Annotated in this window: 55 protein-coding genes (1 of these 55 cut by a window edge); 36 read left to right on the top strand and 19 right to left on the bottom strand. The window is 68.3% G+C overall.

Features of this window, described 5'->3' with window-relative positions; all coding sequences use genetic code 11:
* Positions 1-139: 139 nt before the first annotated feature.
* From ABZ942_RS26335 to ABZ942_RS26355, 5 genes are all read left to right on the top strand, one after another.
* On the top strand, positions 140-331 hold the full coding sequence (locus ABZ942_RS26335) for a PspC domain-containing protein (protein ID WP_357386371.1): 192 nt from the start codon (positions 140-142) through the stop codon (positions 329-331).
* A gap of 103 nt (positions 332-434) precedes the next feature.
* A complete protein-coding gene (locus tag ABZ942_RS26340; protein ID WP_357386373.1) occupies positions 435-743 on the top strand; it encodes a DUF6802 family protein in 309 nt (102 codons plus the stop codon).
* A gap of 176 nt (positions 744-919) precedes the next feature.
* Positions 920-1,246 carry a hypothetical protein gene (locus tag ABZ942_RS26345; protein ID WP_357386375.1) on the top strand — a complete coding sequence of 109 codons (327 nt, stop codon included), beginning with the start codon at positions 920-922 and terminating at the stop codon, positions 1,244-1,246.
* An 8-nt stretch (positions 1,247-1,254) separates the two neighbouring features.
* Positions 1,255-2,919, top strand: coding sequence for a hypothetical protein (locus ABZ942_RS26350; RefSeq protein WP_357386377.1), 1,665 nt, complete (start codon positions 1,255-1,257; stop codon positions 2,917-2,919).
* 102 nt (positions 2,920-3,021) lie between these two features.
* Positions 3,022-3,369: a hypothetical protein gene (locus ABZ942_RS26355; protein WP_357386379.1), complete on the top strand. Its 348-nt coding sequence runs from the start codon at positions 3,022-3,024 to the stop codon at positions 3,367-3,369.
* A 1,177-nt stretch (positions 3,370-4,546) separates the two neighbouring features.
* Here ABZ942_RS26355 and ABZ942_RS26360 read toward each other — a convergent pair.
* Positions 4,547-5,404 (bottom strand): dienelactone hydrolase family protein, encoded by an 858-nt coding sequence (locus tag ABZ942_RS26360; RefSeq protein WP_357386381.1) that lies wholly within the window; start codon positions 5,402-5,404, stop codon positions 4,547-4,549.
* A gap of 36 nt (positions 5,405-5,440) precedes the next feature.
* On the opposite strand from ABZ942_RS26360, the gene glmS reads away from it, so the two are divergent.
* Positions 5,441-7,324: a glutamine--fructose-6-phosphate transaminase (isomerizing) gene (gene glmS / locus ABZ942_RS26365; RefSeq protein WP_357386383.1), complete on the top strand. Its 1,884-nt coding sequence runs from the start codon at positions 5,441-5,443 to the stop codon at positions 7,322-7,324.
* Positions 7,325-7,536: 212 nt separating this feature from the next.
* Here the strand turns inward: glmS and ABZ942_RS26370 are convergent, their stop codons facing one another.
* On the bottom strand, positions 7,537-8,736 hold the full coding sequence (locus tag ABZ942_RS26370) for an MFS transporter (protein ID WP_357386385.1): 1,200 nt from the start codon (positions 8,734-8,736) through the stop codon (positions 7,537-7,539).
* Between the two features lie 138 nt (positions 8,737-8,874).
* Here ABZ942_RS26370 and ABZ942_RS26375 point away from each other — a divergent pair, with 138 nt between their 5' ends.
* On the top strand, positions 8,875-9,366 hold the full coding sequence (locus ABZ942_RS26375; RefSeq protein WP_357386387.1) for a MarR family transcriptional regulator: 492 nt from the start codon (positions 8,875-8,877) through the stop codon (positions 9,364-9,366).
* 5 nt (positions 9,367-9,371) lie between these two features.
* Here ABZ942_RS26375 and ABZ942_RS26380 read toward each other — a convergent pair whose 3' ends face one another.
* Positions 9,372-9,800: a plastocyanin/azurin family copper-binding protein gene (locus tag ABZ942_RS26380; RefSeq protein WP_357386388.1), complete on the bottom strand. Its 429-nt coding sequence runs from the start codon at positions 9,798-9,800 to the stop codon at positions 9,372-9,374.
* A 104-nt stretch (positions 9,801-9,904) separates the two neighbouring features.
* Between ABZ942_RS26380 and ABZ942_RS26385 the strand changes: the two genes are divergently transcribed.
* The 7 genes from ABZ942_RS26385 (at position 9,905) to tsaD (ending at position 16,790) form a co-directional block, all read left to right on the top strand.
* On the top strand, positions 9,905-11,353 hold the full coding sequence (locus ABZ942_RS26385) for an NAD(P)H-hydrate dehydratase (protein ID WP_357386389.1): 1,449 nt from the start codon (positions 9,905-9,907) through the stop codon (positions 11,351-11,353).
* A gap of 438 nt (positions 11,354-11,791) precedes the next feature.
* Positions 11,792-12,919, top strand: a complete 1,128-nt coding sequence (gene alr, locus ABZ942_RS26390) for an alanine racemase (RefSeq protein WP_357386391.1) — start codon at positions 11,792-11,794, stop codon at positions 12,917-12,919.
* Positions 12,916-13,998 carry an alpha/beta hydrolase gene (locus ABZ942_RS26395; RefSeq protein WP_357386393.1) on the top strand — a complete coding sequence of 361 codons (1,083 nt, stop codon included), beginning with the start codon at positions 12,916-12,918 and terminating at the stop codon, positions 13,996-13,998. The genes alr and ABZ942_RS26395 overlap by 4 nt, the downstream gene beginning before the upstream one ends.
* The gene (gene tsaE / locus ABZ942_RS26400) at positions 13,991-14,437 is read left to right on the top strand and encodes a tRNA (adenosine(37)-N6)-threonylcarbamoyltransferase complex ATPase subunit type 1 TsaE (RefSeq protein WP_194834129.1); all 447 of its coding nucleotides are present in this window, start codon (positions 13,991-13,993) and stop codon (positions 14,435-14,437) included. Before ABZ942_RS26395 ends, tsaE begins: the two co-directional genes overlap by 8 nt.
* Positions 14,438-14,492: 55 nt before the next feature.
* A complete protein-coding gene (tsaB, locus tag ABZ942_RS26405; protein WP_357386396.1) occupies positions 14,493-15,251 on the top strand; it encodes a tRNA (adenosine(37)-N6)-threonylcarbamoyltransferase complex dimerization subunit type 1 TsaB in 759 nt (252 codons plus the stop codon).
* Positions 15,252-15,255: 4 nt separating this feature from the next.
* Positions 15,256-15,750: a ribosomal protein S18-alanine N-acetyltransferase gene (gene rimI / locus ABZ942_RS26410; RefSeq protein WP_357386398.1), complete on the top strand. Its 495-nt coding sequence runs from the start codon at positions 15,256-15,258 to the stop codon at positions 15,748-15,750.
* Positions 15,747-16,790, top strand: a complete 1,044-nt coding sequence (tsaD, locus tag ABZ942_RS26415) for a tRNA (adenosine(37)-N6)-threonylcarbamoyltransferase complex transferase subunit TsaD (protein WP_357386400.1) — start codon at positions 15,747-15,749, stop codon at positions 16,788-16,790. The genes rimI and tsaD overlap by 4 nt, the downstream gene beginning before the upstream one ends.
* Positions 16,791-17,201: 411 nt before the next feature.
* Here the strand turns inward: tsaD and ABZ942_RS26420 are convergent, their stop codons facing one another.
* Positions 17,202-18,752, bottom strand: coding sequence for an Hsp70 family protein (locus ABZ942_RS26420; protein ID WP_357386402.1), 1,551 nt, complete (start codon positions 18,750-18,752; stop codon positions 17,202-17,204).
* 705 nt (positions 18,753-19,457) lie between these two features.
* Between ABZ942_RS26420 and groES the strand changes: the two genes are divergently transcribed.
* The gene (gene groES / locus ABZ942_RS26425; RefSeq protein ID WP_014981824.1) at positions 19,458-19,757 is read left to right on the top strand and encodes a co-chaperone GroES; all 300 of its coding nucleotides are present in this window, start codon (positions 19,458-19,460) and stop codon (positions 19,755-19,757) included.
* Between the two features lie 196 nt (positions 19,758-19,953).
* Positions 19,954-21,564, top strand: coding sequence for a chaperonin GroEL (gene groL, locus ABZ942_RS26430; RefSeq protein WP_357386404.1), 1,611 nt, complete (start codon positions 19,954-19,956; stop codon positions 21,562-21,564).
* Between the two features lie 81 nt (positions 21,565-21,645).
* On the opposite strand, the gene ABZ942_RS26435 is transcribed toward groL, so the two are convergent.
* The 3 genes from ABZ942_RS26435 to ABZ942_RS26445 form a co-directional block, all read right to left on the bottom strand.
* Positions 21,646-21,897 (bottom strand): hypothetical protein, encoded by a 252-nt coding sequence (locus tag ABZ942_RS26435; RefSeq protein WP_357386406.1) that lies wholly within the window; start codon positions 21,895-21,897, stop codon positions 21,646-21,648.
* A 1-nt stretch (position 21,898) separates the two neighbouring features.
* On the bottom strand, positions 21,899-22,474 hold the full coding sequence (locus ABZ942_RS26440) for a sigma-70 family RNA polymerase sigma factor (RefSeq protein WP_357386408.1): 576 nt from the start codon (positions 22,472-22,474) through the stop codon (positions 21,899-21,901).
* 363 nt (positions 22,475-22,837) lie between these two features.
* Complete coding sequence (locus tag ABZ942_RS26445; RefSeq protein WP_014981828.1) at positions 22,838-23,131, bottom strand: WhiB family transcriptional regulator; 294 nt, start codon at positions 23,129-23,131, stop codon at positions 22,838-22,840.
* 629 nt (positions 23,132-23,760) lie between these two features.
* Here ABZ942_RS26445 and ABZ942_RS26450 point away from each other — a divergent pair.
* The 3 genes from ABZ942_RS26450 to ABZ942_RS26460 all read left to right on the top strand — a co-directional run bounded on the left by ABZ942_RS26450 (position 23,761) and on the right by ABZ942_RS26460 (position 26,475).
* The gene (locus tag ABZ942_RS26450) at positions 23,761-24,639 is read left to right on the top strand and encodes a hypothetical protein (RefSeq protein ID WP_357386411.1); all 879 of its coding nucleotides are present in this window, start codon (positions 23,761-23,763) and stop codon (positions 24,637-24,639) included.
* Between the two features lie 179 nt (positions 24,640-24,818).
* The gene (locus ABZ942_RS26455) at positions 24,819-25,397 is read left to right on the top strand and encodes a sigma-70 family RNA polymerase sigma factor (RefSeq protein WP_357386413.1); all 579 of its coding nucleotides are present in this window, start codon (positions 24,819-24,821) and stop codon (positions 25,395-25,397) included.
* A complete protein-coding gene (locus ABZ942_RS26460) occupies positions 25,390-26,475 on the top strand; it encodes an anti-sigma-D factor RsdA (protein WP_357386415.1) in 1,086 nt (361 codons plus the stop codon). Before ABZ942_RS26455 ends, ABZ942_RS26460 begins: the two co-directional genes overlap by 8 nt.
* Before the next feature lie 184 nt (positions 26,476-26,659).
* Here the strand turns inward: ABZ942_RS26460 and ABZ942_RS26465 are convergent, their stop codons facing one another.
* Positions 26,660-27,073, bottom strand: a complete 414-nt coding sequence (locus ABZ942_RS26465) for a DUF5319 domain-containing protein (RefSeq protein ID WP_357386417.1) — start codon at positions 27,071-27,073, stop codon at positions 26,660-26,662.
* Between the two features lie 304 nt (positions 27,074-27,377).
* On the opposite strand from ABZ942_RS26465, the gene guaB reads away from it, so the two are divergent.
* Both guaB and ABZ942_RS26475 read left to right on the top strand, forming a co-directional pair.
* Positions 27,378-28,922 (top strand): IMP dehydrogenase, encoded by a 1,545-nt coding sequence (gene guaB / locus ABZ942_RS26470; protein WP_357386419.1) that lies wholly within the window; start codon positions 27,378-27,380, stop codon positions 28,920-28,922.
* Between the two features lie 319 nt (positions 28,923-29,241).
* Positions 29,242-30,396: a GuaB3 family IMP dehydrogenase-related protein gene (locus ABZ942_RS26475; RefSeq protein WP_357386421.1), complete on the top strand. Its 1,155-nt coding sequence runs from the start codon at positions 29,242-29,244 to the stop codon at positions 30,394-30,396.
* 3 nt (positions 30,397-30,399) lie between these two features.
* Here ABZ942_RS26475 and ABZ942_RS26480 read toward each other — a convergent pair whose 3' ends face one another.
* Positions 30,400-31,200, bottom strand: a complete 801-nt coding sequence (locus tag ABZ942_RS26480) for an alpha/beta fold hydrolase (RefSeq protein WP_357386423.1) — start codon at positions 31,198-31,200, stop codon at positions 30,400-30,402.
* A 135-nt stretch (positions 31,201-31,335) separates the two neighbouring features.
* On the opposite strand from ABZ942_RS26480, the gene guaA reads away from it, so the two are divergent.
* The gene (gene guaA, locus ABZ942_RS26485; protein WP_357386425.1) at positions 31,336-32,904 is read left to right on the top strand and encodes a glutamine-hydrolyzing GMP synthase; all 1,569 of its coding nucleotides are present in this window, start codon (positions 31,336-31,338) and stop codon (positions 32,902-32,904) included.
* Between the two features lie 63 nt (positions 32,905-32,967).
* On the opposite strand, the gene ABZ942_RS26490 is transcribed toward guaA, so the two are convergent.
* Together ABZ942_RS26490 and ABZ942_RS26495 are read right to left on the bottom strand one after the other, a co-directional pair.
* On the bottom strand, positions 32,968-33,180 hold the full coding sequence (locus ABZ942_RS26490) for a hypothetical protein (protein ID WP_357386427.1): 213 nt from the start codon (positions 33,178-33,180) through the stop codon (positions 32,968-32,970).
* Positions 33,173-34,783 carry a PspC domain-containing protein gene (locus tag ABZ942_RS26495; protein ID WP_357386429.1) on the bottom strand — a complete coding sequence of 537 codons (1,611 nt, stop codon included), beginning with the start codon at positions 34,781-34,783 and terminating at the stop codon, positions 33,173-33,175. Before ABZ942_RS26495 ends, ABZ942_RS26490 begins: the two co-directional genes overlap by 8 nt.
* A 277-nt stretch (positions 34,784-35,060) precedes the next feature.
* Here ABZ942_RS26495 and ABZ942_RS26500 point away from each other — a divergent pair, with 277 nt between their 5' ends.
* Entirely contained in the window at positions 35,061-36,320 is a 1,260-nt protein-coding gene (locus ABZ942_RS26500; protein ID WP_357386840.1) for a PspC domain-containing protein, read from the top strand.
* 140 nt (positions 36,321-36,460) lie between these two features.
* Positions 36,461-37,096, top strand: a complete 636-nt coding sequence (locus ABZ942_RS26505; protein WP_357386842.1) for a response regulator transcription factor — start codon at positions 36,461-36,463, stop codon at positions 37,094-37,096.
* A gap of 24 nt (positions 37,097-37,120) precedes the next feature.
* Here the strand turns inward: ABZ942_RS26505 and ABZ942_RS26510 are convergent, their stop codons facing one another.
* Positions 37,121-38,242: a serine/threonine-protein kinase gene (locus ABZ942_RS26510; RefSeq protein WP_357386431.1), complete on the bottom strand. Its 1,122-nt coding sequence runs from the start codon at positions 38,240-38,242 to the stop codon at positions 37,121-37,123.
* A gap of 493 nt (positions 38,243-38,735) precedes the next feature.
* Here ABZ942_RS26510 and ABZ942_RS26515 point away from each other — a divergent pair, with 493 nt between their 5' ends.
* A complete protein-coding gene (locus ABZ942_RS26515; protein ID WP_357386844.1) occupies positions 38,736-39,422 on the top strand; it encodes a hypothetical protein in 687 nt (228 codons plus the stop codon).
* A gap of 112 nt (positions 39,423-39,534) precedes the next feature.
* Positions 39,535-41,142, top strand: coding sequence for a DNA polymerase Y family protein (locus ABZ942_RS26520; RefSeq protein ID WP_357386433.1), 1,608 nt, complete (start codon positions 39,535-39,537; stop codon positions 41,140-41,142).
* Here ABZ942_RS26520 and ABZ942_RS26525 read toward each other — a convergent pair.
* Entirely contained in the window at positions 41,139-41,840 is a 702-nt protein-coding gene (locus ABZ942_RS26525) for a class I SAM-dependent methyltransferase (protein ID WP_357386435.1), read from the bottom strand. The genes ABZ942_RS26520 and ABZ942_RS26525 overlap by 4 nt on opposite strands.
* Positions 41,841-42,020: 180 nt before the next feature.
* Between ABZ942_RS26525 and ABZ942_RS26530 the strand changes: the two genes are divergently transcribed.
* Positions 42,021-42,776: an alpha/beta hydrolase gene (locus ABZ942_RS26530; RefSeq protein WP_357386437.1), complete on the top strand. Its 756-nt coding sequence runs from the start codon at positions 42,021-42,023 to the stop codon at positions 42,774-42,776.
* Between the two features lie 20 nt (positions 42,777-42,796).
* The gene (locus ABZ942_RS26535) at positions 42,797-43,693 is read left to right on the top strand and encodes a sucrase ferredoxin (protein ID WP_357386846.1); all 897 of its coding nucleotides are present in this window, start codon (positions 42,797-42,799) and stop codon (positions 43,691-43,693) included.
* 62 nt (positions 43,694-43,755) lie between these two features.
* On the opposite strand, the gene ABZ942_RS26540 is transcribed toward ABZ942_RS26535, so the two are convergent.
* Positions 43,756-44,793 carry an SDR family NAD(P)-dependent oxidoreductase gene (locus tag ABZ942_RS26540; RefSeq protein WP_357386439.1) on the bottom strand — a complete coding sequence of 346 codons (1,038 nt, stop codon included), beginning with the start codon at positions 44,791-44,793 and terminating at the stop codon, positions 43,756-43,758.
* 157 nt (positions 44,794-44,950) lie between these two features.
* Here ABZ942_RS26540 and ABZ942_RS26545 point away from each other — a divergent pair, with 157 nt between their 5' ends.
* From ABZ942_RS26545 to ABZ942_RS26560, 4 genes are all read left to right on the top strand, one after another.
* Complete coding sequence (locus tag ABZ942_RS26545; RefSeq protein WP_357386441.1) at positions 44,951-45,406, top strand: hypothetical protein; 456 nt, start codon at positions 44,951-44,953, stop codon at positions 45,404-45,406.
* 20 nt (positions 45,407-45,426) lie between these two features.
* Entirely contained in the window at positions 45,427-48,876 is a 3,450-nt protein-coding gene (locus ABZ942_RS26550; RefSeq protein WP_357386443.1) for an error-prone DNA polymerase, read from the top strand.
* A gap of 88 nt (positions 48,877-48,964) precedes the next feature.
* Complete coding sequence (locus ABZ942_RS26555) at positions 48,965-50,020, top strand: DUF4349 domain-containing protein (protein ID WP_357386445.1); 1,056 nt, start codon at positions 48,965-48,967, stop codon at positions 50,018-50,020.
* 109 nt (positions 50,021-50,129) lie between these two features.
* Positions 50,130-50,360, top strand: a complete 231-nt coding sequence (locus ABZ942_RS26560; protein WP_357386446.1) for a DUF167 domain-containing protein — start codon at positions 50,130-50,132, stop codon at positions 50,358-50,360.
* A 114-nt stretch (positions 50,361-50,474) separates the two neighbouring features.
* Here the strand turns inward: ABZ942_RS26560 and ABZ942_RS26565 are convergent, their stop codons facing one another.
* Complete coding sequence (locus ABZ942_RS26565; protein WP_357386448.1) at positions 50,475-50,939, bottom strand: tRNA (cytidine(34)-2'-O)-methyltransferase; 465 nt, start codon at positions 50,937-50,939, stop codon at positions 50,475-50,477.
* Between the two features lie 237 nt (positions 50,940-51,176).
* Between ABZ942_RS26565 and ABZ942_RS26570 the strand changes: the two genes are divergently transcribed.
* Entirely contained in the window at positions 51,177-51,899 is a 723-nt protein-coding gene (locus tag ABZ942_RS26570; protein ID WP_357386450.1) for a hypothetical protein, read from the top strand.
* Positions 51,900-51,908: 9 nt separating this feature from the next.
* Here the strand turns inward: ABZ942_RS26570 and ABZ942_RS26575 are convergent, their stop codons facing one another.
* Positions 51,909-52,454, bottom strand: a complete 546-nt coding sequence (locus ABZ942_RS26575) for a carboxymuconolactone decarboxylase family protein (protein WP_357386452.1) — start codon at positions 52,452-52,454, stop codon at positions 51,909-51,911.
* 234 nt (positions 52,455-52,688) lie between these two features.
* Here ABZ942_RS26575 and ABZ942_RS26580 point away from each other — a divergent pair, with 234 nt between their 5' ends.
* Positions 52,689-52,934 carry a DUF3017 domain-containing protein gene (locus ABZ942_RS26580; RefSeq protein WP_357386848.1) on the top strand — a complete coding sequence of 82 codons (246 nt, stop codon included), beginning with the start codon at positions 52,689-52,691 and terminating at the stop codon, positions 52,932-52,934.
* On the opposite strand, the gene ABZ942_RS26585 is transcribed toward ABZ942_RS26580, so the two are convergent.
* Positions 52,931-53,131: a hypothetical protein gene (locus tag ABZ942_RS26585; RefSeq protein WP_357386453.1), complete on the bottom strand. Its 201-nt coding sequence runs from the start codon at positions 53,129-53,131 to the stop codon at positions 52,931-52,933. The genes ABZ942_RS26580 and ABZ942_RS26585 overlap by 4 nt on opposite strands.
* Before the next feature lie 35 nt (positions 53,132-53,166).
* Here ABZ942_RS26585 and ABZ942_RS26590 point away from each other — a divergent pair, with 35 nt between their 5' ends.
* Positions 53,167-53,310: a hypothetical protein gene (locus tag ABZ942_RS26590; RefSeq protein ID WP_357386455.1), complete on the top strand. Its 144-nt coding sequence runs from the start codon at positions 53,167-53,169 to the stop codon at positions 53,308-53,310.
* A gap of 213 nt (positions 53,311-53,523) precedes the next feature.
* Here ABZ942_RS26590 and ABZ942_RS26595 read toward each other — a convergent pair whose 3' ends face one another.
* Positions 53,524-54,474: an oxygenase MpaB family protein gene (locus tag ABZ942_RS26595; RefSeq protein WP_357386458.1), complete on the bottom strand. Its 951-nt coding sequence runs from the start codon at positions 54,472-54,474 to the stop codon at positions 53,524-53,526.
* A gap of 164 nt (positions 54,475-54,638) precedes the next feature.
* On the opposite strand from ABZ942_RS26595, the gene ABZ942_RS26600 reads away from it, so the two are divergent.
* Positions 54,639-55,301: a TetR/AcrR family transcriptional regulator gene (locus tag ABZ942_RS26600; RefSeq protein ID WP_357386460.1), complete on the top strand. Its 663-nt coding sequence runs from the start codon at positions 54,639-54,641 to the stop codon at positions 55,299-55,301.
* A gap of 258 nt (positions 55,302-55,559) precedes the next feature.
* On the opposite strand, the gene ABZ942_RS26605 is transcribed toward ABZ942_RS26600, so the two are convergent.
* Positions 55,560-56,635, bottom strand: partial view of a homoserine O-acetyltransferase gene (locus ABZ942_RS26605; protein ID WP_357386850.1) — the 3' portion only. 43 nt of this gene lie beyond the right edge of the window; the window shows 1,076 of its 1,119 coding nt (coding positions 44-1,119); its start codon lies beyond the right edge, outside the window — the gene reads right to left on this strand; its stop codon occupies positions 55,560-55,562.

The following is a 56,635-nucleotide window of genomic DNA, read 5'->3' on the forward strand; positions in this document are numbered from 1 at the left end:
AGCCCACCCCCTACTCGGGGTAACACCCTGAACCAGGGTTGTAGGAAATCAGGGTCGGCATAGCTCCACGGACCGATGTGCCACGGCGTGCGGCTCGGCAGAGTGGAGTTCGAAGAGATCATCACCAGAGAGGAACATCATGACCGCGCCTACCCGCCGTTTCACCCGCTCCACCCACGACAAGTGGATCGCCGGAGTCTGTGGCGGCATCGCCGAATACCTCGGCTGGAATGCCAATGTCGTGCGCCTGCTGTTCGTGCTTTCCTGCCTGCTGCCCGGCCCGCAGTTCATCATCTACCTGGTGTTGTGGCTGCTGATGCCGAAGAAGTGAGGCCAGGGGGCTGCGTCGGGCTGCTGTGGATGTCAGGATGGAGCGATAGCGTTGTTGTCGGGTCTTTGGATGACAGCACCACGAGTCCTGCTGAGGAGGAGTAATGATCACCTCGGGTGAATTGCCGGGTCTGGAACTACCCGGCATCGACGCGTCCTCGTCGCTGGACGGCCTCGGTGCCGTCGAATTGCACCATCCCACCCAGGACATCGACGGTGACGGCACCCTCGACACCATCACCACCAACGGTGGCGACGCGATGCAGGTCTGGACCGATTACGATCACGACGGCTTCGCCGACCACGTCACGGTCGTCGAGAACGACGGCGACTACGCGGCGTGGGAATTCCACCGGCATCCCGACGGGTCCTCGGAGTGGGTACGCACCGACCACGGGAAAATCGGCACGTAGGTCGTCGCCGGCCGGTTGTTCCCACCGTGCCCGCCCAGTAGATTTTCCCCGGGGACGGCCTCGCGCTGGATTCGATGGAACCGAACGTCGTCGTGCCGCGTCGAAGGAAGTATGGGGACGCCCGGCGCCGACGTAAGTCCGGGGAGATCGTACGAGGCAGGGACGGAGGGGATCGCGTGACCGGATCCGAGTTGGTCGGCGTCAAGACGGGGGAGTTGGGGCGGCTCGGCAATGAGCTGAGCATGTCTGGGCATGCCGTGCGAGACCGCGCGAAGGACTTGACCCACACTATGTTCGGCCCGGCCCAAGCGGGCGAGCACTACGGCGATCAGGGGCGCAAGATTCAGGCCGGGCTCGAAAAGATCTACACGTGGCTCGGGAACTGGTCGGAGGCGACGCTGGCCATGGGAGAAGCGGTGGGGGCCTCCGTGGTGAAGGTCTCGAATACCGATGAACAGACCTCGTTCGATATCGATAAGATCGACAACGGTAACAAGGCATAGGGGCGGACATGGCTTTCAGTGTTCCCGCGAACGCGACCGTCAAACAGTATCTGGATATCGGGTCGCGCAGCCTCCTGTATTTCGAGAAGTTCGAACCGCGGTTCACGCGCGCATTTGGTAGCGACGCGCGCCCGTCGACTTACGAGCAGCTGCACAAGCGGTTCTACGAGCAGAACGGGATGGACGAGGGCAAGCTGCGCGAGGTCGCGACGATGCTGCAAGGAGTGCTGAACGGGGCGAACACGGAGCTGGATAAGCAGCGGACACAGTCGAACGCGCTCGGGAGCATTTGGCAAGGCGCGGCCGCCGATTCGGCCGCCATCATGCTGAACCAGCAGATCGATCGCGCGGGCACCGATTCGAAGGCTGCGGAGGAGGTGCGCAAGGCGATCGCCGCAGCGGGGGATGGGCTGTGCGCCGCAGTCAAGATCAAAGCCGAAGTGGTGCGCTATATCCTGGAGAATGGCGAAGATGTCAAAATCGCCGATAAGACCCCTGAGGATATCGATGACATTATCTCCGGTAGGAGTATTGCGGTCAGCAATGGTTGGCAGAGCGATAGTCTGCTGAACAAACTCGGTCGAATCTTTCCGGATCTGACCGGCGGATCCGATGCCTGGGCTGCGCGAAATATTCTAGGAATTCTGCCGGGTTCGGACTATCAGCAGCATATTCAGGATCGTTGCAGGCACTGGCTGGACAACGTATTCAAGCCTGACTATCTGGCCAAGGTGCAGAAGTTCACCGACGCCTGCACCCTGACCGATAAGGCTGTCACGAGCACCTACGACTCGATCATCAATTCGATGAACCTGATGACGGTCGCTGCCTACCCGCGTCCGGCGGGTGCCCCGGCTCCGGATAAGCCGAAGGAAACGACGCAGTCGCCACCGGGACCTCCCGGCCCGCCCGGACCTCCTGGTCCGCCCGGAAACCCCACGACCACCACCACTCCGGCGAGCACGGTGCCGAGCAACGTGCAGACGCCGAGCACCACACAGACACCGACGACGACCGTGCCGAGCACGACGAAGACCCCGTCGCTGGACGGACTCGCCTCGCTCAGCCAGGTGGCGAGTTCGTTGTCTCCGTTGACGTCCGGGCTCAGCTCGGCGGTCACCCAGGGACTCAGTTCGCTGACCGGCACCATCAAGAGCGGTGTCGAGGACGCGGTGAAGAAGATCGAGGAGAGCATCGATCCGACGAAGGCGGACAAGGACCACGACGGCAAACCGGACGGCAAAAAGGACGCCAAGGCCGCGGCCGAATTCGACGTCGCCGGTAAGCATCTGAAGTTCGAGATGGGGCCGGACGGTCAGCTGAAGCTGGTGATGTCCGATGCCGACGGGAAGCCGAAGGAGTTCAGCGTGAAGCTGGACGAGCACGGGATGCCGGTCATCTCGACGAACGAGCCGAAGACCGAGACTCCGTCCGCGCCGACCGGTGAAACGCCGAAACCTGGGCAGCCCGCGCCGAGCGCACCGGCGAAGGAAGAACCGGTGCACAAGGCGCCCGCGGCCGAGGAGAACGCAGGTCAACCGGCCGCGCCGACCGGCGCTCCGCCGAAAACGCAGCGCGAAGAAGACGGCGAACACAAGTCGAAACCCATGCCGGGGGAACAGCATCCGGACTTCGACAGCGGGGCGGAGCTGGCCGAGGCCGGTCCGCTGTGAGTGCGCTAGTCTGCGGCGTCCAGCACGAGGTGCCGGGCGTCGAAGGGGAGTCATGAATCGCAGCCTCAGCGCGGCCGGTGCGGATCGGGGAGAATCAGCGTCGTGAGTTATGCCGAGGAGATCGAGCGCGTCGCCGAGGAATGCCGCCGCCGCTCCGCGCTGTTACTGGACGAGTTCGAGGAGATCAATCGGCGCACCGCGGACACCAGCCGTGCCCTCGCCGAGACCTCGGCCGCCGAGATGCGCGAGTACTGGGCCGAGCACGCGGAAGAGATCGAAAAGGCACGCGCCGAAGCCGAAGAGCAGGAACGGCTGGCCACCGAGGCCCGCGAACAGCGCGAAGCCATCGCCCGCTCGATGGCCGCGCGCCGCGCGAACCGCGATGTCGCGCCCATCGATGACGAAGACGAGGAGGCGGCCTTCTATCAGCGCAAAAGCTGGCTGATCTGAACCATTAGCAGGGGGCCGCCATCGAGTCGAGTCATATGGTCGTTAAACCCTCGTCAACAGCGACCATATGACTCGACTCGATGACGCCAACGACCCTGTGGCACCAGCGACCGTGTGACTCGGCTCGATGACGCCATCGCCCCGTTGACTCGACTCGACGACACCATCGACCCTTTGACTCGGCTTGTTTTCCCCAGCTTCTTTCAACCGGGCCACAGTCAGTCCGCACGCTGGAACTCGAGCGTTGCCCATCACAGGCTGCGGAAGAGAAAGCCGGGGACCCTACCTGACGTGCTCAGTACTATCGGGTCATTCCCTTGGACGGGTGTACCTATCCGGGCAAGTGCACCTAGGGATTTCCCAAGGTGAGCAGCTCAATGAGCTGAAGACCGTTCCCCGTTTTCCTGTGAGTAGTGTGGGCGCGTCGTGTGCCGTACCCGGCTTTAGGTGCACGTCAGGCGCGCGGTGTCGCGTTGTGGAGGTGGTCATCGGGTTGTGGTTGCGTTACAAGCGCTTTGGGCAAGAGTGGGTGGTCGGTGGCGGTTTTGGTGGTCGATCAAGTCCTGTGAGGTGGTCGGTGGCGGTTTTGGTGGTCGATCAAGTCCTGTGAGGTGGTCGGTGGCGGTTTTGGTGGTCGATCAAGTCCTGTGAGGTAGTCGGTGCGGCTTTGGTGGTCGATCAGGCCCGCCGGGTGGTCCGGGGGGCGGTGTGCCCGAGGATCTGCACTCTGTCTCGGGATCTGCACTCGGAATAGGGCCCTAAAGTCTCAGTGCAGGTCCCGAGTGAGGGTGCGGATTCTGCTTTTGGCTGGGTGCGGTGGGGTGCCGGGCACTCGTGGCGGGTGCGGTACCCGGTTTCGACCACGGATCCGCGCCCTCTCTCGGAATCCGCCCGGCACTGGCACTAATCCGGGTGCACAACCCCGACACGGGGTGCGGATTCTGCTGCCCGCGTGGGGAATTGGAGGCCGCTCACTCTCTGTGTGACCTGCTCACCCGGTATACGAAGTGAGCGGGTCACACAAAGAGTGAGGGGTTCAGCGTAGGTCGTGTTGTACCCAGTTTCACCACAGATCCGTACTCTCGCTCGGGATCAGCACTCGGAATGGGGGCTCTAGAGTCGGTGCGGATCCCGAGTGGGGGTGCGGATTTGGTGGATGCTTGGGGGTGGGGAAGGGTTATCGGCGGAGGAGACCGGCTAGTTGGGTGATCTTCAGTTTGGGGGCGGGCTTGTCTTCCTTGGCCTCGGGATCGACGACGACCGTGTGCGGGATGTCCGCTTCCGGATCGGCGAAGGCTTGATAGGTCTTGTCGCCGGCAATCGTGGCGAGCAGGTAGCCCGCGAGCAGGGCTCGGGTGGTGCGGGCGGTTTTGGATTCGTGCTTGCCCGCGCCGACGGCGGCCAGCACCCGGCGACCCTCGATGATGCCGTTGTGTGAGGCGCCGTCGATCGCCCGGAACACCGAACGCCCGCCCCACGCGGTGGCGAGGGGGATGGCGTTGGAGCTGACCGAGGCCAGATCGGTGGCGCCGGCCAGGATCAGCGCGGGCGTGTCGAGGTCGGGCGCGAGGTTTTCGGCGGACGGTGCGGTCGGTGCGGGGAACAAGGCGGCGACCGCGGCGACCTGGCGTTGGGTCGCGGCGATGACGGCGGCGCCCGCGCCCATACCGTGGCCGATCAGCGCGAGCCGGTCGGGGTGCACGCTGATGGTGCCGTCACCGAGCCGCACACCCGTGCAGATGTCCAAGGTGGTGAGCAAGTCGGTGGCCAGGCCCAGGTGTGACGGAATCGGACCGCGCTCGGTATCGGGGGCGGCGGCGACAAAACCCCAGGACGCGAGGTGCTCGAGTAGGCCTCGGTAGTTGGCGGCGCCGGTCAGCCAGCCGTGCCCGAACGCGACGGCGGGCAGGTTGAGCCCCGATTCGGGCGTGAATACCACCCCCGGCTGCCCGGCGATGGCCAAATTGCCGCGCAGCACCCGATGGGGGCCGCGGCTGGTCAGGGTGCTCAGGAGTGATTTCACAGACGCCGACACGACGAGAACGTTATCCGATAAGTACTCTGGTGAGCCATGTGCGGAATCGTGGGGTACGTCGGATACCGGGACGCGCTCGGCGTTGTCGTTGACGCGTTGCGCCGCATGGAATATCGCGGCTACGACTCCGCGGGTGTGGCGATCGTCGATGGCGCTGGTGCGCTGGCAGTGGAACGCAAGGCGGGCAAGCTGGCGAATCTCGAGGCCGAGCTCGCCGAAATCGGGGTGGCGCGCTTCGCGGGCAGCACCGGAATGGGACATACGCGCTGGGCGACGCACGGCGCGCCGACCGACCGCAACGCGCATCCGCATCGGGACGACAGCGGCAAGGTCGCGGTCGTGCACAACGGGATCATCGAGAACTTCGCCCCGTTGCGCCGGGAACTGGAGGACGCGGGCGTCGAGCTGCGCAGCGACACCGACACCGAGGTCGCTGTGCACCTGGTGGCCAGGGCGTACGCCGAGGGACCTACGGCGGGTGACTTCGCGGCCAGTGCGCTCGCCGTGGTCCGCCGGTTGGAAGGCGCGTTCACGCTGGTCTTCACGCACGCCGATCACCCGGACTTGATCTTCGCGGCGCGTCGGTCGACGCCGCTGGTCATCGGTGTCGGCAAGGGCGAGATGTTCATCGCCTCGGACGTCACGGCGTTCATCGAGCACACCCGCGAGGCGGTCGAGCTCGGCCAGGACCAGGCCGTGGTGATCACTGCCGACGGCTACACGGTCACCGACTTCGCGGGCGACGACGCCGCCGCGCGGACCCGCCCGTTCACCATCGACTGGGATCTGGCCGCCGCCGAGAAGGGCGGCCACGACTACTTCATGCTCAAGGAGATCGAGGAGCAGCCCGCCGCGGTCGCGGACACCTTGATCGGGCATTTCAGCGTGGACTCCGACGGCGCGGGCCGGATCGTGCTGGACGAGCAGCGCCTCGCCGACCAGGAGCTGCGCGACTTCGACAAGGTCTTCGTGGTCGCCTGCGGCAGCGCCTACCACTCCGGGCTGCTGGCCAAGTATGCCATCGAGCACTGGACCAGGCTGCCCGTCGAGGTGGAGCTGGCCAGCGAATTCCGTTACCGCGACCCGGTATTGGATCGTTCGACGCTGGTCGTGGCGATCTCGCAGTCGGGCGAGACGGCCGACACGCTCGAGGCGGTGCGCCACGCCAAGGAGCAGAAGGCGCGCGTGCTCGCGATCTGCAATACCAATGGCGCGCAGATCCCGCGCGAGTCCGACGCGGTGCTCTACACCAGGGCGGGGCCGGAGATCGGCGTCGCCTCCACCAAGGCGTTCCTGGCTCAGGTGACCGCTAACTACCTGGTCGGGCTGGCCTTGGCGCAGGCGCGCGGCACCAAGTATCCGGACGAGGTGGCCCGCGAGTTCGCCGAGCTGGAGGCGATGCCGAAGCTGGTGGAACGGGTGCTGCAGACTGCGCCGCAGGTGCGGGCGATCGCGCGCGAACTGGCGCACGTGTCGACGGTGCTGTTCCTCGGCAGGCACGTCGGCTACCCGGTGGCGCTGGAGGGTGCGCTCAAGCTCAAGGAGCTGGCGTACATGCACGCCGAGGGTTTCGCGGCGGGCGAGCTCAAGCACGGCCCGATCGCGCTGATCGAGGACGGGCTGCCGGTGATCGTGGTGATGCCGTCGCCGAAGGGGCGCGCGGTGCTGCACTCCAAGCTGCTCAGCAACATTCGCGAGATCCAGGCGCGCGGCGCGCGCACCATCGTGATCGCCGAGGAGGGCGACGACACGGTCCGTCCGTTCGCCGACGACCTCATCGAGATCCCGTCGGCGCCGACGCTGTACCAGCCGCTGCTGTCGACGGTGCCGCTGCAGATCTTCGCCGCCGAAGTGGCGCAGGCCCGCGGTTACGACGTGGACAAGCCGCGCAACCTGGCCAAATCCGTCACCGTCGAATAACCACGGTCCCAACCCTTTAACGCACGCACCCCCGAACCGCTCAGCGATTCGGGGGTGCGTTGCGTCAGGGCGATGCTCAGCTTGCCCACAAGCCGGACAAGGCTGCGGCAAGGTGCGAGAACCGGCTCGATGATGTCCCGTTCGGCGCTGCCACTCGTGGCGCGAACCCAGCTGCGCTGAGGAGCGCCGTCGGGTTGGCTGTGCGGCTCGAGTCATGGGTGGGCGACGGCTATGCGGGGTTCGGTTGAGGCAGTGGGGGATTGGGTGCTCGTCCGGCGTTCCAGCGCACCGGACCAGACGGCCAGGGCGAGGGCGACGAGGACTAGCGCGACGCCGACCCAGTTGGGGGCGGTGTAGCCGAAGCCCGCCGCGATGACGACGCCGCCGAGCCAGGCGGAGATGGCGTTGCCGAGATTGAACGCACCGATGTTGACGGCTGAGGCCAAAGTCGGTGCGCCGGAAGCCTGGTCGAGCACGCGCTTCTGCAGCGGCGGGACAGTCGCGAAGCCGAGGGCGCCGATCAGCACGACGGTGATCGCGGCGGCGATCTTGTTGTGCGCGGTGAGGGTGAACAGCGCGAGCACCACGGCCAGGCCGCCGAGCGAAACGTAGAGCATCGGCATCAGGTGGCGGTCGGCGAACTTGCCACCGATCAGGTTGCCCGCGAAGAAGCCGACGCCGAACAGCACCAGCAGCCAGGTGACCGAGCTGTCCGCGAAACCGGTGACCTCGGTCATCATCGGCGCCAGATAGGTGATCGCCGCGAAGACGCCGCCGAAGCCGAGCACGGTCATCGCCATCGCGAGCAGCACCTGCGGGTTGCGGAAGACGGCGAGTTCGGTGCGCAGCCTGGCATCCTGCGGCGCGGGCTGCTCGGGCACCAGCATGGCGACGCCGACCAGGCCGATCAGGCCGACCAGCGCGACGATCAGGAAGGTGAGCCGCCAGCCGAATTGCTGGCCGAGCAGGGTGCCGAACGGCACGCCGACCATGGTGGCGACGGTGAGTCCGGTGAACATGATCGCGATCGCACCGGCGCGCTTGTCCGGGCGCACCACGGCACCCGCGACGACCGCGCCGATGCCGAAGAACGCGCCGTGCGCCAGCGAGGCGACGATCCGGCCGGTCAGCATCAGGCCGAAAGTGGGTGCGACAGCGGACAATACGTTGCCGGCCACCAGGAGCAGCAGCATGCCGAGCAGCATGTGTTTGCGGGAGACCCGCGTGCCGAGCCCGGTCATCACCGGCGCGCCGATCACCACGCCGAGCGCGTATCCGGTGACCAGCAGGCCCGCGGTGGGGATGGACACCGCGTAGGTGTCGGCGATGTCAGGGAGCAATCCCACGACGACGAATTCGGTGGTGCCGATTCCGAATGCCCCGAGCGTCAGGGCAAGGAGTGCGAGCGGCATGGGCGGAAGCCTCCAGTATCAGTTGCGCCTGAGCCTTACGGGCGTCAACAATAATTGCATACGCGTGATAATTGCAAGCGCGGGCTATTGCGATACTCATCTATCCTGGAGGGACAACCTCTACGCGGAAGGAACGCGATGACCGCGGATGCCGCCCTGACGGGCCTGGCCGATAGCTGGTACGCACTGTCGCTGCTGCACGATCGGATCGAGGCGCACATCGAACGGGCACTACAGGGCGGCCACGACCTGAGCGTCCGCGAGTACTCACTGCTGGTCGTGCTCAGCCGCCAGCACGATGGGCCGGGCGGCCACCTACGGATGAATCAGGTCGCCGAGGCGGTCGTGTTGAGCCAGAGCGCGACGACGCGCCTGGTCACCCGTCTAGAGGACCGCGGCCTACTTCAGCGCTACCTGTGCCCCGACGACCGTCGCGGCATCTACACCGACGTCACCCCGCCGGGTCTCACCCTGCTGGAACAGGCTCGCCCCACGCACGACGACGCCCTCTCCAGCGCATTGGGCCAAGCCGCCGCCGACCCCGAGCTGGCACCGCTGGTGGCGGCCGTCGAGGCCCTCAACACCAGTTCCGCGCGCAGCCCGCGCACCCGCCGATATCGGCCGGTCTGAATGGGTTACTGGACGGTGATGGTGCCGCGCATCTCCGGGTGCAGCGAGCAGAGGTAGCGGTAGGTGCCCGCGACGGTGAAGGTGTAGCTCCAGTCGCCCTTGTCGATGATGGGGCTGTTGAGGCCCATGGCCTTGTCGCCGATGCCCTGCACGGTGTGCGGCGCCTTGTCGGCGAAGTGCCAGGTGACGGTGTCGCCGGTCTTGACGGTGACGTCGGCGGGGGCGAACTTCATGTTGTTCACCTCGACGGTGATGGCGGCGGGCTTGGTGTCGCCTGCGGGCTGCGACGTCGTGGTGGTCGGATGCGGCCGCTTCGTGGTCGTCGCGGCCGAGCCGGCATCGCTACCGCCGCACCCGGCGACCAGCAGCGCCGCTGCCAGCGTGCATCCGATAACAACCTGTGTGGACCTTGCACGGGGCTTGACCATAGGCATGATCGCCAAGCGTAGTCTGCAGTCGTTGCGGGCTTGTACGGCACTATCGGCGCCGCTGAGCCGCGCGGTGACGCACAAGCAGTACCGAAAGTGGAGGATCGCTCATGTCCACGCAGCGGGGTTACTACACCGCCGACGAAGTACGCGAGGCCGAGGCCGAGCTGTTCACTCGAGTCCCGGACGGCGTCCCCATGCAGCGTGCGGCGCACGGTCTGGCCACCGTGGTGGCCGCCGAGCTGCGGGCGCGCACCGGCGGTGTCGCCGGGCGTTCGGTGACCCTGCTCGTCGGCTCCGGTGACAACGGCGGCGACGCGCTGTGGGCGGGATCGATGCTGCGTCGTCGCGGTATCGCGGTGACCGCGGTGCTGCTGAATCCGGCTCGCGCCCACGCGAAAGGTCTTGCGGCGCTGCGCAAGGCGGGTGGTCGGGTGTGTGACGAGATCGGCGATCCGGACTTGGTGATCGATGGCATCGTCGGCATTTCGGGGCGTGGTTCGTTGCGGCCGGACGCCGCCGAACTCGTTGCGGCGGTGCGCGTCCCGATCATTGCCGCGGATTTGCCGAGCGGGGTGGATCCGGATACCGGCGCGCTCACCGGTCCCGCCGTGCGGGCCGACGTCACCGTCGCGTTCGGTGCGTACAAGCCGGTGCATGTCCTTGCCGCGCCGCACTGCGGGCGAATCGAGCTGGTGCCCATCGGGTTACGTCTGCCCGAGCCGAATCTGGCTGCACTGGAACCCGCTTCGATCGGCGCGAGCTGGCCGGTGCCGAACGCGACCGACGACAAGTACTCCCAGGGCGTCACCGGCGTCTGCGCGGGCAGCGCCGAGTACCCAGGGGCGGGCGTGTTGTGCACCGGCGCCGCCGTCGCGGCGACCTCCGGCCTGGTCCGCTACGCCGGAACCGACGCCGCCGAGATCCTCGCTCATTTCCCGGAAGTCATTGCCACCGAGCACGTCTCGGAGGTGGGCCGGGTGCAGGCCTGGGTGTTCGGTCCCGGCGCGGGCACCGACGCCGAGGCGCACAAGCGGCTCGTCGAGATCCTCGCCACCGATCTGCCCGTCGTGGTGGACGCCGACGGTCTCACCATGCTCGCCGCCGAACCCGACCTGGTTCGTGGCCGCTCGGCCCCGACCGTATTGACCCCGCACGCAGGCGAATTCGCGCGCCTGACCGGAGTTGAGGTCGGCGACGATCGGGTGGCCGCGGTTCGCTCCCTCGCCGAGGACTGGCAGCTCACCGTCCTGCTGAAGGGCCGCGCCACCCTCATCGCCACCCCCGGCGCCCCGGTACTCGTCAACGAGGCAGGCGCGTCCTGGGCCGCCACCGCCGGCGCGGGCGACGTCCTCTCCGGCATCATCGGCGCCCTTCTCGCCGCAGGCCACAGCCCCGCCCAGGCCGCCGCGGCCGCCGCACGGGCCCACTCGCTCGCCGCCAATTTGGCTGCGCACGAAGGTCACCCCGAAGCCGCGCCGATCTCGGCAACCCCGTTGCTGGAGCACATCCGCCCGGCCATCCGAACCCTGCGTGCCCTCGGTCGCGCGGAATCCTGACGCGCCGGCCTGGTCCGGACCAGTGCGGCGCTCAGCCCTGTGCCCTCGATCACTCTGTCCGCCGGCTGCGGAGCTCCAGTGGCGCACCTCGGATAGACCTTCGCCGACGGTCGGGCCGCGTGGCGGCTCGTATGCCGCATACCGTCGCTGGTCTGGGAGTGTGTCCGTGCGCTGTGGGGCCCGCGATCGGCACTCAGCTCGTCGAGCCCGGTCATAAGACTGCTCGCCCCGGTGTGCCGCAGGACACGGCCGGGGCAACTCGCCGCAACCAGATATCCCCGCGCCAATAGACTTCACCGAGAACAATCGTGACGACCGACTTCGACAGCACATGGATACTTCGTCGGATACGGGCTGACCACAGTCCGTCGCGTCACTGCAGGCCGCCGACGCCACGGCATCCAGGTCTGGTTTGAAATACTCGGAGAGGCGGGCTGCGTGAACGCGCAAGTGGAGACGGTCATCGATCTGGATGCCATCGCTCACAACGTGCGCATTCTGCGCGAACTCGCGGGCGACGCCGCCGTCATGGCGGTCGTCAAGGCCGACGGCTACAACCACGGTGCCGTCGAGGTCGGCAAGGCGGCACTGGCTGCGGGCGCCGCCGAGCTGGGCGTGACCACGATCGACGAGGCCGTGCAGCTGCGCGAGGCCGGGATCACCGCACCGATCTTGAGCTGGCTCAACGACTCCGACGCGGACTATGCCGCCGCGATCGCCGCCGACGTCGAGATCGGCGTCTCCTCGCTCAGCCAGCTGCGCGCGGTGGAAGCGGCGGCCAGGAGCACGGGGCGGACCCCGACGGTCACCCTCAAGGTGGATACCGGGCTCAACCGAAACGGCCTGTCGACGGCGGAATACCCGCAGGCCCTCGCGGAACTGCGGGCCCTCGTCGACGAGCAGGCGGTGCGCTTCCGGGCGATCTTCTCCCACCTCGCCCGCGGCGACGAACCCGCGCACCCGACCAATGACCTGCAGCGCGACCGCTTCCTGGACGCCATCGCCGCCGCCAAGGAGCACGGCCTGGAACCGGAACTGGTGCACCTGGCCAACTCACCGGCCACGCTGACCCGCCCCGACCTCGCCTTCGACCTGGTCCGCCCCGGCATCGCGGTGTACGGGCTCTCCCCGGTACCCGACCTCGGCGACTTCGGACTGCGCCCGGCGATGACCTTCCAGGCCCGCGTCGTTCAGGTCAAGCAGGTCGCGGCCGGTGCGGGCGTCTCCTACGGGCACACCTGGATCGCCCCGCGCGACACCACGGTCGCGCTCATCCCCGCAGGCTATGCCGACGGCGTATTCCGGCCGCTGAGTGGACGTTTCGAGGTGTGGCTCGGCGGCGCGCGGCGCCCGAACGTCGGCCGGGTCTGTATGGACCAATTCGTCGTCGACCTCGGCGACAACGCCGCGAACGTCCGCGAGGGCGACGTCGCGGTGATGTTCGGCGGCGGCCGCGGCGAACCACGGGCCGAGGACTGGGCGGCCCAGCTCGACTCCCTCAACTACGAGGTGGTCTGCGCGCCACGCGGCCGAGCGGTCCGCCGCTACGTGGGCGGTGCCCGGTGAGACGGTCCCGGACCACCGCGGTGCGCGGCGGCTTGGCCACTGCGGGAGTGATCGGCGCCCTGGCCGGAGTACACGCGCTGCGTCGCGCGGGCGCCCGCGTGCTCTGGCCGGCCCGCCGCGACGAATACCGGGACGAGAACTTCGATCTCATCGAAGAGGACCGGGCCGGCGCGGTGCTCACCGAGGACGGCGTGCGGCTGGCCACCCGCGAATGCGGACCGGCGGACGCGCCGGTCACGGTGATCTTCGTGCACGGCTTCTGTAACACCATGGAGTCCTTTCACTTTCAGCGCCGCGACCTCGAAAAGCGCTGGGGTGCAGGCGCGCGCCTGGTGCTGTTCGACCTACGCGGGCACGGCCGCTCTGGCACGCCGGAGACCGACAGCTGCACCGTCGCCCAGCTCGGCCGCGACCTCGCCACGGTGATCACGGCGAGCGCGCCGAAGGGGCAGGTGGTGCTGGTCGGTCATTCGCTGGGCGGGATGGCGGTGCTCGCCGCCGCGGCGCAGTTCCCGGATCTGTTCGCGGACAAGGTGATCGGGGTCGCGCTGCTCTCCACGGCGGCCGCCGAGGTCACCGCCGCGGGCATCACCCAGCTGCTGCGCAACCCGGCGATCGACGGGTTCCGGATGGCCGTGGCCACCGCGCCCGCGCTGGTCCAGGCGGGCAGGTCCACGGCGCGGCATGTGATCACGCCGATCCTGCACGTCAGCTCGTATCACGGTCAGGTGAGTCCCACCCTGTCCCGGTTCACCACCATGATGATCGATCGGACCCCGGTCGAGACCATCGTGAAATTCCTGAAAGCCATCGAGCTGCACGATGAATCGGCCGCGCTGCCCACCCTCGCGCACCTGCCGGTACTTGTCCTCGGTGGCACCAACGACCTGGTGATCCCGTTCCGCAATTCGCGCGCGCTGTCGCACGAGCTGCCGAGCAGTGAGTTGATCCGGCTTGTCGGTGCCGCGCACATGGCGCACCTGCAGTACCCGGATATCGTCAACGACGCACTCGATCGATTGCTCGTGCGCGCCGGCGTGCGCGAACCGACCCAGGCTTCGGAGGTGACCAGTGGCTGACCGGCAGCAGCGGATCCTGCCCACCGTCGCCGACACCGAGGCGCTCGGCCGTGAGCTGGCCGCCGGGCTCGGCGCGGGCGACCTGGTGGTGCTCGACGGCCCGCTCGGCGCGGGCAAGACCGCGCTCACCAGAGGCATCGCCGCCGGCCTCGGCGTGCAGGGCCGGGTCAGCTCGCCGACCTTCATCATCGCCCGCCAGCATCGGGCGGGCGAGGGTGACGGCGCGGTGCCGCTGGTGCACGTGGACGCCTATCGACTCGGCGGCGATCTGGACGAGTTGGATGCCCTCGACCTCGACACCGATCTGCATCAGGCGGTGGTCGTGGTGGAGTGGGGCCGCGGCGTGGTGGAACACCTGACCGATCGACACCTGCGGGTGCTGCTTTCGCGCGAACCGGATTCGGACGTGCGCACCGCCGAATGGGAATGGGTCGATTAACTACTCGGTAGCTCCGCACCGACGGCAGCTACCAACCGGTATCGTTGGATCAATCATGCTGGTATTAAGCGTCGACACCGCGACACCCGCCGTGACAGCGGGATTGGTGGAACTGGAGCAGGCCGCACCGGGCGCGGCCACCGTCGGTGGCGACCGCTCGGCGGTCGCGCCACGCGACAGCGCAGGCGAACGCTTACCGGTCGCTCGATACAACACCCGCACCCTCGCCGCCCGCGTGCGAGTCGATCCGCGCGCGCATGCCGAGGTGCTCACCCCGCAGATTCTCGAATGTCTCAGCGAGGCAGGACGTTCCAGGGCCGACATCGACGCGGTCGTGGTCGGCATCGGGCCGGGCCCGTTTACCGGGCTGCGCGTCGGCATGGCGACGGCCGCCGCCTTCGGTGACGCGCTGGGCATTCCGGTGTACGGCGTGTGCAGCCTCGACGCGATCGCCGCCGACGCGGTGTCCGACCTCACACCCGGCAGCGAACTGCTCGTGGTCACCGACGCGCGCCGCCGGGAGGTGTACTGGGCGCGCTACCGCGACGGCGTGCGCGTCGCGGGTCCGGCCGTGACCAAGCCGAGCGAGGTGGATATGGCGCAGGCCACGGTGATCGCCGGGTCCGCCTCGCACGTCGACTTCTTCGACCTGCCCGTGCTTCCGGTGGAGACACCCTCGCCCGCCGGGCTGGTTCAGGTCGCCGCGGCGGAGTTGCTCGCGCGCACGGTGCCCGACGCGCTGGTGCCGCTGTACCTGCGCAGGCCTGACGCCGTCGAGAAGAGCTTTCGTACCCTCGACCGGACGGGAGCGTGACCCGATGACTATCCGAATCGAGCCGATGGTCACCGCCGACATCGAGCGCTGCGTCGAACTCGAGCAGCTGCTGTTCCCGGAGGACGATCCCTGGCACGCGGTGGCGTTCCAGTCGGAACTGGCCGCACCACACAATCGCTACATCACCGCCCGCGACGACGACGGGCGAATGGTCGGCTACGCCGGCGTGGCGCTGCTCGGTGATGACGAACACCCCGAGGCCGAGGTGCACACCATCGGCGTCGACCCGACCTGCCTGCGGGCCGGCATCGGCACGCTGCTGCTCGAGGCGCTGCTGGCCGAGGCGGGCAAGCGCGGCGGGCCGGTGTTCCTGGAAGTTCGCACCGACAACACCCCGGCGATCGCGTTGTACGCCAAGCACGGCTTCCACATCATCGGGTTGCGCAAGAACTACTACCATCCCAGCGGCGCCGACGCCTACACCATGCGCAGGCCCGCGTTGAGCGCGCTGCCCCTCCCGGACGAGGTCCTTTCGTGATCATCATGGGCATCGAAAGTTCCTGCGACGAAACCGGAGTCGGCATCGTGCGCAGGCACGACGACGGTAGCTGTGAACTGCTCGCCGACGAGGTCGCGTCCAGCGTCGACCAGCACGCGCGGTTCGGCGGCGTGGTGCCCGAGATCGCGTCGCGCGCGCATCTGGAGGCGATCGTGCCCGCGATGCGCCGGGCGCTGGCGACGGCGGGCATCGCCAAGCCGGACGCGCTGTGCGTGACGATCGGACCCGGTCTGGCCGGTGCGCTGCTGGTCGGTGCCGCGGCCGCGAAAGCCTATGCGGCAGCGTGGGATGTGCCGTTCTACGCGCTGAACCATCTCGGCGGGCATGTCGCGGTGGACACGCTGGAGCACGGCCCGATGCCGCCGTGCGTCGCGCTGCTGGTCTCGGGTGGGCATACGCATCTGCTGCATGTCACCGATCTGGCCGAGCCGATCATCGAGCTGGGAAGCACCATCGACGACGCGGCGGGCGAGGCGTTCGACAAGGTGGCGCGGCTGCTCGGGCTCGGTTTCCCCGGCGGTCCGGCGTTGGATGCCGCTGCCGCCCAAGGTGATCCGCGCGCGATCGCGTTCCCGCGCGGCATGACCGGGCCGCGGGACGCGCGCTACGACTTCTCCTTCTCCGGTTTGAAGACCTCCGTCGCGCGCTATGTCGAGTCGGCGCAGCGCAGCGGGTTGACCGCCGAGGACCTGCCGATCCCGGACATCGCGGCGTCATTCCAGGAGGCGGTTGCCGATGTCCTCACCATGAAGGCGGTGCGCGCGGCACAGGATGTCGGCGTCGACACGCTGGTCCTCGGTGGCGGCGCGACGGCCAACTCGCGGATCCGATCGATGGCCGAAGAGCGTTGCACAGCAGCAGGATTGACGCTGCGGGTGCCCAAGCCGCGGCTGTGCACGGACAACGGTGTGATGATCGCGGCGCTCGGCGCGCATGTGATCGCGGGCGGCGCGAAGCCGTCGCCGCTGACGGTGGCGACCGATCCGGGGTTGCCGGTCTCGGTCAGTCGAGTTGTCTGACACCTCGGTGTACTGGTTCGGGTTGGTGTGCTGAGAGATCTCCGATGGTGTGCTGTCCACGAGGTTTTGCGGGATGACCGGAGCAGTGCTGAGCGCGTGAGGTGGGGTTCCCGACCTTCGCTGCCGCGGCTTGGGTAGTGGAGGCGCGGGTTGGGAGCGGAAGGACTGGCTGTGGCGCCGTTTTCGAGCGCTTTCGCGGGAGCGGGGCTGTCGCGCGGGCGTTTTCGGTGCCATTGAATGTCCGATGCGCACTCTTTGTGCGGCCGAGCACCGTTTCCTTAACCCTCACACCAGGTATTGCGGGTGTGAGGGTCACAGAAACGGTGTTCGGCTGAAAGAGGGGGGTGGTTGCGGTCCTGCGTTCGGTGGAGGACGGGTGCTGGGCCCTGTCGCGCGCCTGCGGTTGACCGGTCAGTCGGAATCGCTGGATTGCCAAGGGCTGCCCACGCCGGGGTTCGTGGCCGAGCCCGAGTTCTGCCGGGGTGGCATCGGCAGGAATGAGTGTGCGGGAGTTTGGGTTGGCGCGGTTCGCTGGGTTGGCGTGGTGGGGCGGTTCTTGTCCTGGCCCGACGAACCCGGTTGCGGCCCAGCGGAGTTGCCGAACAGCGGGCCGAGCAGCTCCGGGAACGGGATGACCGGGAGGTTCGGGTCGGGGCGCAGCGTCGGCTGGGTCGGTGGGGTGGCCGGCGTCGGGGGCGGGGCGCTGGACGGGGTGCCGTGGTCCTGGGTGATCGATGGAATGTTGCCGCCCGGCGGGTGATTGGTGCTTTCCTGGTTCCGCCCACCGGTCGAGGTGCCCGCGCCGGTCGGCGCCACGATGCTGCCCGGGGCCGGCGGCAGCTGCGACACGCTGCTCGTGGTGCCCGCGGGGGAGACCTCGTCGTCCGAGGTGGGTGCGAAGGTCTTCACGCCGTAGCCGATGATCAGCCCGACCACCACGATCGCCCCGGCCAGCGTGCCGACCACCTTGGTGAAGGTGCCGACCGGCGCGTCAGAGCCGAGCGCGGCCACCGGGAACACCGACGGCTGTACCGAATCGGCCACCAGCGCGGCGCCTTTGGCGATCACCGCGTCGGGGTCCTCGACGGTGAACACCGGGACGTCCAGTTGCGCGGCGAGCGTGTCGACCACGGCGGGGATGTTGGCTCCGCCGCCGATCACCGTCACCGCCTGCGGGAACTTGGGCGCCCGGGCGAACACGGCGGCGGCGAACACGGCCGTCTCGCGCAGCAGGTCGGCGATCAGCTCCTCGAAGTCGGCCCTGGTCAGCTTGAGCGGCCGGCCCGCGACGTGGTCGATGGTGACGGCGGGCGCGATGGACAGGTGTTCCTTGGCCGCGCGGCCGCGATTGGTCAGCATGCCGCGGTTGGGGCGGGTGCCGCGCCGGGCGTAGTGCAGGTCGACCAGGTGGTGGTAGATGAGGTCGTCGATGGCGTTGCCGCTGATCGCGATCGTGCGCTCGGACCGGAGCACGGTGCCGTCGGCCTGGTCGGCGACCGTGACGCTGAGTCCGGTCGCGCCGAGGTCGATGACGGCGACGGTCTCGTAGCGGTCGAGCAGGCCGGTGTGCCGCAGGTAGGCGAGTGCCGCGGTGCCCTCCGGGACCAGCCGCAGTTCGCGCTGCTTGCCGGTGGCCGCGCGGATCGCCTGCGCCTGCTCCTTGCTGCGGTAGGCGACGGCGACGCTGGTGGGCGGGCGGCTGGTGGGCGGTTCCAGGTTGCGCGGCTGCGCGCCGGCGAAGCGCGCGCCGACCGGATAGCCCGCGTCGTGCGCGAGCTGCGTGGTGGGCAGCTGGGTGGTCATCAGCTCGATCGAGGACGCGACGAGATCGCCTAGGTCGGAGTGGGCCGCGTCGGCGGACACGACGCGGTAGTCGAAGCTCTGCGCGCCGTTCGACGCGGTGGCGACCAGCGCCGAGCACACGACCTCGGACCCGGCCGAGATACCGAGGGATGTTCGCATGTTCATTCACCTCCCTTCGAGCGGATGGTCTTGTGTCGCCGACCATCTCGAATGGACTGCCGAGTCGCCGTGTGGTCGACGGACGATCCGGACTGGAAACCCGTTCGGTCCCGTTATCCGGAGGGGTCGCGGGGACCGGCGATGGATCACGTGTGGCTAGCTCTCTGGTGCAGCTCTGATGGCTGGGGTCTTCTGTGACGCTGGGTGTTCGATGACGCCGGAACTTCGGATCACGCTGAGGTATTCGGTGACGCCGAGCGGTGTAGCGACGTACGTTCTGTGACAACCCCTGGTCTCCGACGGCACCGGTTCGTGACGAACACAGCGGTCGGACAGCGACCGTCGTCAATAGTGTCACAATCCGTTATCCGAACGTTACAGTTTTCCGGATCTATTGAAAACCCCTCCGGGCGTGCGTTGGGCGTGTCGGCGAACACGAAGGTTCGTGGCGATCTGAAATTGGCACATCCCGGCCTTGAGCGCTGGCACTCTCATGTATAGAGTGCTAGTCGGCACTGCTGATGTGCGCGGCCGGACTTTCGTCCGTTCGGTGCACTGAGCATTGCCAGGCATTTTTGACTACTGAGCAGGGGTCCCGGCACCCGCGACGACGGGGCTATGCGACAGGGTCAGCATCAAAAACCTGATACCGATGGTCCGGCACAACAGTTCCGGACGACATCCCCTGAAAGTGGAGGGCTCAACGTGGCGAGCGTGAACATCAAGCCGCTCGAGGACAAGATCCTCGTCCAGGCCAACGAGGCCGAGACGACGACGGCCTCCGGCCTGGTCATCCCCGACACGGCGAAGGAAAAGCCGCAGGAGGGCACCGTCATCGCCGTCGGCGAAGGACGCGTCACCGACAAGGGTGACCGCATCCCGGTCGACGTCAAGGAGGGTGACACCGTCATCTACAGCAAGTACGGCGGCACCGAGATCAAGTACCAGGGCGAGGAATACCTCATCCTGTCGGCGCGCGACGTGCTGGCCGTCGTCACCAAGTGACCCGCGCCCCGCGCGGTCGTTCCGGCGAGAGCCGGGATCGAGTGGTGACGTTCCATGCTCACCCGACCGCCGGGATCGAGTCGTCATGACACTGCCCCGGTTCCCCTGAGCGGGGACCGGGGCAGAGTCGTCTCAGCCGAGAGCGCTCGCGAGAGCGAATGCTCGAGGCCGCCCCGGAATCCAAGGAATAGGACTTATGGCAAAGCAGATCGAGTTCGACGAGAAGGCTCGCCGGGCTCTGGAACGCGGAGTCGACAAGCTCGCCGACGCCGTCAAGGTCACCCTCGGCCCGCGCGGCCGCCACGTGGTGCTCGCGAAGGCCTTCGGCGGCCCGACCGTGACCAACGACGGTGTCACCATCGCGCGCGAGATCGACCTGGAAGATCCGTTCGAGAACCTCGGCGCGCAGCTGGTCAAGAGCGTCGCCACCAAGACCAACGATGTCGCGGGCGACGGTACGACCACCGCGACCGTGCTGGCCCAGGCGCTGGTCCGGGCCGGCCTGAAGAACGTTGCCGCAGGCGCGAATCCGATCTCGCTCGGCTACGGCATCGCCAAGGCCGCCGACGCGGTCTCCGCGGCGCTGCTCGCCGCGGCCACCCCGGTGTCCGGCGAGAAGGCGATCGCACAGGTCGCCACCGTGTCCTCGCGTGACGAGGAAATCGGCGAGATGGTCGGCAAGGCACTGACCGTGGTCGGCAAGGACGGCGTCGTCACCGTCGAGGAGTCCTCGACCACGCAGACCGAACTCGTCGTCACCGAGGGTGTGCAGTTCGACAAGGGCTACCTGTCGCCCTACTTCGTCACCGACACCGACAGCCAGCAGGCCGTGCTCGAGGATGCGCTCATCCTGCTGCACCGCGAGAAGATCAGCTCGCTGCCGGACTTCCTGCCGCTGCTGGAGAAGATCGCCGAATCCGGCAAGCCGGTACTGATCATCGCCGAGGACGTCGAGGGCGAGGCGCTGTCCACCCTGGTGGTCAACTCGATCCGCAAGACGATCAAGGCCGTCGCGGTGAAGGCGCCGTTCTTCGGTGACCGTCGCAAGGCGTTCCTCGACGACCTGGCGGTGGTCACCGCGGGCACCGTGATCAACCCCGACCTCGGCATCAACCTGCGCGAGGCCGGCCTGGACGTGCTCGGCCAGGCGCGTCGCATCGTCGTCACCAAGGACGACACCACGATCGTCGACGGCGTCGGCACCAAGGAAGACATCGCGGCCCGCGGCGCGCAGCTGCGTCGCGAGATCGAGGCCACCGACTCCGACTGGGATCGGGAGAAGCTCGAGGAGCGGCTGGCGAAGCTGTCCGGCGGCGTCGCGGTGATCAAGGTCGGCGCGGCCACCGAGACCGCGCTCAAGGAGCGCAAGTACCGGGTCGAGGACGCGGTGAGCGCGGCCAAGGCCGCCGTCGAGGAGGGCATCGTGCCCGGTGGCGGCTCCGCGCTGGTGCAGGCGGCCGCGAAGCTGATCGAGCTGCGCGACTCGCTGTCCGGCGACGAGGCCACCGGCGTCGAGGTGGTGCGGACCGCACTGTCGGCGCCGCTGTTCTGGATCGCCACCAACGCGGGCGTCGATGGCTCCGTGGTGGTCAGCAAGGTCGCCGAGGGCAAGGAGGGCTTCAACGCCGCCACCCTCACCTACGGTGACCTGCTGACCGACGGTGTCGTCGATCCGGTGAAGGTGACCCGCTCGGCCGTCGTGAACGCGGCGTCGGTGGCGCGGATGATCCTCACCACCGAGAGCGCGATTGTGGAGAAGCCCGCCGAAGAGGCGCCCGACCACAGCCACCACGGTCACAGCCACTGAGCTGAAACCAGAGAAGGCCCTCGGACGTCGCGTCCGGGGGCCTTCGTTTTTCGAAATCCAGTGGGTTTCGTTTTTACGAAATCAAGAGGCTACGGGCGGTTGTTCGGCGGCGATGGCCGCGAGCAGCCGGGTGCGCAGCGTGGCGGGCGGTGGGGTCGCCGTCGCGCTGGACAGCACGGCGAGCGCTTCTCTCGTCTGCCCGATCTCGGTGATGAACTCCGCGCGTAGGGCGGGGTCGTCGGAGTCGAGCAGTTCCTGCACCTCATGGTGATCTACGTCGTCGATCGATCCGAGCGCGACGGTGTGCGCGAGATCGACCTGGCGTTCGTTCATCTCACGTCACCCCCAAACTTCTTTTGAGTCGTGTCAATCCGTCCCGAATTCGGGACTTAACGGTCGGTAACCCTACTCCGAGATACAGTGCGACCTCCGCGTAGGTCCGCCCGCCGTAGTAGGCGAGCGTGATGGCCTCTCGCTGGGTCTCGGTCAAGGTCGCGAGTCCATCGAGGACGGCCTGCTGTTCGAGCCTTCGCTCTACTTCTTCGGTTACCTCGTCGAATTCGTTACCGAGAACCCGTATTCCGTAGGCGACCTCGCGTTGGGTGTGTGCCTGCTCGGCGCGCACCCGGTCGACGGCTCGCCGGTGGGCGAGCGTCATCAACCACGTCACGGCCGATCCCTTGTCGGCGTCGAAACTCGCTGCCGTACGCCAGATCTGCAGGTAGACCTCCTGCGTCGTCTCTTCGGCGTAGCCGGGGTCGTGCAGGACGCGCAGCACCAGACCGAAGACGCGTGCGGACGTCCGGTCGTATAGCTCGGCAAAGGCTTCCTGGTCGGACTCGCCGCAACGATGTAGCAGGTCGGCGAGTTCGATGCTCTCGGCGGCGCGGGCCGTAACCGCAGAATCCACACCGGGTGGGAAGGCATCTCTTCGGAACGAGTCGCCCTCTGCGGCCGGCTGCCGCGTTGTCACAACGCTCCATTCTGTGTCATCGGTCACCACCGTAGCGGGTCGCTATGACCTCCCTTCGGCTGGGGTGTCGGCAAACCACCTGTGGCCCAGCGACTTTGCGGAAAACTTCGACACGCCAGGTCGCGCTCAGAGGAGACACGCCGTGACACGCCGATAGCTAACCGCGAAACGCAGGGCTCGACAGGGTGTGCGGCTTCGGGTGGTCGCCGCCGCAGGCGTGGCGGTGGTGACCGCGTATTGCCTGCCGGTTGTTTGCTAGGGATTCGGCGCGCCACACCCCGCGGATGGGAACAATTTCAACTACACCGCCATGCGTCGCCGATTGCGGCGGGCGTGCATCTCGCGTTCGGTCTCGGACATGCCGCCCCAGATGCCGTAAGGCTCGCTGACTTTGAGGGCGTGGCTGCGGCACTGCATCAGTACCGGGCAGGCCCGGCAGATCTCTTTGGCACGCATCTCGCGTGCGGTACGGGCTCGGCCACGTTCGCCGTCGGGATGGAAGAACACGGCGGAGTCCTGCCCGCGGCAGGACCCTCGCATCTGCCAATCCCAGACATCGGCGTTCGGCCCGGGGAGGTGGGTCGGCATGGGCATTGTGTGAACTCCTCGTGGTGCGAGCTCGTCAGCGTTGTCGAGCAGTTGTTCTGCAAAAGTGTGGTAGGCCACTGCGCTGTGTCGGCGGGTGCCCCTGTGCTCGCCCGTTGCGGTCGCTGCAATTTCGCGCGGCGCCGACCGTGGCGATGAGCTACGTTAGGTCCAGCCGCGAAATTCCGTCAATAGTTCGGCGCAGCAGTTTCCCAAATCTTAGGCTGCGAAATTTAACCTTTGAGCTGTTTACTTTTCGCATTGGTTCCGGCGATACTGATCGGTTGACCAGTGGCCCATGGCTCGCCGCTGCTTCGGCCTGGGACCTATTTCCGCTGGTAGACCCTATTTTTAGGGGCAATGCTCCGATCAGAGCTCTCCGGCGGCCGGGTGGGCGTGGTCACAGCGCCGCACGGTGGCGGGTGATGCGAGCAGATCCGAGATGGCGGAAACGGGGCATTGAGGTTAATTGCGCGAAACGCGTGTGAATTCCGAACGCGGGCGCTCGGTGATTGCCGGTACGAGATTTACCTGATGGAAACATCGTATAGAGATCAGAAATGCTGAGTGGTTGCCGGTTGGTCGGGCCAGGTCTTTCTCCCGGCCATCTTGTCCCGGCCCGGTATACAGTTTCGGCCGTGTTCGCACCTGCTCCGCTCGGAGATACCCGATTCGAGATACTCGCCGAGAGCGCCTTCGGCGCGCACCCCGGTCGGGCCGCTGCCGAGTTGCCGACCGCGCCCGACGCGCTGGGTTCTTGGTATCGGGCGGTGATTCTGGGTGGTCAGGGTCGATATGCCGCGGCACGCGCCGAATTGCGAATTGTCCGCGCCCGCAGCACCGATCCGATTGTGCTTTCGCTGGCCGCGAGTACCGAGGGTTCGCTGCTGCGCCAGCTCGGCTGGCATGCCCGCGCCGCCGCCCTCGACGGTCGGGCCGCCGCCCTGCTCTCCGTGCGGTCGATGGGGGACCGCGCCGTCGCCGGGCCCGCCGACTATCCCTTCGACCGCGGCGACGCGATCTGCGACGCGCTGACCGGTCTCGCGGCCGACGCGCTCGGCCTCGGCCGGGTCGCGCTGGCCTGGCGGCTGCTCGGCCGCGCTGCGGAAGTGGTGCCGGATGACCGGCTCGGTTGGCGGCCCGCCATTCGCAGGCAGTGGGTCAGCGCCGAAACCTCGCTCGCCGCAGGCGCTGTCGGGCCGGCCGGCACGCATGCGGCGGCGGCGCTCGAACTCGCCGAGCGCGGACCGTCGGTGCGGCATCTGATCAAGTCCCGGCTACTGGTCGCCGCGGCGACCGCGGTGGCGGGGGAGCATGACCGGTCTCGCGAGCTCGCCGAGCAGGTTGCCGAGGAATGTCGCGAACATGGCATGTTGCCGTTGCGCTGGGCGAGCGCGATGCTGCGCGAGGGGCTCGGCAGCCCCGGCGCCGCGGCGGAGGCCACGGACTGTGCCGCGACCATCGCCCGACGTGGCGGTCGGTTTCGTCCGGCGACGGCGGCGCAACCGACCGGTTAGCTGTCGCAAAGCTTTTAAGCGGGACTACATCAGGTTGTGCGGGGCCTGTGCGGCAAAGGGCGACCGTGTTGCCTTGTTCCGAGCGCTGTATCGCTATTGTTAGATCCGTTCCGCCGCTTCGGCGGAAGCACTGGTCATCACCGACCGTGCCACTTGTAACGCCGGGAATCTCTCTGACGATGACGAACATGGGCGAAGAGTTGGACCTCGCCGTCACTGCGGCTGCGCAGGGCGACAGATCCGCTTTAGCTCAGGTGCTGGAGATGATCCGCCCGCTCGTGGTGCGTTATTGCCGCGCGCGGATCGGAGCCGCGGAGCGTGGGCAGCTCTCCGCGGATGACGTTGCGCAGGAGGTCTGTTTGGCCGTGATGACCGCCTTGCCCAGGTATCAAGACCAGGGCAGGCCCTTCATGGCCTTCGTTTACGGAATCGCTTCGCACAAGGTCGCCGACGCCCATCGCAATGCCGCCCGTAACAAGGCGGAGGCAATGGCCGAAGTACCAGATGTCATATCCACCGACCATGGTCCGGAACAACGAGCTCTCGAATCGGAGACGAGCAGGCAGATGAACCGTCTGCTCGCGACGCTCCCCGAGAAACATCGAGAGATCCTGATCCTGCGATTGGTCATGGGTTTGTCAGCCGAAGAAACCGCAGTCGCCGTGGGCAGTACGGCGGGGGCGATACGAGTGGCCCAGCACAGGGCACTCGCGAAACTGAAGTCTCAAGTGGCGAGGGCAGGTGAAATGTATGGCTAGGGATGGCGAGCGCGGTCGGGGTGACTGGAAAGCGCGGCTTGGATCGCGAAACAGCGGTCCCTACGCCGACGCGTCCGGAGACACCGGTCCGGTCGACATCGCCGCGGTACGCCGCGACGACGCGTTGATCGACGCTATTGCAAGCGATGGCCAGGTACGGACCGACAGCGCGGAGGAATATCAGCTCGCGGCATTGCTCGCGGACTGGCGAGCGGAGCTCATCGCTCCACCGATGACCGCAGAGCCTGATCTGGATGCGATCGTTGCCGCGGTCAACCAGGAGATCGGCGCACGGCAGTTCAGCAACAGGGCGCAAGGCAGCAGCCGACTGCGCTACATTCGCCCGCTGCTGGGGACCGCGGCGGCACTCGCCCTGGTCATCGGCGGCGTGACGGCGTTCTCGTACGGCTCCCAGCCCGGCGATCCGCTGTGGAATCTCAAGGAAGTCGTCTTCAGTCAGGCGGCGCAGAGCACCGTGGCGCAGCGGGCGGGCACCGATCTGGATGAAGCGGGGAAGCTGATCAACCAGAACCCGGTGCAGGCCAAGGCCCGCCTCGAGTCAGCGAAGGCGAATGCCGACCAGGTCGACAGCCCGGAGAAGCACGACAAGCTGATGACGGAGTGGCAGCGCCTCGTCGATCGGCTGCGCGCCAGTGGCTACGGTGACCTGGCCGACCAGCTGGATCAGGGCACCTCGGGCAAGCCGACCGAACCGTCGACGAGCACCGGCCCGACGACGACGAAGCCGGTCCCGGCCGAATCCTCGGCGACGATTCTGCAGACGAAACCGTCGCAGCCGAGCGACAAGCCGACCGAACCCACCACCGAACCGGCGACGCCGCCGAGCGAGGACAAGCCGACTCCGCCGACGGTGACCACACCGCCGCCGACGGTGGAGCCGACCACCACGCAACCCCCGGCGACGCCGACCACCGTGTCCAAGCCCACTGTGGTCGAGCCGACCAATGACAACGGCGGCCAGACCCAGCAGCCGCCGACTCGGGTACCGACGCAAGGCAATCCGGCTACCACCTTCGTCATACCGTCCGGGGTCGGCGGCGCGGCGACGCCGAGCTAGCAACCCGCGAGAAACTCGAAACAAGACAAGAACCGATTGCCGAGTGGCGGTCGGTTTTCTGTCTGTCCGGGGGTGTTATGCCCAGCATCGGAATCGTGCATAGGTGCGTCGAAGATCACAGCGTCATACGCCACGTCACGCGGGCTCCCGGAAGGGACGCGTCATCGGTTCGGTGTCACGAACCTCAGTTGTCGAACCCTTCGAATCCGTCGCCGTGGAAGGCCTCGTTCATCGAGGCGTCCGCGTATCCCCGGCAGTAGTCCCAGGTGACGTACGCTTCCGGCGTCGGATCGTAGGCGGGCTCGTGTGGGCGCACGGTGCCGTCCACCAACAGTTGAAGTAGGTTGGCGCGCAACATGTCCCAGTCGTGGTAGTGATCCTGCCGACAGTCTTCGCAGCTCACCACGAGTCCGCGGATACCGCGGTGCGCTAGTAGCGCCTCGTAGACGGCCAGATCGGCGAGATCTTCCTCGACCGCAAGGCGCTCGTGGGGATCCAGCGGCTCACCGGGCTCGATGGCGTCGAGCGCGGCGGACGGGTCGGAGGGGTCTCCGGCGAACGGATCCGGCGGCAAGCCAGGTGGTAGATGGTCACGCACATCCCCACGGTACGCAGAACAGGGTGGTCTGCGCCAGCTATGTCGGCCGCAAGTTTCGCCGGTGCTCACCCTTCCCCAGTCGACTTCGCCCCCTTGCCGTCCCTCGGCGCGTACCCTTCCCAGTCCCCGGCCAGCGCCCGGTGGGCTCACTTGGCCGACGAGTTTGCGGGACAGATACCATGGTCTCAGGCCCCGGCGAGCACCCGACACGATTCCCGGAGCCACCAGTCCATCCCATCAGCTGCGCGCGGCGCCGGAGACCCCGGCGCTGGTCGCTGTCGACGTCCAGGAGGGGTCGATCCGAATGAGTAATCCCGTATCGGGCGAACGCACCGCTGTCCGCCCATCTACGGGTGGTGACGATCCGAACAAGATCGCCATGCTCGGCCTCACATTCGACGATGTGCTGTTGCTGCCCGCCGCCTCGGATCTCATCCCCAGCTCTGTGGAGACCTCCAGCCAACTGACCCGGGATATCCGGCTGCGGACCCCGCTGGTCAGTTCCGCGATGGACACGGTCACCGAAGCGCGGATGGCCATCTCGATGGCCAGGGCGGGCGGCATGGGCGTGCTGCACCGCAACCTGTCCGGCGCCGACCAGGCCGCCCAGGTGGAGACCGTGAAGCGGTCCGAGGCCGGGATGGTCACCGACCCGGTCACCTGCCGCCCGTCGGACACCCTCGCCGAGGTGGACGCGATGTGCGCCCGGTTCCGTATCTCCGGTCTGCCGGTGGTGGACGAGGTCGGCAGCCTTGTGGGCATCATCACCAACCGCGACATGCGTTTCGAGGTCGACCAGAACCGCCGGGTCGAAGAGGTGATGACCAAAGCGCCGCTGATCACCGCGCAGGAGGGCGTCACCGCCGAGGCCGCGCTCGGCCTGCTGCGCAGGCACAAGATCGAGAAGCTGCCCATCGTCGACGGTAACGGCAAGCTGCGCGGGCTCATCACGGTCAAGGACTTCGTCAAGACCGATCAGTACCCGAACGCCACCAAGGACCGCGACGGCCGCCTGCTGGTCGGCGCCGCGGTCGGCGTCGGCGACGACGCCTGGTCGCGCGCCATGACGCTGTCCGACGCCGGCGTCGACGTGCTCATCGTGGACACCGCGCACGGCCACCAGGCCCAGGTGCTGCAGATGGTCACCAAGGTCAAGGCCGAGGTCGGCGACCGGATCCAGATCGTCGGCGGCAACGTCGCGACCAGGGCCGGTGCCCTCGCGCTCGTCGAGGCGGGCGCGGACGCGGTGAAGGTCGGCGTCGGTCCCGGCTCCATCTGCACCACCCGCGTGGTCGCCGGTGTCGGCGCGCCGCAGATCACCGCGATCCTGGAGGCCGTCGCGGCCTGCAAGCCGCACGGTGTTCCGGTGATCGCCGACGGTGGCATCCAGTTCTCCGGCGACATCGCCAAGGCGATCGCCGCGGGCGCGTCCACCGTGATGCTCGGCTCGCTGCTCGCGGGCACCGCCGAATCGCCGGGTGAGCTGATCCTGGTGGGCGGCAAGCAGTTCAAGAGCTACCGCGGCATGGGTTCGCTCGGCGCGATGCAGGGCCGCGGCCAGGCCAAGTCCTTCTCCAAGGACCGCTACTTCCAGGACGACGTGCTCGCCGAGGACAAGCTGGTCCCCGAGGGCATCGAGGGCCGGGTGCCGTTCCGCGGACCGGTCAACCAGGTCATCCACCAGCTCGTCGGCGGCCTGCGCGCGGCCATGGGCTACACCGGCTCGCAGTCCATCGCGCACCTGCAGGACGCGCAGTTCGTGCAGATCACTGCGGCGGGGCTCAAGGAGAGCCACCCGCACGACATCACGATGACCGTCGAGGCCCCTAACTACACTGGTCGCGGCTAGCCTGCCGGAACAAGGCCAGCCGCGACCTGTTCGGGGATGAGGCCGATGGCACACGAAGCCCTGGGCCAGTCCGCCGACACCCGGCACCGACCGCGCACGCGACGAGCTGCCGGGCGCCGGCGGCTAGCCTGTGCCGCGACTTCCCGTCACAAGCATGGCCACCACAGCGCGAGTCTTACGAGCGCCGTTCGTGGCCCGTCGCGCGTCCGAGCTGTCGAAGCGCATGCGCCCGCAGGCGCGAGTCTCGACGGCTCGGACGCGCGACACCCCGGGGCCACGAACACGCCGCGCCCGCGCGGCCGAAGATAGGAGTACAGACGTGCGCGACATGGTCGAGATCGGCATGGGCCGGACCGCCCGGCGTACCTATGAGCTGGACGATATCGACATCGTTCCCTCGCGCCGGACCCGATCGTCGAAGCAGGTGTCGCTGTCCTGGCAGCTCGACGCCTACCGCTTCGAGATCCCGTTCCTCACGCACCCGACCGACGCGCTGGTCTCGCCGGAGTTCGCCATCGAGCTCGGCCGCCTCGGCGGGCTCGGCGTCATCAACGGCGAGGGCCTGTGGGCCAGGCACGCGGATGTCGCAGCGAAGATCGACCAGCTGCTCGAGCTCGTCGGCAAGGGCGGCTACGAGCGGGCCGTGTCGCTGCTGCAGGAGCTGCACGCCGCGCCGATGCAGCCCGAGTTGCTCGCCGCCGCGGTCGCGCAGGTCAAGGCGGCCGGGGTGACCGTCGCGGTGCGGGTGAGCCCGCAGAACGCTCGCGCGCTGACTCCCGCGCTGGTGCAGGCCGGCGTCGACCTGCTGGTCGTGCACGGCACCATCATCTCCGCCGAACACGTCGGCGACGGTGAGCCGTTGAACCTCAAGACCTTCATCGCCGAGCTGGACGTGCCCGTGGTGGCGGGTGGCGTCAGCGACCACCGCACCGCGCTGCACCTGATGCGCACCGGCGCGGCGGGCGTCATCGTCGGCTACGGCTCGTTCCAGGGCGCGACCACCACCCGCGAGGTGCTCGGCATCGGCGTGCCGATGGCCACCGCGATCGCCGACGCCGCCGCCGCGCGCCGCGACTACCTCGACGAGACCGGTGGGCGCTACGTGCACGTCATCGCCGACGGCGACGTGGAGACCTCCGGCCAGTTGGCCAAGACGATCGCCTGTGGCGCGGACGCCGCGATGCTCGGTGTGCCGCTGGCGGTTTCCGCCGAGGCGCCCGGCCGCGGCTGGTACTGGCCGTCGGCCGCCGCGCACCCCTCGGTGCCGCGTGGCTCGCTGCTCGGCGTCGAGTGGGACCTGGACGAGGGCACCGGCGACTCGGTGCGCCCCAGCCTGGAGCAGGTCCTCTACGGCCCCTCCGACGACCCGTTCGGCTCGCTGAATCTGGTTGGCGGCCTCCGCCGTTCGATGGCGAAGGCGGGCTACTCCGACCTCAAGGAGTTCCAGAAGGTCGGGCTCAGCGTTCGCGGGTGAGCCCTACCGTGCGTGGGACGGAGTGATCCGTTCGCGCAGGAACTGCCGCATGGCGATGTTGACCGGTTCGGGGTGCGTCATGGTGACCGCGAGCCGGGCGCCTGCGATCTCGACGTAGCTGGCGGCGGTGAGGCCCTGCGTCAGCTGCCTGGCCCGGTCGGGCGGGATGCCGCTGTCGGTGGCGTGAATCACCAAGGCGGGGCAGGTGATTTCGGACAACCGCTCCAGCACCGAGTCCCGACTGAGCAGGCAGCCCGCCGCGACCTCGATGCCGCGGCACTCGCGCAGCAGCCAGCGGGTGGTCCAGATCGTGCGGTACCACTTGTCGTCGCCGATCAGCCAGGACGCCAGCTGATTGACCGCCTGCTCGCGCGAGCCGTCGTCGTACCACTGCTCCAGGAACTGCTGGGTGGCGTCGGACTGCTCGGCGGTCGGGCCGTTGGCCTCGGTGCTGATCAGGATCAGCGCCGATACCCGTTCCGGTGCGATGAGCGCGGTGCGCAGCGCGGTGAAGCCGCCCTGCGCGGTGCCGCCGACCACCGCGCGCTCGGCGCCGAGGTGGTCGAGCACGGTCAGCGCGTCGCGCGCGGCGGTCCAATAGGTGAACGGCAAACCCTCGTCTCTGGTGCGGCCGTGGCCGCGCGCGTCCCACGAGACGATCCGGAATTCCGGTGACAGCGCGGCCATCTGAGCCGCGAACATGGTCCGATCCATGAAGAATTCATGTGCTAGCAGCACCACCGGGCCGCTCCCGCCGCTGTCCTCGTAGTGGATGTCGGCGTCGATCGCGCGGGCGAATGGCACGAGCACGAGAATAGCCAGCGGCACGGGGGCGGGTGGGGCGATTTGCTGGCTCGCCTTTTTGCTTGCTGGAGCTGGGCACGGCGAAGCTGCTGTGCCGATGGTTCGCCCGTGTTGCCGCGTCACTAAACTGTGCTGGTGGCAGATACACAGAGACCGGTCCTCGTCGTCGACTTCGGCGCGCAATACGCACAGCTGATCGCCCGGCGGGTCCGCGAGTCGAGTGTGTTCTCGGAGGTGATCCCGCACACCACCACGGTGGAGGAGATCGCCGAGAAGCAGCCGCTCGCCGTGATCCTGTCCGGCGGCCCGTCCAGCGTGTATGCCGACGGCGCACCGCAATTGGACGCGCGGCTGTTCGATCTCGGCATCCCCGTCTTCGGCATCTGCTACGGCTTCCAGGCGATGGCGCAGGCGCTCGGCGGCACCGTCTCGCACACCGGCACCCGCGAATACGGCCGGACCGAGCTCAGTGTCGACGGTGGCGTGCTGCACGGCGGCCTGCCCACCATCCAGCCGGTCTGGATGAGCCACGGCGACGCGGTCACCGACGCGCCCGCGGGCTTCGAGGTCACCGGCACCTCCGCCGGCGCCCCGGTCGCCGCGTTCGAGGACCGAGCCCGGCGCCTGGCCGGTGTGCAGTACCACCCGGAGGTTCTGCACTCGCCGCACGGGCAGCAGGTGCTCAGCCGGTTCCTGCACGAGATCGCCGGCATCCGCGCCACCTGGACCCCGGCCAACATCGCCGAGTCGCTGATCGCCGCGGTGCGCGAGCAGATCGGGACCGGGCACGCGATCTGCGGGCTGTCCGGCGGGGTCGATTCCGCGGTCGCCGCCGCGCTGGTGCAGCGCGCCATCGGTGACCGGTTGACCTGTGTGTTCGTCGATCACGGCCTGTTGCGGGCCGGGGAGCGCGAGCAGGTGCAGCAGGACTTCGTCGCGGCGACCGGTGCCAAGCTGGTGACCGTCGACGCGGTGGACAAGTTCCTCGGTGAGCTGAAGGGCGTCACCGATCCGGAGGAGAAGCGCAAGGTCATCGGGCGGGAGTTCATCCGGTCCTTCGAGGACGCGGTCTCCGAGGTCGTCATCGAGCAGAGCGACGGCGCGACGCCGAAGGTCGAGTTCCTGGTGCAGGGCACCCTGTACCCGGACGTCGTCGAGTCCGGCGGTGGCAGCGGCACCGCGAACATCAAGAGCCACCACAACGTCGGCGGGCTGCCGGACGATCTGGAATTCGAGTTGGTCGAGCCGCTGCGCCTGCTGTTCAAGGACGAGGTGCGCGCGGTCGGCCGCGAGCTCGGGTTGCCCGAGGAGATCGTCGGCCGCCAGCCGTTCCCCGGCCCCGGCCTCGCCATCCGCATCGTCGGCGAGGTCACCGAGGATCGACTGGTCACGCTGCGGCAGGCCGACGCCATCGCGCGCGAGGAGCTCACGGCGGCCGGGCTGGACAAGCAGATCTGGCAGTGCCCCGTCGTGCTGCTCGCGGACGTGCGCAGCGTCGGCGTGCAGGGCGACGGCCGCACCTACGGTCACCCGATCGTGCTGCGCCCGGTGTCCAGCGAGGACGCGATGACCGCCGACTGGACCCGGCTGCCCTACGAGGTGCTCGAGCGGATCTCCACCCGGATCACCAACGAGGTAGCCGAGGTCAACCGGGTCGTGCTCGATGTGACCAGCAAGCCGCCGGGCACCATCGAATGGGAGTGAATCCCCACTAGCGCAACAAGAATGGCCCGTCCTTTCGAGGACGGGCCATTCTTGTCTGGTCGATCAGCGGTGTCTGCGCGGGGAGACCACCAGCACGATGCCGATGATGATGGCGGCGAGCACCACGATCCAGCCGATCGGGACCGCGCTGGACGCGGGCCACGACTCGGGGCCGACGAAGGCCCACGCGCTCACGCCGAGCGCGAGCAGGCCGATGATGAGCAGCGAGGCGGACGGGCCGCGGCGCGACTCGGTTTCGGTGGACTTGTCAGCCACGGTGGACCTCCGCGTTTCCGGCTCGGACGTTGACATTCAGGTCGAGCACGTGGGCGCCCGGCGTGTTCGGTCCGCTGATGCCGTTGTCGCACTTGGCATCCCCCATGGTCGCGGTGCACTTGGTGCGCACCGTCATGCCCGCGGGCACCCACATCTGGAAGTCGCCCATCTGCACGTCGACATCGACGGTGCGGTTCTCGGTCAGGTTCAGCTGCCGCAGATCCAGCGTGCCGGATCCCATCGTCACCCGGTAGTGCGAGTCGAGCTGGTCGGCCGAGGTCGGTGTCCAGACGTGCTCGCCCATCGCGCCGCGGTTGAAGTCGATCGGGCCGATCGCCGAGGCGAGCAACACGAACCCGGCCAGCGGGGCGGTCAGCACCAGCAGGCCGTAACCGCGCCGCAGGAACGCGCCGAGCACCAGGCCGAGGCCGATCACGGCCAGCGCCACCGCCGCGATCCGGCCCGGCGTCATCCACTCGACGCCCGAGGCGGCCAGCGCGCCCGCACCGGCGGCGGCGAGGATGGCCAGGCCGATGATCACCGGGGTCAGCCGGGAGCGCGGGCGCTTCGGCGGTGCGGCGACGATGGTGCGGACCGGGGTCGGCTCGGGCAGATCCCAGGCGAGCGGGGCGACGCCGAGCGGATCCCAGGAGGGTGGGGTCGGGCGGCCGATGGTGGCCGGGGTCGGGGGCTTCAGCGCGGAGGTGGACGAGTCTTTGCTGAGCGAGGGGGTGTGGCCTGGTGCGGCCGACGTGTCGGAAGTGGTTGAGCCCGAGCCGCTTCGGGTGTCGAGCACCGCGGTGGCGTTGTCGTTCTTGTCGAGCAGCACGGTGTCGGCTGCGGATTCGCCTGGTGCGTCGCCCTTTTCGAGTCGCGCTCCATCGTTGTCAGCGTCCTTGTGCAGCAGGACGGTCTCCGCGTCGACACGTTGTACGTGGTCGCTCGGTCCGGAATCACGGTGTGGCGGTACGGTTTCGGTGCCGGTGGGCGCCTCCGGGGTGTAGGCGTCCGGCAACTTCGTATACGGCGTGTACATGCTGGTCGGCGGCACATACCTATCGCCTGCGGTGCGCTGGGCGCCCGGTGGGAAGACCGCGCCGGGGTAGCCGGTCGCCATGATGCCGCTGTCCGCGATGAGCCCGCTGAACTCGCTGGTGGTGCCCGGTGGCGGCTCCGGATTGCGCAGGTGCAGCATCCACCAGCCGGCCAGCATCAAGGCCATGCTGATCAGCCCCGAGCCGCCGAGGCCGACGCCGACCGGGCCCATCGTGCTCACCGCGATGGCCAGCGCGACGATCAACACGATCGTCTTGGTCTGCGACTGCGAGCTCTGTCCCTTGCCGATCAGCGACTCCGCCGCCGACGACTCGTCACCGGCGGCGCTGAACAGCAGCCAGGCCAGCAGGTAGAGCACGACCCCGGAGCCACCGAATATCGCGGACACCACGAACGCCACCCGCACCAGCACCGGATCGACGTTGTACCGCTGCGCGAACCCGGCCGCCACGCCGGCGATCGGCCCCTGCCGAGGCAACCGTGCCGGGCGGGTACGCCAGATCTGCTGGAGCTGATCCCCGAAGCTCGTTTTCGTCATGGTTTCCATCCTGTGCCTGACCAGCACATCCACACATCGGGGAGAACCCTGAAGATTCTCCTGATCCTTTTGGAGACGCACGCTCAGACCATCATCCGCTGAATAGCAGAAGATCAGGGAGATTCCTGATGGCTAGCTGTCGTCCGGACGTGCCACTATCGAGAGCATGTACCCGTCTGCGCCCTCGTTCGATGCCCGAGGGTTCGATGCCGCGCGGGGGTTCGATGCCGGGCGCGGTTTCGGACCCGCGCCGGTGTTGCACCCGGCGCAGCCGCCGCATGCCCGGATGGTGCGGCGCTCGGGTGGGCGGATCGTCGGCGGGGTGGCGGGCGGGCTCGCCGATCACCTCGGGATCGACGTGTTCAAGGTGCGGATGGCCTTTGTGCTGTTGTCCGCGTTCGGCGCGGGCATCGTCTCCTACGGGCTGCTGTGGATCTTCACCCCGGGCGGCTCGGATGTGGCGAAGGCGTCCGGCTCCGAACGTCGCCAGGCGATCGGGCTGGCGCTGCTGGGCATCAGTCTTGCCGTCGGCGTGTCGTGGCTGTTCAGCGGGACCGCGGCGAATGTGATCGCGCCCATCATCGTGGTCGCCATCGGCGCGGCGCTGGTGTGGCGGGAGTACGACGCGGACGGTCCGCGCTCGCTGCTCGGCCTGCCTGCGCGTCCCTCGGTGGTGACCTGGGCGCGCATCGTCGCGGGCGGCACGCTGATCGTGGCCGGGCTCGGTGTGGTGGTGCTGGCCAGGATCGATCTGAGCTCGCTCGGGTCCGCGTTGATCGCGGTGGCCGTCACGCTGGTCGGGGCCGGGCTGCTGACGGTGCCGCTGTGGTTGCGGATGATGCGGGCGTTGAACGCGGAGCGGTCGGCTCGCATCCGCAATGAGGAACGCGAGGAGATCGCCTCGCACCTGCACGATTCGGTGCTGCAGACGCTGGCCCTGATCCAGCGCCAGGCCGAGGACCCGCAGGAGGTGGTGCGACTGGCCCGCAGCCAGGAGCGCGAACTGCGCAAGTGGTTGTTCGAGGATTCCGGTCCCGCGCAATCGAGCCTGGCCGCCGCGCTGCGCACCATCGCAGGCGAGGTGGAGGACCAGCACGGTGTGAAGGTGACCCCGGTGACCGTCGGCGATGTGTCGATGGACATCGGTGAGACCGGTGCTGGCCTGCCGAAGGAACACTTCACCGCACTGCTCGGCGCGAGCCGGGAAGCGCTGGTCAACGCCGCCAAGCATGCGGGGGTGCCGGAGATCGATCTGTTCGCCGAGACCGAGCCGCACCAGGTGAGCATCTTCGTGCGCGACCGCGGCGCCGGTTTCGACACCACCGCGGTACCGCAGGACCGGCAGGGTCTGGCGAAGTCCATCCGCGGCCGGATCGAACGCCGCGGCGGACAGGTGGAGATCCTGTCCACGCCCGGCCGCGGCACCGAGGTGCGAATCACCATGCCGCGCACCGATTCCGGTGGTGAAGACGACCAGGACGTGGACGAGGCGGCGGCGACAGTCGACGCCGAGCAGATACCGGAGCCGGTACATCCCGGGCAGTGACAGGTTTCGCGACCGTTGTTTTCAGTGAGTTAGGTCGACTCGCATCTACATGTGGTACCGATGTGGGTGTAGGCGGCCCGTGGGCGGCCTGCGCGCCAGGGTGGGTCGGTCCACCGACAATTGAGGAGAAGCAGGTGGCCGTGCGGGTCTTTCTTGTTGACGATCACGCAGTGTTCCGGTCGGGTGTGCGAGCGGAGTTGAGCAGGGAAACCGACATGGAAGTTGTCGGCGAAGCCGGTGGGGTTGCTGAAGCGATCGCGGGCATCAAGGCGACGAATCCCGATGTGGTGCTGCTCGATGTGCACATGCCCGACGGTGGCGGTGTCGCGGTGCTCGCCGGCATCGAAGCGGGACCGGTGTGCCTGGCGCTGAGCGTGTCCGATGCCGCCGAGGATGTCATTGCGGTGATCCGGGCGGGCGCCAGAGGCTATGTGACCAAGACGATTTCGGGGGCCGAGCTGGCCGACGGTATTCGCCGGGTGTCCGGTGGTGACGCGGTGTTCAGCCCGCGGCTCGCCGGTTTCGTACTCGACTCGTTCACCGGGAAATCGCAGGTGCCCGAGCCGCCGCTCGATCCGGAACTGGATTCGCTGACCCCGCGCGAGCTCGAGGTGCTGCGGCTGCTCGCCCGCGGCTACACCTACCGCGAAATCGCCGAAAACCTGTTCATCTCAGTGAAAACCGTGGAAACGCACGCTTCCAACGTGCTCCGCAAAACGCAGCAGTCCAACCGCAACGCGCTCACCCGCTGGGCCCACCACCGCCGCATCGACTGACTCCGGCAACCGCGTTGCCGAGGTTTACATCACCGCGATGATGATCGCGATGATGATGATCAGGCCGATCAGCAGCCCGACGGCGATCGCCAGCGGCGCGTTGCTCGCCTGCGGTGGCTTGGTCCGCTGCGGCGCGGGCGCCGCAGCGGCACCGGCCGGAGCGCGGTGCGGTCGGGGCAACGGGGTCGAGTGCGGGCTGCGCAGGCCGGACGCCGAATTTCGCGCCGCCCAGGCCGGAATCGTGCCGTCCTCGGTGCGCACCGGCGCGCCGAGAATGTAGGGCCCGGTGCCGGGACCGAAGGCGGCGGTGAGGATTTCGTCCCTGGCCTCGGCCATCGTCGGCCGTCGCTGCGGCGCCGGCTCCAACATGTGCAGCAGCGCCTCGGTGAGCATGCCGCTGCGGGTCGGCGGAATGATCTGCGCCATGGCCGCGCGATGCACCAGCACATCGCTGTCCTCGTCGAGACCGAACGGCGGCTGCCCCTCGATCGCGGTGTACAGCGTTGCGCCGAGGGAGAATACGTCGCTGGCCTTGGTCGGCTGCGCGCCGCGCGCCACCTCCGGCGGTAGGTAGGCGGGGGTGCCGGTGATCACGCCATCGGGCTCGTCGGAGTGCTCGCCCGCGCCGCGCGAGATGCCGAAGTCGCTGAGCTTGGCCATGCCGACGATCGGACCGCGGTCGGCGACAAGGATATTGCCCGGCTTGATGTCGCGGTGCGTGATGCCGGCCGCGTGCGCGGCGGCCAGCGCGTCGGCGACCTGCGCGCCGATCTGCGCAACCTCGATCGGCGGCAGCGTGTCGACCAGCGCGAGCGCCTTGGCCACGTTGCGCGAGGGCAGGTGCTCCATCACCAGCCAGGGCTCGCCCGCCTCCAGCACCACGTCGTACACGGCGATCGCGTGCTCGTGCGAGAGCTTGGCCGCGACCCGGCCCTCGTGCATGATCTGCGCGCGGATCTCGTTGGCCTCGGCCTCATCCAGCCCGGCTGTCGAGATGACCTGCTTGATGGCGACGTCCCGGTCGAGCAGCCGGTCGTGCGCGAGCCAGACCGCGCCCATGCCACCGCCACCCAGCTTCGACTGCAGCCGGTAGCGGCCGGCAACAAGATAGTCGGGGCCGACAATGGGACGAGCGCGTTCGGTCACGGTGCGAGGGTAGCGGAAAACAGGGTGGCCTACGGGGTTTGCTGACACGAACGGCCGCCGTTTCTATGCCTCGTTCGGTAGTCGATCTGTCCGCTGGCGCCTGCCGTGGTGGTCGGCACGGTCGGCGGCGTTCGTCACTGTGACAGCGGGTTGTCCGGTTCGCCGCCGCGATAACGGCTGAGCAACCGGCCGACCAGCGGTTACAACGGCATCGTTGCGAAATCGCGGTGGTGGGGGTGGGGCCTTGACGGAACCCGGGGGTCGGTTTCTACTGAGCAGGTATCGAACGTATATTCGATACGGATCGATAGCTGAATCGGTGCTGATCCCTCGTCAAGGGGTCGTTCCGTGCGCGTCGCCTCGGGTCCATCGTGGGAAGTAGGTGGTAGGGATGGGTTCGGATGCGAAACCGCAGGAGGGGGCACAACCGCGGGCAAGACCGCGCGCGGCAGGGCAGGAGAGCCAGCCGACGCTGGCTGAGCTGCGCCGAAGAATGGCCGCGATACCCGGTCGCGGCGAGGCGGCGGTCGAGCGCATTCCGCTCGACGCCGAGCTGCGCCGGGAGTCGCTGGCCGTGCCGCCCGCGCTCGCTGGGCTGTTGCCCGGCGGTGGCCTGGCGAAGGGGTCGGTGGTGTCCTACACGGGTGCGCGTTCGCTGCTCGCCGGCCTGCTCGCCGCGGTGACCGAGGACGGCGGGCATGCCGCGGTGGTCGGGGTGCCCCGGCTCGGCCTGCTCGCGGCGGTGGAGATGGGCGCTCAGCTGGAGCGACTGGCCGTGATCCCCGACCCCGGCCCGGATCCGGTGGAGGTGGCCGCCGTGTTGCTCGACGGCCTCGACCTGGTCGTGCTCGGCCTCGGCGGCACCGCCGTCGCACCCGCCCGCACCCGCGTGATCGCCGCCCGCGCCCGCAACAAGGGTGCCACCCTGGTGGTTACCGACGGCCGCTGGCCCGGCGCCGCCCTGCACCTCGACGCCCGCATCGCCGGTTACGCGGGCCTCGGTCACGGCCGCGGCCGCCTGCGCTCCCTCGGTGTCGAGGTCGAAGTGCGCGGCAAGGCGGGCCCGCCTCGCAGCGGTCGCCTGGACTTGCGTTCGAACTCCGGCCGAGTCGAATGGGCGCTGCACGAAACACCCACGCGCACCGCGATACCGGTCGATGCCAATGAGGCGGTCTCGTGACGGCGGAGCTACGGCCGCTCGCCCCTGCGCTGGGCGGAATGTGCTCAGCTCCCGCGCTTCCAACACTCGATTCGGCCGCTCGCAGCGGAGCCGGGATGTGTGGTGTGGCACCGTGATTCTGCCCAGCCGAGAGAAGGAGGCGGCGCGGGTATTGGCGCTGTGGTGTCCGGATTGGCCCGCGGTGGCCGCCGCCGCGGTGGCGCGGTTGCCCGCGACGCAGCCGGTGGCGGTGCTGTTCGCCAATCGGGTGATCGCGTGTTCGGCGATCGCGCGCGCCGACGGGGTGCGGCGCGGGCAGAAACGGCGGGAGGCGCAGGCGCGGTGTCCGGATCTGTTTCTTACGCAGGCGGATCCGGATCGGGACGCGCGGTTGTTCGAGCCGGTGGTCGCGGCCGTCGACGCGACGGTGCCCGGGGTGGAGGTGCTGCGGCCCGGGCTGTTGGTGCTCGGGGCGCGCGGCGCTGCAAGGTTTTTCGGTTCCGAAGAGGCGGCGGCCGAGCGGCTCGTCGATGCGGCCGCCGCAGCCGGGGTCGAGGCGCAGATCGGCATCGCCGACGAGTTGTCCACGGCGGTGATCGCCGCCCGGCGCGGCGCGATCGTGCCCGCCGGGGCGGGGGCGCGGTTTCTCGCGCCGATGCCGGTGCGTGAGCTCGCGGTCGAGCCGAGCCTGGCCGCGCCGGAGCGCGCCGATCTGGTGGACCTGTTGCACCGCTTGGGTTTACGCCGGATCGGCGATTTCGCCGCACTGACCTCCGTCGAGGTCGCCTCGCGATTCGGCGCCGACGCCGTGCTCGCGCACCGCTGCGCGCAAGCCCAACCCGAGCGCCCGCCCTCGGCGCAGCAGCCACCCAAGGACCTGACGGTGCAGTACCCCTGCGACCCGCCGATCGAGCGGGTCGATGCCGCCGCCTTCGCGGGTCGTATGCTCGCCACTCGGCTACATGCCGAGCTGTCGAACGCCGGACTGGCCTGCACCCGATTATCGATCTTCGCGGAAACCGATGCGGGGGAGGAGCTTTCCCGGATCTGGCGGTGCGCGGAACCGCTGACCCCGGATGGCACCGCGGACCGGGTGCGCTGGCAGCTGGACGGCTGGCTCACCCGGCGCGATCGGCCCACCGCGCCGATCACCCTGCTGCGCCTGGAACCCGTCGAGGTGGTGGCGGCGGGCGCGCTGCAGCTCGGCCTGTGGGGTGGCGTCGGCGAGGAGGACGAGCGGGCTCGGCGCGCGCTGATCCGGGTGCAGGGCCTGCTCGGTGGTGAGGCGGTGCGGATCGGTGTGCTCAGCGGCGGGCGCGGGCCCGCCGAGCGCATCACCTTGGTCGCATTGGGCGACGAACCCGTCCCCGCCGCCGATCCGGCCTTGCCGTGGCCGGGCAGGCTACCCGAGCCCGCCCCCGCCCTGCTGCTGCTCAATCGGCCGCTGGTGCGTCTGGAAGCCGCCGACGGCGTCCCGATTCTGGTCACCGAGCGCGCCCTGTTCAGCGCCGATCCGTCCCGCTTGCACTGGGGCAGCAGACAGTGGCAGCTGACCGGATGGGCAGGACCATGGCCGGTGGACGAACGTTGGTGGGCACCGGAATCAGCCGAGAACAACGGCACCCCAACAACTTTCACCGCTCGCGCGCAAGTCCAGCTCGACGGCGAGCCGTCCGACGTCCGGGTGCTACTGCTCGTCTATCACGACGAAATCTGGCGCGCGGAAGGACTTTACGACTAGGCGGGCCGCGACCACACCGTCGCCATGGTGAACGGCTGCCCGCGCAGCTCCGCCCACTTCGGCTTGGCCGTGAGCCAGGTGTCGTCGATCAGCGTCTCGGTGAGCTCGGTGAGCACCCAGCCCGCGTCCAGCGCCGCCGTCACGTGCTCGCTGAGCAGGTGCAGGTTCGTGCTGATCGCCACCGGCTCGCCGCCCCGGGGCGTGTAGTGCGTCGGCATCCCGGTCGTCATCATGAACTGTGGGTGGAAGCTGACCAGGACGCATCGCGCGCCGGGTGCGGCCAGCCGCCATGCCTCGGCGTAGAACGGCGCCAGTTCGGGCAGGTGCTCGTCGATCAACGAGGCGATCACCAGGTCGTAGGCCCCGCCCGGCAGCCCGGTGTCGCGCACATCCGCCTGGGTGAGCGTGGTGTGTGCCCCGCGCTCCTGCGCCCGCGTCAGCATCCCCGCACTCACATCGATCCCGTCGATATGGGAAACGCCCTGCGCACGCAGCCACGCCCCGGTCCGCCCGGTCCCGCACCCCAGATCGGCGGCTTTCCGCACCCGCGGCCACTCCGGCCGCCGCAGCCGGGCCAGCAGCGCCAGATCCATCTCGTCCATGACGGTCTGCTCGTACGTCGGTGCCCATCCGTCGTATCCGGTGGCGACATCGACGGTGGGATAGTTTCGGCGGTCGTAGTCCGCGAATGACGGCATGCGCGGAGTATTTCGCGGCACAACAAGATTCGCGAGATGTTTTCTCCGGGCGCTGACGACCCAGCGTGCGGCTTCCGCAGTTCGCGCAGGCAGTGGGCCCGACGATGTGGCACCCGGCTCACGTGATCCGTACAACAAGCCCCGGGCCGGTAGCCGGCAGGCCAAGTACTCTCGAAGATCGTGGATCTCACGGTGACCAGACTCGACTTCGGTGACGTGCGGATCGCCTACCGGGATTCGGGGGTGACCGCGGGCCCCGACGTACCCGTGCTCCTGGTGCACGGCATGGGCGGAGACGGACACACCTGGGACCGATTCGCACGCGAACTGGTGCAGGCGGGCCGCCGGGTCATCATCCCCGACCTGCGCGGCCACGGCCGCAGCTCACACACCGATTCCTATCGCTTCGACGAATTCGGCGCCGACGTGCGGAAACTGTGCGACCGGCTGGAACTGTCCACGGTCGATATGGTCGGCCATTCGCTGGGCGGCTACGCGGTCTCCTGCGTCGCGCAGGAGCGACCGCGGCTGGTGCGCCGCCTCGTCATCGAGGAGTGCCCGCTGCCGTTGCAATCCGGCGCCGAGGAACTGCGGCTGACCCGCCGCTTCCCGACCGTGCCGGAACTCTGGCACGCGACGAGCAGCTTGGCCAGGCATCCGCGCGCGGTGCTCGCCTTCGATCGGTCCATGACCAGGACCGCGCTGGAACAGTTCCGCAAGCCGAACCCGGAGTGGTGGGACCGGTTGCCCGACATCACCGCGCGCACACTCGTGCTGCGCGGCGGCCCCGGCGGCATGGTCGACCCGGCGAAACTGGCGCTCATGCGCACCGCCATTCCCGACTGCACCGTCACCGCCTTTTCCAGCGGTCACAGCATCCATCGCGACCGCTATCGCGAGTTCGCGGCCGCCGTACATCCGTTCCTCGCGGCGTGAAGAACACCGGATTCGAGGGGATGCTCTGCTCCGCCGCCGCGACGGGGACCCCGCTGCCGGGCACCGCTACCGAAGTGACCGGCTGGTTGTGCGTCGAACATCCCGGCGCGTGGGGCCGCGACGTGATCGGCGACGAGGTACTCGGCCCTGAGCTCACGCCCGAGCTGGCGGCCCGCACCGCCGCCGCGCATGTGCGCCCGACCCTGATCCGCCGCCCCGGCCGCAACGAATTCACCGGCACCCGAACGGTTTTGCTCGCCAGCTCGCAGCCGGCGGGCTCCTGGTGCGAACGCTTCGAGATCACCGATCTGAAGCAACTGCTCGATATCGACCTACATCTGGTGAACGGCCCGCCGCCGGGAATCGGTGTGCCCGTACATGATCCGCTGGTGCTGGTGTGCGCGCACGGAAAACGCGACCAGTGCTGCGCGCTGCTCGGCCGCCCGATCGCCGCCGAGCTCGCGACGAAATACCCTGGGCAGGTGTGGGAGTGCTCGCACACCGGCGGTCACCGCTTCGCGCCCGCCCTGGTGCTACTGCCCGCCGGACTCACCTACGGCCGACTCGATATCGCGGCCGCCGAGGAGATGGTCGAGGCGGCCCGCCGCGGCCAGGTCTCGCTGCGCGGCCTGCGCGGCCGCAGCTGCTATCCGCCGCTGGAGCAGCTCGCGGAAGTCGCTGTGCGCGAACAGATTTCCGCCGCCACCGACGATCTCACGGTCGCTCCCGACCTCGACTCGACCCCGGCCGACCCAACCTCGGCCGGCGCGGCCCTGGTCACCCATCGCGACGGCCGCCGCTGGCGAGTTACCGCCTGCACCATCGGCTTCCCGCCACGTCAGGCCAGCTGCAACGCCGCCGCCAAACCCGTAACCGCCCTCGCGGTCGACGCGATCGAGCAGCTACCCACCGACTGATCGCGACGAGCGGGACATCACGGAGCGTCTACTCCGACGATGCCGCCATGTCTCGTTCGCGCCTACCAGTGGGTGCCCGGCACCCAGCGGGCGGCGCGGCGCAGCGCGGTGCCGGTGACACGCCGGGCCGTCGAGCGGGGGCGCGGAGCGCGCTGGGGGACAACGGTTTCCGGCGCATCGTCGGCTTCCTCCACCAGCTCGCCCTTGGCGGCCGGGGAGTCCGGCAGCGCCCGGTAGTAGCGGTGCAGGATCCGATCGCGGAACTTGGGGGTGAGCAGGGCGCCGTATTCGGCGAAGGTGCCGATCGGCACGTCGATGCGTTTGGGGCGTTCGGTCAGCGCGCGCACGATCGTCGCGGCCGCCCACTCGGGAGACTCGGCAGGCTGGCCCTGATCGCCGCTCGGGGTGATCATCGGGGTGCGCACCAGCGGCATGTGGATGGTGGTGAAGGTGACGCCGTCGGCCATGGTCTCGACCGAGGCCACCTCGGCGAACTTGTCCAGCGCCGCCTTGCTGGCCAGGTAGGCGGCGAAGCGTGGCGTCGCCACCTGCACGCCCGCGCTGCTGATGTTGACGATGTGGCCGAACTTGCGCTCGCGCATCTGCGGCAGCAGGGCCAGCGTCATGCGCAGCGCGCCGAAGTAGTTGACCGCCATGGTGCGTTCGAAGTCGTGCAGCCGGTCGGTGGAGCGGTGGATGGCGCGGCGGATGGACCGGCCCGCGTTGTTCACCAGCATGTCGACGTGGCCGTGCTCGTCGAGAATGGTCTTCACGGCGTGGTCCACAGAGTCGGAATCGGTGACGTCACACTGGTATCCGTAGGCGATGCCGCCTGCCGCCTTGATCTCCTCGACCACGGACGCGAGTTCGTCGGCGCGGCGCGCGAGCAGGAAAACGGTGGCGCCCTTGCCCGCAACGGCGATCGCCGCCGCCTTGCCGATGCCGGAGGAGGCGCCGGTGATCAGGACATGCCGCCCGGAGATGTCGCGGCTGCGACGGCCGCGCCGGGTCTCGGGCAGGCCGGCGTCAGCGGATGCGTCGGGCCCACCCGCCGCCCGGCTGCCACCCCTCACCGAATCGCTGCGCGATGCTTCACTCATGCTGCTCCTTTGCAGATCGGGGGATGGCATGAACTTACTCTGAAGTAAGTTTACCCGCCAAGTGGAACTGGTCACTTTTCGGGGCTGGGGTCGAGGTGGTGAACACGGCCCGAACAACCTCTCGAAATCGATCGAACATATGTGCGATACTCACCGCATGGCGGACGATCGGATGGCGGAAATCTTTGCCGCGGTGCGGCTCGGTGGTGGGGACCAGGCGGCGGCGCGACAGGCGCTGGAGAAGTTGTGGGACGAGATCGGTGAGGGCGGTGATCCCTTGCACCGCTGCGTGATCGCGCATCACCTCGCCGATCTACAGGACACGGCTGCCGCCGCGCTGCTCTGGGATCGGCGGGCGCTGGCCGCGGTGTTCGGCCCCGGCATCCCGCTGGACGAAGGACTCCGCAGCTTCCTCCCGTCGCTGTATCTCAATCTCGCCGACAGCCATCGGCGCGTCGGCGACTTCGAGGCCGCCCGGATGCAATTGGCCATCGCCCGCGGCCACCTCGACGTCCTCGCCAACGACGCCTACGGCGCCCTGATCCGAGCCGGCCTCGACCACGTCGACGCGGCACTCGCCGAGGGCTCGACCGCACCGCTGCCGACCAACTGATCCGTCCGAGGAGGTGACCGGTGGGCTGGAGCAACGGGCCGCCGACCTGGGCGGAACTGGAGCGGGTGCTGTCGGGCCGGGCCGGGCCGACCAACCCGGACGCGATGTACCCCGGCGACGGCGGCGACAGCCCGGCCTGGTCGCGCAAGCGCGGCGAGTACCTGGCCGAGCCGGTGCGGCCCGCCGACGGGCCGACGGTGCCGTACGCGGAACTGCACGCGCACTCGGCCTACAGCTTCCTGGACGGCGCGAGCCAGCCGGAGGAACTGGTGGAGGAGGCCGTGCGACTCGGCCTCGAGGCGATCGCGCTCACCGATCACGACGGGTTCTACGGGACCGTGCGCTTCGCGGAGGCGGCCCGAGAGTGGGGGATGCCGACGGTCTTCGGGGCCGAGCTGTCGCTGGGCACCCAGCCTGCCGAAGGCACCCCGGTCAAAGGACGCCGGGGAGCCGAGCGGCGTCCCCGCGGTTCGCGGCCTACGAAGACTTCGGAATCCACTGAACAGCTTGATGTTTCGACCACATCACGCGGGCACGTCGACGCACCGGATTCCATCCCGCGCACCGGATCACCCGATCCCGCCGGACCGCACCTGCTGGTACTCGCCCGCGGTCAAGAGGGGTACCGCCGACTATCCAGGGAGATCGCGGCCGCCCACCTGGCGGCGGGGGAGAAGGGCATCCTCCGCTACGACCTCGATGCGCTCACCGCGGCCGCCGAGGGGCAATGGCAGATCCTCACCGGTTGCCGGAAAGGTCACCTGCGCCAAGCGCTCGCGGACGATTTACGTTCGGGCAGTACCCGTCTCGTGCGGTCCGAGGCCGCGCTGCGCGACCTGACGGAACGGTTCGGCGCCGACCGGGTGAGCGTGGAACTCACTCATCACGGCATTCCGGAGGACGACGAGCGCAACGCCTACCTCATCGCCTTGGCCGACCGCCTCGGCCTCCCCGTAATCGCCACCACCGGAGCGCATTTCGCCGCGCCGGGCCAGCGTCGCCGTGCCATGGCACTCGCGGCGATCAGAGCCAGGCAGAGCCTGGACGAGATCGCGGGCTGGCTGGCCCCGGCGGGCGGCGCGCACCTGCGTTCCGGCGCGGAAATGGCGCGGCTGTTCGCCGACTGCCCGCGGGCGGTGCGCAACGCGGTCACGCTCGCCCGCGAATGCGCCTTCGATCTGAAGCTGATCGCGCCGAAGCTGCCGCCGTTCGAGGTGCCCACTGGACACGACGAGAAGTCCTGGCTGCGTGCGCTCACCCTCGACGGCGCCGCGGCCCGCTACGGGCCGCCGGAGCGAAACCCACAGGCGTACCGGCAGATCGAGCACGAGCTCGCGGTGATCGACAAGCTGGAGTTCCCCGGTTACTTCCTGGTGGTGCATGACATCGTCACCTTCTGCAAGAAAAACGACATCCTGTGCCAGGGCCGGGGTTCGGCGGCCAACTCGGCCGTCTGCTACGCGATCGGCATCACCAATGTCGACCCGGTCACCAACAACCTGCTGTTCGAACGCTTCCTCGCGCCGGAGCGCGACGGACCGCCCGATATCGATGTCGACATCGAATCCGACCGCCGCGAGGAGGCCATTCAGCACGTCTACGCCAAGTACGGCCGTGCCTACGCCGCGCAGGTGGCCAACGTGATCACCTACCGAGGCAAGTCCGCGGTCCGCGATGCCGCACGCGCACTTGGCTTTTCGCCGGGGCAGCAGGACGCGTGGAGCAAACAGGTGAGCAGGTGGACCGGTGTCGGCGCCGAGACCGGCACCGACATCCCTACCGGGGTACTGCAGCTGGCCTCCGAAATAGAAGGACTACCAAGGCATCTCGGTATCCACTCCGGCGGCATGGTGATCTGCGACCGCCCCATCGCCGACGTCTGCCCGGTGGAATGGGCACGCATGCCCGGCCGCAGCGTGCTGCAGTGGGACAAGGACGATTGCGCCGCCATCGATTTGGTGAAGTTCGACCTGCTCGGCCTCGGCATGCTTTCCGCGCTGCACTACATGATCGACCTGGTGCGCGAGCACACCGGCGTGATCGTCGAGCTGCACAAGCTCGATCTGAAGGAAGCCGCCGTCTACGAAATGCTGTGCCGCGCCGACTCGGTGGGCGTCTTCCAGGTGGAGTCGCGCGCGCAGATGGCCACGCTGCCCCGGCTGAAGCCGCGCGAATTCTATGACCTGGTGGTGGAGGTGGCGCTGATCCGGCCCGGTCCGATCCAGGGCGGTTCGGTGCACCCCTACATCCGGCGGCGCAACGGCAACGAGGAGGTGACCTATGACCATCCGGCGCTGGAGAATTCGCTGTCCCGCACGCTCGGCGTCCCGCTGTTCCAGGAGCAGCTCATGCAGATGGCCGTCGACGTCGCGGGTTTCACCGCCGCCGAGGCCGATCAGCTGCGCCGCGCGATGGGTTCCAAGCGCTCGCCGGAACGCATGGAGGGGCTCAAGGAACGCCTCTACCAAGGCATGCGCGACCTGCACGGCATCACCGGCGAGATCGCCGACCGCATCTACGAGAAGCTCTACGCCTTCGCGAATTTCGGCTTCCCGGAAAGTCATTCGCAGAGCTTCGCCTCGATCGTGTTCTATTCGTCGTGGTTCAAGCTGCACCATCCCGCCGCCTTCTGCGCCGGTCTGCTGCGCGCGCAACCGATGGGCTTCTACTCCCCGCAATCCCTGGTCGCCGACGCGCGCAGGCACGGGGTCCTGGTGCACGGCCCCGACATCAACGCCAGCCGCGCCGAACCCACCCTCGAACACGACGGCACCCAGGTGCGCCTCGGCCTGGCCTCGATCCGGCACATCGGCAGCGACCTCGCCGAAAAGATCGTCGCCGCACGGGATCAGGGGCCTTACACCTCCTTCCTCGACCTGACCGGACGGGTGGAACTCACCGTCGTGCAGGCGGAATCGCTCGCCACCGCGGGGGCGCTCGGTGGCCTCGGCAGCACGCGCCGGGCCGCGCTGTGGGCCGCGGGGGCCGCCGCGGGCGAACGCCCAGATCGGCTGCCCGGCACCGGCGCCGCCACCACCGCCCCCGTGCTGCCCGGCATGAGCGACCTCGAACTGGCCGCCGCCGACGTCTGGGCCACCGGCGTCTCTCCGGGCAGCTACCCCACCGAATTCCTGCGCCCACAGCTCGATGCCCTCGGCGTGATTCCCGCCGCGGGCCTGCTCGCCATTCGGGACGGATCGCGAGTGCTGGTGGGCGGGGCGGTGACGCACCGGCAGCGCCCCGCCACGGCCGCGGGCGTCACCTTCCTCAATCTGGAAGACGAGACCGGCATGGTGAACGTCGTCTGCTCGGTCGGCCTGTGGGCCCGCTTCCGCCGGCTGGCGCAGAGCGCCCCCGCTCTGCTCATCCGTGGTCGCGTGCAGAACGCCGAGGGAGCGGTCAGCGTCGTCGCCGAACATCTGCAGCGCATGGATCTGCGTGTCGACTCCAAGTCGCGTGACTTCCGCTGATCCACCACTTTTAGGAAAGTGTTAGAAGGGCTCTAGAGAACGGTTACGTCCGGCTATTTGCGCAGCCAGAGCGGCTACTGTGCGAATCATGCGGAAGCTTGCTGTGCTGTGCATCGGTCTGCTCGGTCTGACGTTGCTCGTCGGCTGCGGCTCGGACAACAACAACGCGAAGAAGGTCCCGCCGCCACCTGGCCGGCCGGAGACCTACGCCACCGTGGAGCCCGCCCCCGCGGCCGCGCCACCGGGGCTGCGCGATCAGGGGCCCGCGCGCAAAGACAACAACTCCGGCGGCGAAACGGTCACCACGCGTAAGGAAGTCGTCACCGGCAGCGTCGAGATGACCGCGGGCAAACCGATCGACACGGCGAGCAAGATCGCCGACCGGGTGCGCGAGGTCGGCGGCCGGATCGACAGCAGGACCGAACAGCCCGGCACCGACAACACCGATCCCAGCGCCACGCTCACCATCCGGATTCCCGCGGACAAGACCGACACGTTCATCGACAGCCTCGGCGGCCTCGGCAAAGTCACCAGGGTGCACACCAACCGCGACGACGTGACCATGCAGTGGGAAGACCTGGACGCCAGGATCAAGGCACTGCAGGCCTCCGTCGACCGGCTGCGCGCGCTCATCGCCGGCGCGACCAACACCGCCGACCTGATCAACGCCGAGCAGGCGCTGTCCAGTCGTCAGGGCGAACTCGACAGCCTGACCGCGCAGAAGCGGCACCTCGACGACGAGGTCGCGCTGTCCACGCTCAACATCGACATCACCACCACGACCACCAAGGCCCAGGAGGATCGCCCCGACAACTTCTGGGAGGGGATCGTCACGGGCTGGCACTCGCTGGTGGATTGGCTGAAGGACGCGGTCGTGTTCACCGGTAAGGCGCTGCCGTGGCTCGGCTTCCTGGTGGTGCTGGCCGCCGTGATCTGGGGCATCGTGCGAACGGTGTTGCGGCGCAAGAAGAGTGGGCCGGCACCGAGTGCGGCGGCCGGGAGTGGCTCGGGGGCCGCGGCGGGTGCCGAGAGTACGGCGAGCGCTGGAACCCCGGTGGGCACCGGAAGTTCCTCGGGCTCAGGTAGTTCGGCAGGCACCGGAAGTTCCTCGGGCTCAGGTAGTTCGGCAGAATCGGAGTCCTGAGAACCGATACTCGGCGTGCCCGGCGATCGAGGGCGGGCACGCCGAGCTTTCATGCGGACGATGAACAGCGCTGAAGCCGTGCACCTTACGGCGGTGGTAGGAGAGACAAGTGCCGACAATTGTCAGGGCGACGATCAAACCGAACAGCCGTAAGGGCCCGCTCGTCGAAGCCCTCGACGACGGCACCCTCCAGCTGTACGTGCGCGCCCCGGCTGTCGAAGGCAAGGCGAACAAGGCCGCCATCGAACTGCTCGCCGAGCACTACGGGGTACCGAAGAGCGCCGTCCGCCTGTCGGCAGGCGCCACCTCCCGCTTCAAACGCTTCGAGATCGATACCTGATCAGTCCACGAAATCGCCTGAGCAGCAAGCCTCAGCGCGCCGCGTATCCGTTGTCGCGCCGCGCACGAGTTCGCCGACAATTCCGTGCGCCGCCCGCGAATCCGTACGCGGCGATCACACCCCGCCGCCGAAACCGAGCTGACGCCAGGCTTCGTACACGGTGACCGCCGCGGCGTTGGACAGGTTCATCGAACGGCGGCCCGGCAGCATGGGGATGCGCAGCTGGTCGGTGACGTGTGGATCATCGAGCACCGCTGCGGGCAGCCCGGTCGGTTCCGTACCGAACAGCAGCACGTCACCTTCGCGGTACGCCACCTCGGTGTAGTGCGTCGTCGCCTGCGTGGTGAACGCGAAAACCCGTTCCGGGCGCACCGACTCCCACGCCGCCGCCAGATCCTTGTGCACCGTCACCGACGCCAGATCGTGGTAGTCCAACCCGGCTCGCCGCAACTTGGCCTCCGAGAGATCGAACCCCAACGGCTCGACCAAATGCAGCTCACACCCGGTCCCGGCGACCAGGCGAATCGCATTGCCGGTATTTCCGGGGATGGCGGGTTCATGAAACATCAGTCGGAACACAACAGTCAGTCAATCAGGTGCATGCGGAACTGATTCGTTGACCTACCGTCGTCGTGGCCCGCACTGTGCCGCGAGATCGAGTCGGAGGTTGCCGCCCCATCCCGGAACCGCTCGGGCGCCGTGTGGGCGCTGTTCAGGCTTCAGCTGTGTGATGTAGCTAACTAATAGCAATGTAAGCGACCGATCGGACGTATATATTACTCAGGTCTTATTCGCGCCTGACAGGAGTGTGGAAACATGCGCGTTCAGCGTCGTTTGAGTGTTGTGCTGATGGGCTGTTTGACGGTCACCGCAGTGGCGATGGCGGGGCGGCCGGCGGTAGTCGAGGCCGCACCGATTCCGGGTTCGGGGGACAGCGCTACCGGCGCCGATTCACTTGATCCTCAGGCGGTCGGCGAGTTGCGGGACGCGCTGGCTCAGCTGCGTCCGTTGGCTGCCGCCGATGCGGTGTCGTTGCGGGACAAGGCGACTGGCGATGTCGGGGCCGGGGTGATTCCGTGGCATTCGGCGGATGCTCCGGCGTGGGACCAGGCGGTCGCGTTCGGGCTGCCGAATGGGCGGACGCTGGTGGCTACGCCGTCCACCGCGACCGGCGATTCCCTCGGAGTGCTCTACGACGCCAACGGCGCGGTTTCCCGCCATGTCGAAAGTCGTATCGTGACCCGCCCTGATGAGTCGGCGGCAACCACGGTCTGGATCGACGATGCCGCACCGGTGGAGCGAACCCTCACCGCCGACCAAGTGCACAATGCCGCAGCCTCGGCCAAAGAGGTCTTCTTGGGTCCCGACTGTGCGATGGTGCTGGCGGAGGTGCCGCTGCTGGCGGTAGGCACCATCCTCATGCTTTTGACTCTCCCCGCGCTCCTTGTTCCAGGAGTCAATATTGCCGTGGGTCTGGTGTGGGTCGGCGTGATCGTCAACTGGATAGCCGTCCCCGTTGTTTGCCTGTGGCCGATGTAGGAGTCCGAGCTACTTCGCCGGGCGCTCCGGCAGTGCGCACATTCCGCCCTCGGCCATGCCGGTCGGTCGGACGCCCAGGCCCTGATTGAGGCGGGCGCGCTGGTTTTCCCAGGCGATGGTGGCCGCCAGTTCGGCGAGTTGGGATTTCGACAGGTGGGTCAGCAAGGTGGTGCGCAGGTCTTCGAGGTCCACCGCCGGGGTGGCGGTCATGGCTTCGGCGAAGGCGATGACGAGTTTTTCCAGGTCGGTGTAGGCGTCGCTGGTTCGGTAGCGCGGCAGGTCGGCGAGTTGTTGCTCGGTGAGGCCGGCGGACTGGGCCAGCGCGGAGCCGATGTCCAGGCAGAACTCGCAGTTCACCAGGCCCGCGGTCTTCAGCTCGGCCAGCTCTTTGAGTTTCGGGTCCAGTCGGTTGGCGAACAGCAGCGCGGACTCGAACATCATGGTGCTGAACAAGATTTGTGGTCGGCGCAGCAACCAACCGGCCAGATCGGACCGGTTCCGCTTCGCCTGCCGCACTGCCTTCACGTAGTGCCGAATCCGTGTCAAAGCTCTCATCTACCCCACCCTCCTGAATCGGATCATTCGACTCTACATTCAAACTACGTTCTGTAGTAGAGATTTGGGCGTCGAAACCCTTGCGCGACAAGCGGCCGTCGCCGAGTGAGCCTGTCGACGGCGCGGAGTGGGGGAGTCTGTAAGAATCGGGGGGTGACCGATGCCGATACGACCACCGCGGACCAGCGGGCAGGCAGCAACCTGGGCTCCCAGTTCCTGCGCTGCCACCTGCCGATGGTCGTCGTGACGCTCGTCATCGTGGTGGCGATCGTGTTCGTGGCCCAGGATCGGTGGCGCCGCGGCGCGCTGTTCTTCGGCGGCGCGACCTTGCTCGCCGCGGCGTTCCGTCTGTGCCTGCCGACCGCGCGGGTGGGTCTGCTCGCCGTGCGTAGCAAGCCCTTCGACGTCGGCGCACTGACCCTGCTCGGCTCCGCCATCGTCTTCATCGCCGCCACCATCAACACCCTCGGTGTCGGCTAGCCCATCCGGTAACCGTTGGTGCGCAAGGGGTCTGCCGCGTACTGCTCCGTGAATACCGCCCGATCGCGAGGGTGGCGACCCGGGTGCGGCGGGGTGATATCGCTGTAACCCACGGCGACCAACACCGCGATGGCCAACTCATCGCGGTCGCCGATGCCGATGGCCTGCTTGACCAGGTCGGGGTCCCAGCCGTTCATCGGGGCCGAGGCTGGTGGCGGCGAGCATGACGTAGGTGGCCGCGGTCATCGCGTTCTTCACGGCGTTCTCGCGCAGTAGCCCGCGTTCCCGTAGCGCGTGGAACTCGTTGCGCGAGTTGAACATCGCGGTGAACTCCGCGTTCCACACGCCGTTGCGGCCTGCCATGGATGCGGGCTGAAAGCGGCGCGTGGTACGGCGGGCGCGGATCGCGGCACTGCGTGATTGGATCGAAGCCGACATCAACCTGATCGAACAGGCGCGCCGCTCGGCCGCTCGCTGCCGCGGGCCTGCCTTCGTCATCCAGCGCCGGGATCACAGATTCCGCTGCGGCGGAAACCAATTCGGTGAACCGCCCGCCGCACCCCTCGATGCGGCGGGCGAGTCCCGAAACTCAAGCGGGCTCGGCGACCAGCGCCGCGCGCCCGGATCGACTGCCGTACAACGCGCGCGCCTCGGTCGGGCTGACCGTCTCCAGTCGGGTCGGCGGCTCGGCGTTGATGTGCTCCTTCAGGATCTGCCCCGCCATCGGCGCGATGAACGGTGCCGCGACCAGCAGTCCGAACGAGTTGAACCGGCTGAATCCCCAGACCAGCACCTTGGCGGGCAGCCGGACCGCGAGATCGACGATGCCCCACCGATCGAAACGCCCGAGCTTGCGCATCCACTTCGGCAGCGTCGAGACCGACGCCAGTGAAAGTAGCCTGCTGCCAATGTAATACGAGATGCCCGCGCCATTGCGCGGCGAGGTCCACAACAGGTGGTGCATGCCTTCCTCGGCTCGCTCGGAGGTGCACAGGCGCGGGCGGACCCGCTCGTAGTACGCGCGAACTTCCTCGCGTGAGCGCGGCACGTCCTCCGGCTTGCAGGTCTGCAGCTCGGCCGCGATCGCGCACTCCTGCCAGAAGCGCGTCTCCTCTTCCGGTGTCAGACCGGGCCCGAACATTTCGTACGCCTTGAGCACCGAGTGCCAGCCGGTGATGTGGATCCACAGCTGGGTGTCCGGGCTGTTCGCGCTGTAGCGGTTCCCGCTGATCGGTTCGATGCCGGTCATCGGCGCGTGGATCTGCATGAGGTGCTCGGCCGCCTGGATGGCGGTGCGTCCGTCGGCGATCGCGGCGATCAGGAAGTAGGAGAAGGTGTGATCGAGGCGCTTGCGCGGATCGCTGTAGATGCCGCGCGAGTCGGCGACGGCCGCGGTGAGGAACGGATCGAAGTGCTCGAGCACGACGGCCCGCTGGAAGCCGATGACCGCGGTCGGCGCGGTCCAGACCTTCCAACTGGGCGAATCGGGGCCGAAGAACCCGTAGTCGTCCCGGCGCAGGGTGGTCGGATCGAAGTGCATCACGTGCTCCTTTGCGGTGATCGCCCCGGCACCGGGGGTGAATACAACGCAACCGTAGCAATTGCTGGCAATGAATACAACGGTTGCGTAGCATTTGTGCTGGACGGGATGCGGGATCGAGACCGGGATGCTGTCAGGATGGACCGCATGGAGGTGCAGCGGCAGTGACGACATCGCGTACCGCGGCGGACAAGCCGCGCAGGCGCTACGCGCCACGCCTGCCGCCGGAACAGCGCCGCGCCCAGCTGCTCGACGCCGCCTTCGCGGTGCTCAGCCGGATGGAACTGCACGAGCTGAGCATGGAGGCGGTCGCCCAGGAGGCGGGCGTCGGCAAGCCGGTGCTCTACACCGTTTTCAAGACCCGCGCCGAACTCGTTGCGGCGCTGCTGGAACGGGAGCGCGAACGCGGCCTCGAACAGGTCGCCGCGACGCTGCCGACCGACCTGATGGGCGCCGACCCGGTCGTCGCCGCCTCGGCCACCGTCGAGGCGTTCGTCGGTGTGGCACTGGAGAATCCGACCCGCTGGCGCCTGATCCTCGCCGGTCCAGGCAACGCTCCCGACGAATACCGGGAGGCACTGCGCAATTCCCGAGCCGGCATCTTCGACCAGGCCGAAGCCCTGGTCCGCATCGGCACCGCACTCGAACCCCGTTGGGCCGGAGTAGATTCCGGCCTGCTCACCAACTCACTGCTACAGGTCGCCGAGATGCTCGGCCGCCTGGCCGTCAGCGAGCCCGACGAATACCCGCGCGAACGCCTCCAAGGATTCGTCCACGCCATCGTCGGTCTCCTGGTCGGCACCCCGCCAAAAGACGTTGGCGCATAGCACTTCCAGCAACCGTCGCGCGCAAGTCAGCGCCGACCGCACAAAATCACCTGCAGTTTCGGACGCAACCCGCGAATCGATGCGCGGCAGCCGAAATGATGCGCCGCACGCGAACTGGTGCGCGACAGGTAGATACGGCCCGCGCGCATCAATTCGCCTGCCGCTTGCGAAATTGCCAGCTGATTCAAGCGCGGCGCGCCAATCGGTGCGCGGTACGCAAACCTCAGCGCGGCGAGAACTCGTGCGCTCGAGGTGGATTCAGTTGGCAGGCTGACGGCTCTGCTGAGCCAACCGCATCGTTTCGGTCAGCAGCTTCGACACCGCAGCTGCCTCGGTGAGGAATCCGTCGTGTCCGTCGCGCGAGTGCACGACCTCCAGACCGTCGCAGCCCGGCAACCCCTCGGCCAGTTCCTGCTGCGTGCGCAGCGGATACAGCCGGTCGGAGTCGACGCCGCCGACCACGCACGGCACCGGCGTCGCGGCCAGCGCCGCGCGCACGCCGCCGCGGCCGCGGCCGATATCGTGCCGGTTCATCGCCTCGGTCAGCAGCACGTAGGTGCCGGGATCGAAACGCCCGCAAAGCTTGTCGGCCTGATGGTCCAGGTAGCTCTGCACCGCGTACCGGCCGCCGCGCCACGGATCCTCGGCGCCCTGCGCGCCGTTCTCGAACCGGTGGTCCAGCTCGTCCTCGGTGCGGTAGGTCAGGTGCGCGATGCGCCGGGCGATGCCCATGCCGGTCATCGGCGCGCGGTCGGTGTCGTGATAGTCGCCGCCCTGCCAGTCCGGATCGGCCTTGATCGCCGCGATCTGGGTGGTCTGCGTACCGATCTGGTCGGCGGTGGCACGGGCACCGACGGCCAGCACCAGCGCGGAGCCGACTCGATCCGGCGCGCCGACCATCCACTCGAGCACCCGCATACCGCCCATCGAGCCGCCGACCACGGCGGCCAGCCGCTCGATGCCGAGCAGGTCGATCAGCGCCGCCTCGGCGGCCACCTGGTCGCGGATGGAGATCTCCGGAAACCTTGCGCCCCAAGGCTTTCCGTCCGGCGCGAGGGTCGATGGCCCGGTGCTGCCCTGGCAGCCGCCGAGCACGTTCGTCGCGATCACGCACCACTCGTCGGTGTCGAGCGGACAGCCCGGCCCGACCATCCCGTCCCACCAGCCGGGCAGCTGATGGATGTCGTCCGGATGCCCGACCACGTGCGAGTCGCCGGTCAGCGCGTGCTCCACCAGCACCACGTTGTCCAGCGTGGCGGAGAGCTCGCCCCACCGCTGCACCGCGAGGTGCACCTGCGGAATGACCGCGCCGCTCTCCAGCTCGACGTCCCCGA

Source organism: Nocardia sp. NPDC046473 (assembly GCF_040645995.1).
Taxonomy (GTDB): domain Bacteria; phylum Actinomycetota; class Actinomycetes; order Mycobacteriales; family Mycobacteriaceae; genus Nocardia.

Bases quoted from the DNA above. Each gene is read 5' to 3' on its own strand.
- ABZ942_RS26335 (WP_357386371.1), top strand. From the start codon at position 140: ATGACCGCGCCTACCCGCCGTTTCACCCGCTCCACCCACGACAAGTGG.
- ABZ942_RS26340 (WP_357386373.1), top strand. From the start codon at position 435: ATGATCACCTCGGGTGAATTGCCGGGTCTGGAACTACCCGGCATCGAC.
- ABZ942_RS26350 (WP_357386377.1), top strand. From the start codon at position 1,255: ATGGCTTTCAGTGTTCCCGCGAACGCGACCGTCAAACAGTATCTGGAT.
- glmS (WP_357386383.1), top strand. From the start codon at position 5,441: ATGTGCGGAATCGTGGGGTACGTCGGATACCGGGACGCGCTCGGCGTT.
- ABZ942_RS26370 (WP_357386385.1), bottom strand. From the start codon at position 8,736: ATGCCGCTCGCACTCCTTGCCCTGACGCTCGGGGCATTCGGAATCGGC.
- ABZ942_RS26375 (WP_357386387.1), top strand. From the start codon at position 8,875: ATGACCGCGGATGCCGCCCTGACGGGCCTGGCCGATAGCTGGTACGCA.
- ABZ942_RS26380 (WP_357386388.1), bottom strand. From the start codon at position 9,800: ATGCCTATGGTCAAGCCCCGTGCAAGGTCCACACAGGTTGTTATCGGA.
- ABZ942_RS26385 (WP_357386389.1), top strand. From the start codon at position 9,905: ATGTCCACGCAGCGGGGTTACTACACCGCCGACGAAGTACGCGAGGCC.
- tsaB (WP_357386396.1), top strand. From the start codon at position 14,493: ATGCTGGTATTAAGCGTCGACACCGCGACACCCGCCGTGACAGCGGGA.
- rimI (WP_357386398.1), top strand. From the start codon at position 15,256: ATGACTATCCGAATCGAGCCGATGGTCACCGCCGACATCGAGCGCTGC.
- ABZ942_RS26420 (WP_357386402.1), bottom strand. From the start codon at position 18,752: ATGCGAACATCCCTCGGTATCTCGGCCGGGTCCGAGGTCGTGTGCTCG.
- groL (WP_357386404.1), top strand. From the start codon at position 19,954: ATGGCAAAGCAGATCGAGTTCGACGAGAAGGCTCGCCGGGCTCTGGAA.
- ABZ942_RS26435 (WP_357386406.1), bottom strand. From the start codon at position 21,897: ATGAACGAACGCCAGGTCGATCTCGCGCACACCGTCGCGCTCGGATCG.
- ABZ942_RS26445 (WP_014981828.1), bottom strand. From the start codon at position 23,131: ATGCCCATGCCGACCCACCTCCCCGGGCCGAACGCCGATGTCTGGGAT.
- ABZ942_RS26455 (WP_357386413.1), top strand. From the start codon at position 24,819: ATGACGAACATGGGCGAAGAGTTGGACCTCGCCGTCACTGCGGCTGCG.
- ABZ942_RS26460 (WP_357386415.1), top strand. From the start codon at position 25,390: ATGGCTAGGGATGGCGAGCGCGGTCGGGGTGACTGGAAAGCGCGGCTT.
- guaB (WP_357386419.1), top strand. From the start codon at position 27,378: ATGAGTAATCCCGTATCGGGCGAACGCACCGCTGTCCGCCCATCTACG.
- ABZ942_RS26495 (WP_357386429.1), bottom strand. From the start codon at position 34,783: ATGGAAACCATGACGAAAACGAGCTTCGGGGATCAGCTCCAGCAGATC.
- ABZ942_RS26500 (WP_357386840.1), top strand. From the start codon at position 35,061: ATGGTGCGGCGCTCGGGTGGGCGGATCGTCGGCGGGGTGGCGGGCGGG.
- ABZ942_RS26515 (WP_357386844.1), top strand. From the start codon at position 38,736: ATGGCCGCGATACCCGGTCGCGGCGAGGCGGCGGTCGAGCGCATTCCG.
- ABZ942_RS26525 (WP_357386435.1), bottom strand. From the start codon at position 41,840: ATGCCGTCATTCGCGGACTACGACCGCCGAAACTATCCCACCGTCGAT.
- ABZ942_RS26535 (WP_357386846.1), top strand. From the start codon at position 42,797: ATGCTCTGCTCCGCCGCCGCGACGGGGACCCCGCTGCCGGGCACCGCT.
- ABZ942_RS26540 (WP_357386439.1), bottom strand. From the start codon at position 44,793: ATGAGTGAAGCATCGCGCAGCGATTCGGTGAGGGGTGGCAGCCGGGCG.
- ABZ942_RS26545 (WP_357386441.1), top strand. From the start codon at position 44,951: ATGGCGGACGATCGGATGGCGGAAATCTTTGCCGCGGTGCGGCTCGGT.
- ABZ942_RS26555 (WP_357386445.1), top strand. From the start codon at position 48,965: ATGCGGAAGCTTGCTGTGCTGTGCATCGGTCTGCTCGGTCTGACGTTG.
- ABZ942_RS26570 (WP_357386450.1), top strand. From the start codon at position 51,177: ATGCGCGTTCAGCGTCGTTTGAGTGTTGTGCTGATGGGCTGTTTGACG.
- ABZ942_RS26575 (WP_357386452.1), bottom strand. From the start codon at position 52,454: ATGAGAGCTTTGACACGGATTCGGCACTACGTGAAGGCAGTGCGGCAG.
- ABZ942_RS26580 (WP_357386848.1), top strand. From the start codon at position 52,689: ATGGTCGTCGTGACGCTCGTCATCGTGGTGGCGATCGTGTTCGTGGCC.
- ABZ942_RS26585 (WP_357386453.1), bottom strand. From the start codon at position 53,131: ATGAACGGCTGGGACCCCGACCTGGTCAAGCAGGCCATCGGCATCGGC.
- ABZ942_RS26595 (WP_357386458.1), bottom strand. From the start codon at position 54,474: ATGCACTTCGATCCGACCACCCTGCGCCGGGACGACTACGGGTTCTTC.